The sequence below is a fragment of the Paenibacillus mesophilus genome (assembly GCF_005938385.1).
Classification (GTDB): domain Bacteria; phylum Bacillota; class Bacilli; order Paenibacillales; family NBRC-103111; genus Paenibacillus_AB; species Paenibacillus_AB mesophilus.
In genome coordinates this window covers 402,621-460,291 of record NZ_VCRA01000005.1, presented here as the reverse complement: position 1 = coordinate 460,291, position 57,671 = coordinate 402,621, and the positions used below count along the sequence as shown (strand labels likewise).

The 57,671-nt window shown below is 53.9% G+C and carries 57 protein-coding genes and 1 other annotated feature (2 of these 58 cut by a window edge); of the genes, 45 read left to right on the top strand and 12 right to left on the bottom strand.

All coding sequences use genetic code 11. From position 1 onward, the window contains the following. Nucleotides 1-2,270, top strand: partial view of a methionine synthase gene (gene metH / locus FE783_RS12100; protein ID WP_138879602.1) — the 3' portion only. Its footprint begins 1,168 nt before the window's first position; the window shows 2,270 of its 3,438 coding nt (coding positions 1,169-3,438); its start codon lies off the left edge, out of view; it ends in the stop codon at nt 2,268-2,270. Nucleotides 2,271-2,332: 62 nt separating this feature from the next. After that, on the top strand, nt 2,333-3,250 hold the full coding sequence (rnz, locus tag FE783_RS12095; protein ID WP_138879601.1) for a ribonuclease Z: 918 nt from the start codon (nt 2,333-2,335) through the stop codon (nt 3,248-3,250). A gap of 111 nt (nt 3,251-3,361) precedes the next feature. Here the strand turns inward: rnz and tlp are convergent, their stop codons facing one another. Beyond that, entirely contained in the window at nt 3,362-3,583 is a 222-nt protein-coding gene (gene tlp, locus FE783_RS12090; protein WP_138879600.1) for a small acid-soluble spore protein Tlp, read from the bottom strand. A 240-nt stretch (nt 3,584-3,823) separates the two neighbouring features. On the opposite strand from tlp, the gene murC reads away from it, so the two are divergent. The 4 genes from murC to FE783_RS12070 all read left to right on the top strand — a co-directional run bounded on the left by murC (nt 3,824) and on the right by FE783_RS12070 (nt 7,389). Then, nucleotides 3,824-5,119 (top strand): UDP-N-acetylmuramate--L-alanine ligase, encoded by a 1,296-nt coding sequence (gene murC / locus FE783_RS12085; protein WP_138879599.1) that lies wholly within the window; start codon nt 3,824-3,826, stop codon nt 5,117-5,119. A 252-nt stretch (nt 5,120-5,371) separates the two neighbouring features. Further along, nucleotides 5,372-6,139, top strand: a complete 768-nt coding sequence (locus FE783_RS12080; protein WP_138879598.1) for a class I SAM-dependent methyltransferase — start codon at nt 5,372-5,374, stop codon at nt 6,137-6,139. Continuing rightward, on the top strand, nt 6,136-7,071 hold the full coding sequence (locus FE783_RS12075; protein WP_138879597.1) for a hypothetical protein: 936 nt from the start codon (nt 6,136-6,138) through the stop codon (nt 7,069-7,071). The genes FE783_RS12080 and FE783_RS12075 overlap by 4 nt, the downstream gene beginning before the upstream one ends. 75 nt (nt 7,072-7,146) lie before the next feature. Next, nucleotides 7,147-7,389, top strand: a complete 243-nt coding sequence (locus FE783_RS12070) for an NHLP leader peptide family RiPP precursor (protein ID WP_138879596.1) — start codon at nt 7,147-7,149, stop codon at nt 7,387-7,389. A 2-nt stretch (nt 7,390-7,391) separates the two neighbouring features. Here FE783_RS12070 and FE783_RS12065 read toward each other — a convergent pair whose 3' ends face one another. Together FE783_RS12065 and FE783_RS12060 are read right to left on the bottom strand one after the other, a co-directional pair. After that, a complete protein-coding gene (locus FE783_RS12065; protein ID WP_238402998.1) occupies nt 7,392-9,203 on the bottom strand; it encodes a sensor histidine kinase in 1,812 nt (603 codons plus the stop codon). A gap of 397 nt (nt 9,204-9,600) precedes the next feature. After that, nucleotides 9,601-9,915, bottom strand: a complete 315-nt coding sequence (locus FE783_RS12060; protein WP_138879594.1) for a heavy metal-binding domain-containing protein — start codon at nt 9,913-9,915, stop codon at nt 9,601-9,603. Between the two features lie 202 nt (nt 9,916-10,117). Between FE783_RS12060 and FE783_RS12055 the strand changes: the two genes are divergently transcribed. Together FE783_RS12055 and FE783_RS12050 are read left to right on the top strand one after the other, a co-directional pair. Further along, nucleotides 10,118-10,486, top strand: coding sequence for a CidA/LrgA family protein (locus FE783_RS12055; RefSeq protein WP_138879593.1), 369 nt, complete (start codon nt 10,118-10,120; stop codon nt 10,484-10,486). Then, nucleotides 10,461-11,153, top strand: coding sequence for an LrgB family protein (locus FE783_RS12050; RefSeq protein WP_138879592.1), 693 nt, complete (start codon nt 10,461-10,463; stop codon nt 11,151-11,153). The genes FE783_RS12055 and FE783_RS12050 overlap by 26 nt, the downstream gene beginning before the upstream one ends. Nucleotides 11,154-11,300: 147 nt before the next feature. Here FE783_RS12050 and sufU read toward each other — a convergent pair whose 3' ends face one another. Beyond that, on the bottom strand, nt 11,301-11,735 hold the full coding sequence (gene sufU / locus FE783_RS12045; protein WP_138879591.1) for a Fe-S cluster assembly sulfur transfer protein SufU: 435 nt from the start codon (nt 11,733-11,735) through the stop codon (nt 11,301-11,303). A gap of 98 nt (nt 11,736-11,833) precedes the next feature. Then, nucleotides 11,834-12,439 carry a nitroreductase family protein gene (locus FE783_RS12040; protein ID WP_138879590.1) on the bottom strand — a complete coding sequence of 202 codons (606 nt, stop codon included), beginning with the start codon at nt 12,437-12,439 and terminating at the stop codon, nt 11,834-11,836. A 185-nt stretch (nt 12,440-12,624) separates the two neighbouring features. Between FE783_RS12040 and FE783_RS12035 the strand changes: the two genes are divergently transcribed. The 22 genes from FE783_RS12035 to FE783_RS11930 all read left to right on the top strand — a co-directional run bounded on the left by FE783_RS12035 (nt 12,625) and on the right by FE783_RS11930 (nt 36,826). Next, on the top strand, nt 12,625-12,828 hold the full coding sequence (locus tag FE783_RS12035; RefSeq protein WP_138879589.1) for a hypothetical protein: 204 nt from the start codon (nt 12,625-12,627) through the stop codon (nt 12,826-12,828). Nucleotides 12,829-13,099: 271 nt separating this feature from the next. Further along, complete coding sequence (locus FE783_RS12030) at nt 13,100-15,391, top strand: DEAD/DEAH box helicase (RefSeq protein WP_138879588.1); 2,292 nt, start codon at nt 13,100-13,102, stop codon at nt 15,389-15,391. After that, nucleotides 15,388-16,890: a ribonuclease H-like domain-containing protein gene (locus tag FE783_RS12025; protein WP_138879587.1), complete on the top strand. Its 1,503-nt coding sequence runs from the start codon at nt 15,388-15,390 to the stop codon at nt 16,888-16,890. The genes FE783_RS12030 and FE783_RS12025 overlap by 4 nt, the downstream gene beginning before the upstream one ends. After that, a complete protein-coding gene (locus FE783_RS12020; protein WP_138879586.1) occupies nt 16,887-17,684 on the top strand; it encodes an HAD-IIA family hydrolase in 798 nt (265 codons plus the stop codon). Before FE783_RS12025 ends, FE783_RS12020 begins: the two co-directional genes overlap by 4 nt. Nucleotides 17,685-17,783: 99 nt before the next feature. Continuing rightward, nucleotides 17,784-18,593, top strand: coding sequence for an Fpg/Nei family DNA glycosylase (locus FE783_RS12015; RefSeq protein WP_138879585.1), 810 nt, complete (start codon nt 17,784-17,786; stop codon nt 18,591-18,593). Nucleotides 18,594-18,609: 16 nt separating this feature from the next. Then, entirely contained in the window at nt 18,610-19,452 is an 843-nt protein-coding gene (locus tag FE783_RS12010; RefSeq protein WP_138879584.1) for a deoxyribonuclease IV, read from the top strand. After that, nucleotides 19,449-19,820: a cyclic-phosphate processing receiver domain-containing protein gene (locus FE783_RS12005; protein WP_138879583.1), complete on the top strand. Its 372-nt coding sequence runs from the start codon at nt 19,449-19,451 to the stop codon at nt 19,818-19,820. Before FE783_RS12010 ends, FE783_RS12005 begins: the two co-directional genes overlap by 4 nt. 41 nt (nt 19,821-19,861) lie before the next feature. Beyond that, nucleotides 19,862-20,626, top strand: a complete 765-nt coding sequence (locus FE783_RS12000) for an ABC transporter ATP-binding protein (protein ID WP_138879582.1) — start codon at nt 19,862-19,864, stop codon at nt 20,624-20,626. 25 nt (nt 20,627-20,651) lie between these two features. Further along, on the top strand, nt 20,652-21,701 hold the full coding sequence (locus FE783_RS11995) for an SAM-dependent methyltransferase (RefSeq protein ID WP_138879581.1): 1,050 nt from the start codon (nt 20,652-20,654) through the stop codon (nt 21,699-21,701). Nucleotides 21,702-21,745: 44 nt separating this feature from the next. Further along, nucleotides 21,746-22,007 (top strand) — a binding site (T-box leader). Between the two features lie 85 nt (nt 22,008-22,092). Next, nucleotides 22,093-23,043, top strand: a complete 951-nt coding sequence (gene ilvA, locus FE783_RS11990) for a threonine ammonia-lyase (RefSeq protein ID WP_158301758.1) — start codon at nt 22,093-22,095, stop codon at nt 23,041-23,043. Nucleotides 23,044-23,118: 75 nt separating this feature from the next. Further along, entirely contained in the window at nt 23,119-24,231 is a 1,113-nt protein-coding gene (locus tag FE783_RS11985) for a C40 family peptidase (RefSeq protein ID WP_138879579.1), read from the top strand. A gap of 199 nt (nt 24,232-24,430) precedes the next feature. Then, nucleotides 24,431-26,083 carry a serine/threonine protein kinase gene (locus FE783_RS11980; protein ID WP_158301757.1) on the top strand — a complete coding sequence of 551 codons (1,653 nt, stop codon included), beginning with the start codon at nt 24,431-24,433 and terminating at the stop codon, nt 26,081-26,083. 239 nt (nt 26,084-26,322) lie between these two features. Next, nucleotides 26,323-27,486: a nucleotide-binding protein gene (locus FE783_RS11975; protein WP_158301756.1), complete on the top strand. Its 1,164-nt coding sequence runs from the start codon at nt 26,323-26,325 to the stop codon at nt 27,484-27,486. A gap of 1 nt (nt 27,487) precedes the next feature. After that, nucleotides 27,488-28,663 (top strand): TadA family conjugal transfer-associated ATPase, encoded by a 1,176-nt coding sequence (locus tag FE783_RS11970; protein WP_238403012.1) that lies wholly within the window; start codon nt 27,488-27,490, stop codon nt 28,661-28,663. A 21-nt stretch (nt 28,664-28,684) separates the two neighbouring features. After that, nucleotides 28,685-29,578 carry a type II secretion system F family protein gene (locus FE783_RS11965; RefSeq protein WP_138879575.1) on the top strand — a complete coding sequence of 298 codons (894 nt, stop codon included), beginning with the start codon at nt 28,685-28,687 and terminating at the stop codon, nt 29,576-29,578. Between the two features lie 4 nt (nt 29,579-29,582). After that, the gene (locus FE783_RS11960; protein ID WP_138879574.1) at nt 29,583-30,350 is read left to right on the top strand and encodes a type II secretion system F family protein; all 768 of its coding nucleotides are present in this window, start codon (nt 29,583-29,585) and stop codon (nt 30,348-30,350) included. A gap of 24 nt (nt 30,351-30,374) precedes the next feature. Beyond that, nucleotides 30,375-30,599: a Flp1 family type IVb pilin gene (locus FE783_RS11955; protein ID WP_138879573.1), complete on the top strand. Its 225-nt coding sequence runs from the start codon at nt 30,375-30,377 to the stop codon at nt 30,597-30,599. Further along, nucleotides 30,596-31,654: a hypothetical protein gene (locus FE783_RS11950; protein WP_138879572.1), complete on the top strand. Its 1,059-nt coding sequence runs from the start codon at nt 30,596-30,598 to the stop codon at nt 31,652-31,654. The genes FE783_RS11955 and FE783_RS11950 overlap by 4 nt, the downstream gene beginning before the upstream one ends. A 24-nt stretch (nt 31,655-31,678) precedes the next feature. Beyond that, the gene (locus FE783_RS11945; RefSeq protein WP_138879571.1) at nt 31,679-33,916 is read left to right on the top strand and encodes a hypothetical protein; all 2,238 of its coding nucleotides are present in this window, start codon (nt 31,679-31,681) and stop codon (nt 33,914-33,916) included. 96 nt (nt 33,917-34,012) lie between these two features. After that, nucleotides 34,013-34,636 (top strand): hypothetical protein, encoded by a 624-nt coding sequence (locus tag FE783_RS11940; protein WP_138879570.1) that lies wholly within the window; start codon nt 34,013-34,015, stop codon nt 34,634-34,636. A gap of 57 nt (nt 34,637-34,693) precedes the next feature. Then, nucleotides 34,694-35,206, top strand: coding sequence for an A24 family peptidase (locus FE783_RS11935; RefSeq protein ID WP_158301755.1), 513 nt, complete (start codon nt 34,694-34,696; stop codon nt 35,204-35,206). 12 nt (nt 35,207-35,218) lie between these two features. Next, the gene (locus tag FE783_RS11930; protein ID WP_138879568.1) at nt 35,219-36,826 is read left to right on the top strand and encodes a DUF6382 domain-containing protein; all 1,608 of its coding nucleotides are present in this window, start codon (nt 35,219-35,221) and stop codon (nt 36,824-36,826) included. Between the two features lie 86 nt (nt 36,827-36,912). Here the strand turns inward: FE783_RS11930 and FE783_RS11925 are convergent, their stop codons facing one another. After that, nucleotides 36,913-38,304, bottom strand: a complete 1,392-nt coding sequence (locus FE783_RS11925; protein WP_238403011.1) for an NAD-dependent malic enzyme — start codon at nt 38,302-38,304, stop codon at nt 36,913-36,915. Nucleotides 38,305-38,533: 229 nt separating this feature from the next. Here FE783_RS11925 and FE783_RS11920 point away from each other — a divergent pair, with 229 nt between their 5' ends. The 8 genes from FE783_RS11920 (at nt 38,534) to FE783_RS11885 (ending at nt 43,677) form a co-directional block, all read left to right on the top strand. Next, nucleotides 38,534-40,150: an ABC-F family ATP-binding cassette domain-containing protein gene (locus FE783_RS11920; protein ID WP_138879566.1), complete on the top strand. Its 1,617-nt coding sequence runs from the start codon at nt 38,534-38,536 to the stop codon at nt 40,148-40,150. A 109-nt stretch (nt 40,151-40,259) separates the two neighbouring features. Further along, entirely contained in the window at nt 40,260-40,496 is a 237-nt protein-coding gene (locus FE783_RS11915; RefSeq protein WP_138879565.1) for a hypothetical protein, read from the top strand. Nucleotides 40,497-40,511: 15 nt separating this feature from the next. Next, nucleotides 40,512-41,033 (top strand): hypothetical protein, encoded by a 522-nt coding sequence (locus tag FE783_RS11910; RefSeq protein WP_138879564.1) that lies wholly within the window; start codon nt 40,512-40,514, stop codon nt 41,031-41,033. Between the two features lie 3 nt (nt 41,034-41,036). Next, the gene (locus FE783_RS11905) at nt 41,037-41,375 is read left to right on the top strand and encodes a thioredoxin family protein (RefSeq protein ID WP_138879563.1); all 339 of its coding nucleotides are present in this window, start codon (nt 41,037-41,039) and stop codon (nt 41,373-41,375) included. Continuing rightward, nucleotides 41,372-41,794 carry a sporulation phosphorelay system protein KapB gene (gene kapB, locus FE783_RS11900; RefSeq protein WP_138879562.1) on the top strand — a complete coding sequence of 141 codons (423 nt, stop codon included), beginning with the start codon at nt 41,372-41,374 and terminating at the stop codon, nt 41,792-41,794. The genes FE783_RS11905 and kapB overlap by 4 nt, the downstream gene beginning before the upstream one ends. 97 nt (nt 41,795-41,891) lie before the next feature. Further along, nucleotides 41,892-42,506, top strand: coding sequence for a uridine kinase (gene udk / locus FE783_RS11895; protein WP_138879561.1), 615 nt, complete (start codon nt 41,892-41,894; stop codon nt 42,504-42,506). Nucleotides 42,507-42,526: 20 nt separating this feature from the next. Next, on the top strand, nt 42,527-43,189 hold the full coding sequence (locus FE783_RS11890) for a trimeric intracellular cation channel family protein (RefSeq protein ID WP_238402997.1): 663 nt from the start codon (nt 42,527-42,529) through the stop codon (nt 43,187-43,189). Continuing rightward, on the top strand, nt 43,186-43,677 hold the full coding sequence (locus FE783_RS11885; protein WP_138879560.1) for a hypothetical protein: 492 nt from the start codon (nt 43,186-43,188) through the stop codon (nt 43,675-43,677). The genes FE783_RS11890 and FE783_RS11885 overlap by 4 nt, the downstream gene beginning before the upstream one ends. Before the next feature lie 68 nt (nt 43,678-43,745). On the opposite strand, the gene FE783_RS11880 is transcribed toward FE783_RS11885, so the two are convergent. Next, nucleotides 43,746-45,503, bottom strand: coding sequence for a sensor histidine kinase (locus FE783_RS11880; RefSeq protein WP_138879559.1), 1,758 nt, complete (start codon nt 45,501-45,503; stop codon nt 43,746-43,748). A 278-nt stretch (nt 45,504-45,781) separates the two neighbouring features. Here FE783_RS11880 and FE783_RS11875 point away from each other — a divergent pair, with 278 nt between their 5' ends. Beyond that, the gene (locus tag FE783_RS11875; protein ID WP_138879558.1) at nt 45,782-47,452 is read left to right on the top strand and encodes a long-chain-fatty-acid--CoA ligase; all 1,671 of its coding nucleotides are present in this window, start codon (nt 45,782-45,784) and stop codon (nt 47,450-47,452) included. 513 nt (nt 47,453-47,965) lie between these two features. Beyond that, the gene (locus tag FE783_RS11865) at nt 47,966-49,237 is read left to right on the top strand and encodes an MFS transporter (protein ID WP_138879556.1); all 1,272 of its coding nucleotides are present in this window, start codon (nt 47,966-47,968) and stop codon (nt 49,235-49,237) included. Between the two features lie 72 nt (nt 49,238-49,309). Here FE783_RS11865 and FE783_RS11860 read toward each other — a convergent pair whose 3' ends face one another. The 3 genes from FE783_RS11860 to FE783_RS11850 form a co-directional block, all read right to left on the bottom strand. Beyond that, the gene (locus FE783_RS11860; RefSeq protein WP_138879555.1) at nt 49,310-49,984 is read right to left on the bottom strand and encodes a DUF2238 domain-containing protein; all 675 of its coding nucleotides are present in this window, start codon (nt 49,982-49,984) and stop codon (nt 49,310-49,312) included. A 117-nt stretch (nt 49,985-50,101) separates the two neighbouring features. Next, on the bottom strand, nt 50,102-51,061 hold the full coding sequence (locus FE783_RS11855; protein WP_138879554.1) for a zinc dependent phospholipase C family protein: 960 nt from the start codon (nt 51,059-51,061) through the stop codon (nt 50,102-50,104). Between the two features lie 88 nt (nt 51,062-51,149). Beyond that, on the bottom strand, nt 51,150-52,016 hold the full coding sequence (locus tag FE783_RS11850) for an amidohydrolase family protein (RefSeq protein ID WP_138879553.1): 867 nt from the start codon (nt 52,014-52,016) through the stop codon (nt 51,150-51,152). Nucleotides 52,017-52,413: 397 nt separating this feature from the next. Between FE783_RS11850 and FE783_RS11845 the strand changes: the two genes are divergently transcribed. From FE783_RS11845 to FE783_RS11835, 3 genes are all read left to right on the top strand, one after another. Further along, a complete protein-coding gene (locus tag FE783_RS11845; RefSeq protein ID WP_138879552.1) occupies nt 52,414-53,085 on the top strand; it encodes a nitroreductase family protein in 672 nt (223 codons plus the stop codon). A 132-nt stretch (nt 53,086-53,217) separates the two neighbouring features. Beyond that, nucleotides 53,218-53,649: an RrF2 family transcriptional regulator gene (locus FE783_RS11840; RefSeq protein ID WP_138879551.1), complete on the top strand. Its 432-nt coding sequence runs from the start codon at nt 53,218-53,220 to the stop codon at nt 53,647-53,649. A 111-nt stretch (nt 53,650-53,760) separates the two neighbouring features. Beyond that, on the top strand, nt 53,761-54,513 hold the full coding sequence (locus FE783_RS11835; protein ID WP_138879550.1) for an alpha/beta hydrolase: 753 nt from the start codon (nt 53,761-53,763) through the stop codon (nt 54,511-54,513). Nucleotides 54,514-54,577: 64 nt separating this feature from the next. On the opposite strand, the gene FE783_RS37490 is transcribed toward FE783_RS11835, so the two are convergent. Beyond that, nucleotides 54,578-54,733 (bottom strand): hypothetical protein, encoded by a 156-nt coding sequence (locus FE783_RS37490; protein ID WP_158301754.1) that lies wholly within the window; start codon nt 54,731-54,733, stop codon nt 54,578-54,580. Between the two features lie 189 nt (nt 54,734-54,922). On the opposite strand from FE783_RS37490, the gene FE783_RS11830 reads away from it, so the two are divergent. After that, nucleotides 54,923-55,951: a M42 family metallopeptidase gene (locus tag FE783_RS11830; protein WP_138879549.1), complete on the top strand. Its 1,029-nt coding sequence runs from the start codon at nt 54,923-54,925 to the stop codon at nt 55,949-55,951. A 269-nt stretch (nt 55,952-56,220) separates the two neighbouring features. On the opposite strand, the gene FE783_RS11825 is transcribed toward FE783_RS11830, so the two are convergent. After that, nucleotides 56,221-57,396, bottom strand: a complete 1,176-nt coding sequence (locus FE783_RS11825; RefSeq protein WP_420799733.1) for a M20 family metallopeptidase — start codon at nt 57,394-57,396, stop codon at nt 56,221-56,223. Between the two features lie 146 nt (nt 57,397-57,542). Between FE783_RS11825 and FE783_RS11820 the strand changes: the two genes are divergently transcribed. Continuing rightward, nucleotides 57,543-57,671, top strand: partial view of a GDSL-type esterase/lipase family protein gene (locus FE783_RS11820; protein WP_138879547.1) — the 5' end (the start) only. 522 nt of this gene lie beyond the right edge of the window; 129 of the gene's 651 nt are visible here — the first part of the coding sequence; the start codon lies at nt 57,543-57,545; its stop codon lies off the right edge, out of view.

The window sequence follows — 57,671 nt, the reverse complement described above, 5'->3', positions numbered from 1 at the left end:
ACGCCATGGAGAACTTTCTCCAATTCGTCGTCAAAAAAGTAAAAGCGCCGCTCATGATCGATTCGACTTACGATCATATTATCGAGCTCGGACTCAAACATTCGCAAGGCAAAGCGATCATCAACTCGATCAACTTGGAGGATGGGGAAACGAAGTTCGAGAACATCGTTCCGCTCATTCATAAGTATGGAGCAGCCGTCGTCATGATTCTCATTGACGAAAGCGGTCAGGCCGTGTCCCGTCAAGCGAAAATCGAAGTGGCCGACAGAGCGTACGAACTGCTTACCAAAAAATACGGCATGCAGCCGCACGACATTATTTTCGATCCGAACATGTTCCCGGTAGGATCGGGCGATCCGCAGTATATCGGTTCGGCCGTGGAGACGATCGAAGGAATACGGATGATCAAAGAAAAGTACCCCGAGTGCAAGACGATTCTCGGACTGAGCAACATCTCCTTCGGGCTACCGGACGCGGGACGCGAAGTTCTGAACGCCGTTTATTTGTACCATTGTACGAAGGCGGGTCTGGATTACGCGATCGTCAATACGGAGAAGCTCGAACGGTACGCATCGATACCGGAGGAAGAGCGCAAGCTGGCGGAGGACTTGATCTACAATACGAACGATGAGACGCTCGCCGAGTTCGTCGCTCATTTTCGCGAGAAGAAGGTCGAGAAGAAAGAGAAGATGTCGAATCTATCTCTCGAAGAACGTCTCGGCTCCTATGTCGTCGAAGGAACGAAAGAAGGTCTTATCCCCGATCTGGAAGAAGCGTTGACTAAATATGCGCCGCTCGATATTATAAACGGTCCTCTAATGAAAGGGATGGAGGAAGTTGGACGCCTGTTCAACAATAACGAGCTGATCGTGGCCGAGGTGCTGCAGAGCGCCGAAGTGATGAAGGCGTCGGTTGCGTTCTTGGAGCAGTTCATGGAACGTTCCGAGAGCGCAGTCAAAGGGAAAATATTGCTCGCCACGGTGAAAGGCGACGTTCACGACATCGGCAAAAACTTGGTCGAGATCATTTTGTCCAACAACGGCTATCAAATTATCAATTTGGGCATCAAGGTGCCGCCGGAGCAATTGATCGAAGCGTACCGCAAGGAGAAGCCGGATGCGATCGGTTTGTCCGGGCTGCTCGTCAAATCGGCGCAGCAAATGGTCGTGACCGCCCAAGACTTGAAAGCCGCAGGAATCGAAGTGCCGATTCTCGTTGGAGGAGCGGCGCTGACGCGGAAGTTTACGAAGACGCGGATTGCCCCGGAGTACGACGGCGTCGTGCTTTACGCGAAGGATGCGATGGACGGGCTCGATATCGCCAACAAGCTGAGCGATTCGGAGCAGCGTCAGAAGCTGATCCAGGAGCTGCGCGACAGCATGGATTCGATCGTCATGGAGTCGGGGAAGAGCGACGAGGTCAAACTTACGAGAGCCACCAAATCGACCGTATCGCAAGATGCGCCCGTATACATTCCGCCGGATATGGAAAGACATGTGTTAAAGGATTATCCGATCGACCATATATACCCTTATGTAAACATGAGAACGCTGCTCGGGCACCATCTCGGTTTGCGCGGCAACGTGGACCAACTGCTGAACGAGAAAAATCCGAAGGCGCTGCAGCTGAAAGAAACGATAGACGGATTGTTCGCGGAAGCGAGAACCGAGGGGCTGATCAAGGCAAACGGCATGTACCGGTTTTTCCCGGCACAGTCGGACGGAAATGACATCATCATCTACGATCCGACGGATGCTTCGGTTGTCCTGCACCGGTTTTCGTTCCCTCGCCAAGAGGTGGAGCCATACTTGTGTCTGGCCGATTTCGTGAAGCCGGTGTCGAGCGGTACGATGGACTATATCGGTTTTATCGTCGTTACGGCGGGGCAAGGGATCCGGGCGAAAGCGGAGGCGATGAAAGACAGCGGCGACTATTTGCGCTCGCATGCGCTACAGTCGTTTGCGATCGAGCTGGCCGAAGGGTTCGCCGAACGGATGCATCATATGATGCGGGACATGTGGGGCTTCCCGGATTCGCCGGAGCTTACGATGCAGCAGCGATGGGGAGCAAGGTATCAGGGCATCCGCGTATCGTTTGGCTATCCGGCTTGTCCGAATCTGGAAGATCAGGAGCCGCTGTTCCGTCTTATGAAGCCGGAAGACATCGGAGTGGAATTGACGGAAGGATTTATGATGGAGCCGGAAGCGTCCGTCTCGGCGATGGTTTTCTCGCATCCGGAGGCGCGATACTTTAACGTGGACAAAGCTTAAGGACTATCACATCATACCTGGGTGATTACGTGACAGTTCCTTAACCCGGCGGAAGGAGCGGCATGGAGCTTTATTTTCTAGGTACGGGGGCGGGAATGCCCTCGAAGGAACGGAACGTGACCGCCGTCGCCTTGACGCTATACGACGAACGCGGCACGATGTGGTTGTTCGATTGCGGAGAAGGAACGCAGCATCAAATATTGCGATCCCCTTTAAAGGCGAGCAGACTCGAATTTATTTTCATTACGCATTTGCACGGCGATCATGTGTACGGGCTGCCCGGATTGCTCACCAGCCGGTCGAATCAAGGAGGGACGACGCCTTTGACGTTGTTCGGTCCTCCGGGTCTCGAGGCGATGCTGGAGCCCGTACTGCGGTTCAGCCAAGCTCATTTGTCGTATGAATTGTCGTATCGCGAAGTAAGGGAAGGGCTCGTATTCGAAGACGACAGGTTCGAGGTCACGTGTGCCAAGCTCGATCACCGAATCGACAGCTACGGCTACAGAATCGTTGAGAAAGACAAGCCGGGCAAGCTGGATGCGGCCAAGCTGAAAGAGCAGGGCATCCCTCCCGGACCTTTATTCGGGAAGATCAAGGACGGAGAAACCGTTACCCTGCCGGATGGTACGATCATCGACGGCAAAGCGTTCATCGGTCCGCCGATACCCGGAAGGAAGATCGTCATCCTGGGAGATACGCGGAAATGCGAAGCCGCAGTGGTGCTGTCCGCGGATGCCGACGTGCTCGTTCATGAAGCGACATTCGATTCTTCCATGGAAGCATTAGCCGAAACCTACTATCACTCGACCGCTAAAGAAGCGGCACTGACGGCCAAACGGGCCGGAGCGAAGCAGTTGATTTTGACTCACATCAGTTCGCGTTATCAGGAGGATGAAGCGCAGCAGCTGCTAATTGAAGCCCGGGAGCAGTTCCCCGCGACTTGGATGGCACGGGATCATGGTTCCTTTCCGATAACGTGATGACCCATTGCCGGATGCGGCAAAACCAATAAGCCCGATTCAGTCGAACTGAAAAGGGCTTATTGTCCGATTCACCGCCTAAGGCGTAATGGAGCGGATGAACCTGAAATGTTACTCCGCGTTATTCGCTTCGTCCTGCGCTTCTTCTTGGAATCCGGCGATGCTTGCGCGTCTCCGTTCGTTTTTCGCTTCGATATTTTGCTTCTCCGTAGTGGAAATCTCGTCGGCATGCTCATCCAAGTATTGTTCGGCTTCCTCGAGGTTGCCGGCCGTATGGCGGGCCATGTTTTGCAGCTTCTCCGCGTTATCGGAACGATCGTCAGGCTTTGCCAATGTAATCTCTCCTTCGCTCGGGATAAAGTTCGAATACCAACATAACATTCCACGAATGGAGCAAAATATACGCGGCGCCAATCGGATAAGCTATACGCCTTCTCTATTTGGGGAATACTGTCAATGTCGGGAACATCGCGTCAATAGGCGGGAGCACAGACTCCTATTACGTTTCATATACTGGGAAGTATGACATTTCGATTAAGGTTTCAGTACCTGGACAATAAGGGAGGTATCCTTATGGAAAAGTATCACTTTATAGGCATAAAGGGTGCCGGAATGAGCGCATTGGCGCAAATTTTGCACGATACGGGACATCTTGTACAAGGCTCCGATATGGAAACCGAGTTTTTCACCCAAAAGCCGCTCGAGCAGAGAGGAATTCCGATGTTCCGTTTCGGCGAGAGCGAGATCGGCAGAACCGGCATGAGGGTTATCGCCTCCAACGCGTTCCTGGACGACCACCCGGAAATTGTAAAATGCGAACAGCAAGGGGTTACGGTCGAGCGATATCATCATTTCCTAGGTGATTGGATTAACCGCTACACCAGCATCGCGGTAACCGGAGCGCACGGAAAGACGTCGACGACCGGCATGATCGCGCATACGTTCAGCGGGCTGCAGCCGACCTCTTTTTTGATCGGCGACGGAACCGGCTCGGGTGTACCGGACAGCAAATATTTCGTCTTCGAAAGCTGTGAATATCGCCGTCACTTTCTCGCATACGCCCCGGATTACGCGATCATCACGAACATCGACTTCGATCATCCTGATTATTTCTCGGGTATCGACGATGTTACGCTCGCCTTCCAACAGATGGCTGACCGCGTGAAGAAGCATTTGATCGCGTTTGGCGACGATCCGCAGGTAAGATCGCTTAAGACGAACGTTCCTGTTCTGCATTACGGGTTCGGCGAGCAAAACGAGCTTCGCGCGGATAACGTCCGGTCCGGGATCGAAGGAATGACGTTCGACGTCCATTTGCATCAAAACCGTCTTGGCACCTTTACGGTATCCGCCTATGGCAGACATAGCGTGCTGAACGCACTTGCGGTTATCGGCGTCGCCGTGCTTGAAGATCTGAATATGGATCAAGTGAGAAGCCGCTTAGCCACATTCGAAGGAGTCAAACGGAGATTTACGGAGAAAAAGCTGCGCGGCAACGTCTTGATCGACGACTACGCGCATCACCCGACGGAAATTGCCGCTACGCTCGATGCGGTTCGCGCCAAATATCCCGGCAAAAAAGTCGTATCCGTTTTTCAGCCCCATACTTATTCCAGACTGGAAGCTTTCATCGACGAGTTCGCAAGCTCCTTGTCCGGATCGGACGAAGTGTATTTGACCAACATTTTCGGCTCGGCGCGCGAGCAGAACGGCAATGTTTCGATCCAAAGCCTGATCGATAAAATTCCGTCCTCCCGTCATATAACGGAGCAGAGCATCGATCAGCTGAGCGTGTATCAGGATTGCGTGCTGTTGTTCATGGGTGCCGGCGACATTCAGAAATATCAAGCCTGGTATGAGCAAGCATAACGGCAGTGTACATGAACTAAAATCCCATTCAGCAGACTGTGAAGTCGGCCGGATAGGGATTTTTTTGTCGACTGAACACCAATAAAGAACTTTAACGGAATTACCGCCATGATTGATAACAGGGGCTTTGTGGACCGACATGTCCCGGTCGTCAGAGAGCAGATACGTTATTCCGTATAAGTTCTTAAATGGAACTCCAGTAGGTCTTTCGTGCTATAATAGTCGGGTAATTCGGATGAGAGTACGGAAGGAATGATGAATACGAGAGCAGATAGGTTGGATCGCATGCTGAACGTTACGGCGGAACTTTTCTTCGGGGTGGAGAATTCGCTGTTTTTCCGACGATTCGGCGAGAAAGGAACGACATTGCTCGATATCGGCTGCGGGAACGGTACATACTTGGCCTGTATCGGCGAGCATTATCCGGATATGAGGCTTACGGGAGTCGAGATCGAGGAGGAAATGTGCCGCAAGGCGCAGGACAAACAGAAGCGGAACTTGACGTTCGTTCATGGAAGCTATGAACAGCTCACCGGGACCGGTTCGTATGATACGATTCTCGCAAGACTCGTTGTACCGCATATTCCCGACAGGAGCGGCTTTGTGAAATGGTTATACGAGCATACGTCGGAGCAGTCGACGGTGATCGTGATCGACTTTGACGACGAGCGTTACCGCGACAACGATGAACTGCCGCTATTTTCCTCGCTCTACAAAAAAGCCCGTCAATCGCTGAAGCGGAAAGGGACATTCCTGGAATTGCCGGATGCTCTCCTGGTTGAGTTCCGCCATGCCGGTTTCGTCCATCTTGGAACCGAATGGTATTCCGTCCGCACGGATCGTCGAGATTTGAAACAGGTATGCCGGGAATACATGCTGCTGGCGACGGAATATTTGCTTGATACGCCGATAACCGCCGAACGCGAAAAGGAACTGGACCGATGGCTGGATAACGACGACTCGTTTCTGGAAATTCCGATGTTCGGCATCGTATTCGGTCGAAGCTCGGGGGTATTATGAACTGGCTCGAACCCTACAAGAAAGAGTTGGTCGAAGTTTTTGCGGAAGCGGAGAGGCTGATAGCCGCATTTCCGGCTCCATTAAACGAAAGAGGATTGGCGTATGTAAGCCGGTTTCACCCGTTTCGGGCCGACAGTACGAAAAACTACATCTGTTATTTGCTCCCCTACTGGTTGGATCATGATTCGGTCGAGAATAAGGACGCGGCAATATGCAGCCGGATGTCGCTCGCCAACGTGTTTGTCATGCTTCACTTTTTCATCCAGGACGACCTGATGGATACCGCTCCGACGAAATGGAAGGAGCAGCTGGCTCTCGACCATTTGCTGCACATGCAATTTCTCGAGCTATATCGGCCAATGTTCGATTCCGGATCGCCTTTCTGGACTTACTTCCGGCAATACGTCACGGAGTGGGCGACGAGCGTGTCGGATGAAAGGGAGCGGGAAGCGTTCCACGATCGCCCTTCGCGCATCGCGCATAAAGCCAGTCCCGTCAAGCTCGCTTCCACCGGGCTGCTGTTGTTGTCCGGGCGGTCGGAGCTCATACCCGATGTTTCCGATATGGTCGATGAAGTGTTGATCACGCTGCAAATGGCGGACGATTGGACCGATTGGAGGGAGGATCTGCAGCAGGGAAGCGCGAACACTCTGATCGCCTTTATTAATCGCGAGCGCCGCACCGCCGCCGAACTTTACGAGAAGGATCTCGAGACGTCGATCTATGTGGGGGGGTATTTGAGCCGATTTGCCCAACTGGCTGTCGATAGGCATCAAAGGTTAAAAGCATACGGACTTCGATTACCTCATTTGATCGATTTTCACGAATATTTGACTGCCAATCTGCTCTCCGCCGCTTCAACGATCGAACGGGATAAAAGTCGGCTGCTTCAGGGAGGATTTGCGTATTGGCTGTCGAAAAATGCCAATTAATTGTGGATTCCGGCACTGTTTCATGCTACACTTGGGACGTTATACTTATCCAATCATTGGAAAGGGTGTCTTTTCGTGTCGGCAGAACAATTATTGAAGCAGCAAATCATCGAAAAAGCTTGGGAGGACGATGCGTTTAAGCAAAAACTGCTTAGCGATCCGAAAGCGGCTATCAAAGACGCCTTCGGGGTAACGATCCCGGATGAAATTCAGCTGAAGGCGCTGGAAGAATCGCCAACCGAATTTTATTTGGTCATTCCCCCGAATCCGTCGGAGACGATCAAAGGCCAAGATGCCGATACGAATGCGGCCTGGTAATGCTATTCCGGGGCGGCGGCTGATGGAAAGCGTATAATCGCTTCCGTCCCCGCGCCTTTTTTGCTTTTGAATTCGATTTTTCCCTGCATTACTTCGATGATGCGAAACGTAACCATAAGACCGAGTCCGGTTCCTTTCGTCTTGCTGGAGAAGTAAGGCTCTCCCAGCCGGGAGAGCTCGTTTTCGTCCATCCCGCCGCCAGTGTCTTTCACGTGAATGACGATTTCGCCGTTACCCGGGTAGGCCCATATTTCGATCGTTCCCCCGTTTTCCAATGCTTCGATGCTGTTTTTGACGATATTGACGAAAGCCTGCTTCAGCTTCGAAGAATTACCGGAAATATATACGTCGTCCGGTATTTGTACGCGAATTTCCCCCCCTTGAATGTTAGCCATCGGAGCGAGAATGCCTTGAATGTGTTCGAACTCGTCGGACAGGCGTAGCACGGACACATCATCCAGCTGCGGCTTGGCGAACGTTAAAAAATCGGTAATAATTCCGGAAGCCCGGTCCAACTCATCCAACGCGAAGCCCAAATACTTTTTAGGTTTGTCTTCCGACGTTTCTCTGAGCAGTTGGAGGAAGCCGCGGGTTACTTGAAGCGGGTTGCGGACCTCGTGCGCTACGGATGCGGCCAGTTCGCTTAAAATTTCCATCTTCTCATGGCGCTGCAGCCGGCTGTTGTACAGCTCCAGCTCTTTGGTGTGATTGACGATCTGTTCATGATCCCTCGCGAACCTGCGGGACAAGATTACGATAAAGGCGATTACAAAGCATAGTACGCCCCATTTCCACAAGTAAAGCTCGTAATTTTTCGCATGGGCGTAAAACCAGATCAATTCGCCGATTCCGGTTGCCGCGAACAACGCGAAGCCGGTCGATAAGATGATGGCGTCTTTGTTGCCCCGGACCGCATGCAGCGACGAAACGCTGATGAGCAGTAGAAATTGGACGAGCATGACGATGCCGAGAACGGTTAAGGTGAAGAAGTAATAGATGTTGATATACTTGAAGCCTGTAATCTCATTCAACAGCAGCAAGGCAATACAAAATGCCGAGTAAGCTACGATGAATTTGCGCATGTACACAATGACCGTTACCTTGGCGCCATCCAGCGCTTTCTCGATGAATAAGGCTAGCGACGGCAGAAAAACGAACAAGGAGAGATCGAACGTAGTCAAGCAAAGCTTCCCGTAACTGCCGAAAAACGTGTAAGGAAAGGGCGAGTACGTTACGATCATCGTGCCTGTCGTAAAAATGACCAGCGATAATGAGATCCATCTCGCAAGCTGGGACTTGTTCAGAAACGGCGAGCATAGCAGCATCATCGCACCGAAGAAGACGAGCGAGCCGCCGAGTATCAAATCGAATAAGTCCGTTTTGTAAAACCGGATCAGTTCGTCCTGATATTCCCCGATCCCGATATTTTGATGAAGTCCGATGCGATCGCTATAGGTAACGATTTTGATATATAAAGCCTTCCCCATATCCTGCTGCTCCAAGGGGAGCGCGATCTTGAATACGTCGTAGGAATAGTGCCGCTCGGATTCGTAAATGGACCGCTCTCCGGCGTATATGTTCACTTTATGTCCGTACAGCTTGTCTATAAAAAGCCCGGGTTGTTTCCATGCGGATGACCTGTACGGGGGCAGCTCGATTTTGATCCAAGCGCTTGTATAGTTTGCCGGGTTTTCCGGAACCGGGTTGTCGGCACTCGCATGTATCCATCCGCGGGGATCGTTTCGTTCCTCGGACGTTGATCCGGTATCGTGCTGCGTTGCCCATTTGAACTGCCATTCGCCGAACGGTTCCATCGAAACCGGATCAGCGCTAACGGATGGCGGCGCGAGTATGAATGGAATAAGAAAAATTATAAAACAAGCCGTTAGTATAGGCGGAACTGCCTTCATCCTTGCACCTCGGAACAACCCCGGTATCTAGCCCGCAGGTTTTGATGAAATTCGACATTCAATCGTTCAATCTGACATGAAACGCATAACTCTTTCAAAAGTATGACATTTCGCGGGAAAAGGCAACTAGATTTAGAGATTGAAGGCGACAAAATTTTGGCTCGGAGGGAAAAACTAGAGGTTCGACTCGGTCTATCGAACGATATGGGGTTTGCGCTAGCAGCGGAAAAGGGAAAACGCCCGATCGCCTAGTCGTGGACGTCGGCTCTCAGGCGCTCCTAAGTATGAATGTCGTATCGGATTATTGTACGCGTACCGCGGTACCGCTAACGGCGACCATGAGCATTCCGTCACGGATGACTTCGTAATCGACGTCGATCCCGACGATCGCGTTGGCGCCATAACGCGAAGCCTGCGAGCGCATTTCTTCGAATGCCATGTCGCGGGCTTCTTTCAGCTTGCTTTCGTAAGCGCCGGATCTGCCCCCGACAATATCGGTAATGGAGGCGAACAGGTCACGTACGATATTCGCTCCCATAATGGCCTCGCCTGTAACGACGGAAACGTATTCGACGACCGTTTTGCCCTCGATCGAAGGCGTAGTTGTTAAAATCATTGGAAATCCTCCATTCGTTTCATTCATTTGTCTTAGGAACTTTAACGGAATAACGTACCCGCTCTCTGACGACCGGGACTTGCCGGTCAACAAAGCCCCGGTCGCCAGTTAGGGCGATAATTCCGTTAAAGTTCCTGACACTATCTATGATATACTTTTCCATGTCGATTAAAAAGTAAAATGTTGTGAAAGGGGAAATCCGGTGCGAGGGTTGTCCATATTGCTTGCCTTCCACTTCGCGGGCCTGCTTGTTCGCGAAGGTCTTCATGTCCCGCTTCCGGCTAATGTAATCGGACTTATTCTGTTTGTCATATCGCTGTTTGCCGGATGGGTGAAGCTTGAATGGGTGGAGGAGAGCGCGCAGTTTTTGCTTCGGCACTTGATGTTGTTTTTCGCTCCGTTCATCGTCGGGACGATCGTATTCTTTCCGGTTATCGGCAGCAATGCATTAGGTATCGGTTTGAGTCTCATAATCGGCACCCTGCTCGTATTGCTCGTTACGGCTAAAGTAACCGGGGCGCTGTCTGGGAAGGGAGGCTCCGAGGATGAACGGAAACAATTGGTGGAATGATCCTTTGTTCGGCGTTACCGTTACGGTAGCGGCATACGTTGTCGCCCTCCGTCTACACGCCCGCATACGGTGGCTTCATCCGTTGTTTGTATGCTCGGCTTCGTTAATCGTATTTCTGCTCGCAAGCGGCATTTCATACGAATCCTACCGGATCGGCGGCGATTTGCTTATTTTTTGCCTCGGTCCGGCAACGGTTGCGTTAGGCGTGCCGATGTACAAGCAGGCCGTGAGGCTCAAAAGACAGCTTCGCGCCATCATTGCGGGGGTACTGGCCGGCAGCTTATGCGGAATGACGAGCAGCGCTTTTTTCATCTGGATCGCAGGCGGGTCGAAGGAGCTGTGGATTACGGCGCTGCCGAAATCGACGAGCTCGCCGATCTCGATCGAGATCGTGAGACTGCTTGGGGGAGTCCCGGAGCTAGGCGCCGTTCTGACGGTTTTGACCGGGCTTGTCGGGAGTATGTTCGGACCTGCTTTTTTGCGTGCCGTCCGTGTCCGGGACGACGTGGCGATCGGAGTCGCCATCGGCACGGCGTCGCATGGAATCGGAACTGCGCGGATCATCCGGGAGTCCGAGCTGCAAGGAAGCGCAGGCGGACTGGCGATGGGCTTGACCGGGATCGTGACCTCTTTGTTATCTATTCCGCTTTACTGGATCTTGCATTAACCGTAAACGAAGTTGGGTTTCGAAGCCTGCCTGTCTTGACGGCGGGCTTTGTTTGTCGGTGATAGTTAACGTCATTAATAAATATCGAGGAATCAGTTCGCAAAAAAGACTCCCTGACATGCAGGGAGCCTGTGTAAGACGGGATGATTAATGAGAGTGCTGCTTCATGGCGCGATCCAAGCCATTCCAGCCGAGCAGAGAGCAATTGTGGCGGGCTCTAAGCTTATGGATGCCGGAAAGGGCCAGAGCGTCGCCAAGCTCCTCCTCGTCCTCGGGCAGCTCGCCGTTCTTGATCATATCGTTGAATAGTCCGATCAGCCTTTCGGCTTCTTCGAACGATTTGCCCTTGACGAGGTCGGTCATCATCGAGCAGGAAGCCATACTGATCGAGCAGCCTTCACCCTCAAATTTAACGTCCTTAATTTTCTGGTTTTCGTCTACCGTCATGTAAAGCACCATAACATCGCCGCAGGTCGGATTTTTATATGGGAACTGGATCGAGCCTTCCCCTTCCAGCTTGCCTTTGTTGCGGGGATTTTTATAATGATCCATGACGATTTGTTTGTACAGGTTCTCCAGCAACGTCTCTCACCTCACGCTGAACAATCGGAATTGTTCGTAGATTCCTCTTATTTTACACCAATTTGCGCAAGATGAAAACAGCGGACGTACCGGCCGGGTCAAAGCAACCGGTTTCCGAAGGAGCCCATATGAAGCGTTTGTCCGATAGGTCTGCGGTTGGAAGGCTTTTCCCGTTCCTGCAAATTCGGCGGCAGCGCCTCCGCTTCGCCCTGATAACCGATGGCAATGACGGCATGTGCGTCGAAATCTTCGGGAATGCCGAGCATTTCCAGGGCTTTATTCGCATCGAATCCGCCCATCGCATGCGATACGAGTCCTTTCCGGGCTGCTTCGAGAGCAAGAAATCCCCAAGCGGTCCCGGTGTCGAACGCATGACTGCGGTTTGGATTTCCTCTTGAATTGATCCGATTCGACAACGCAAGAACGAGAATGGGGGCTTTATCGCACCATAACCGGTTCCCTTCATTAATAAACGAGAGGAACACCGTCTTTTCTTGTTCCGTACGAGCCACTATGTATTGCCAAGGCTGCTCGTTGTTGGCCGAAGGGGCCCATCTGGCCGCTTCGAACAAGCTTAGCAGCACGCTTTCCTCCACTTCCTGAGCGGCAAAAGAACGGGGGGACCAGCGGCGGACATAAGTGGTATCGATATCGTATTCGGCTTGACGATAATTGGAGATCGTTTCGGATTGTATTTTGCTCATAACGGCATTTTCCTCCCAGAGTTTGAAATGATCCATTCCCAATCGATTATATTATACCCGATGAGTAACTTTGCAACTTTTAGAGATCCCGGCTTTGATTATACACGGACTGCAATTCTGAATGTTTCCGGATTTCCGGGACAAACTAATTGGTGGAGCTTGGACTATGGAAAGGGGGAGCCGGGATGCAGCTGAATAATCAGGACTTCGCCGTCATCAAACAGGCGCTGAGAGTCGCATTGAAGCATGATGGAAGCAAACAGGCTTCGTACAGCTACCGCGAGGTGCTGGCGAAGCTGTCCAGCGAGCCGAAGGATAGGTCCTCAAGCGCTCATGGGATCGACCGGGACGGCTTTCGGTACGATTATGACGATGCCGCGGAAATATAATATTTTCCGGGAAAGCGCAGGAATTGACACGAGACGAGCGAAAAGTTTCGGAATAGTCGGAATATTCTATTCAATACGACACAATGCATGCAAATGTGACGCATTCGTCCATTTCATTTAAACGCCATTCGAGCCTGACCGTAAAGATTCGAATCAGCCGCCTGCTTATCGGGGCGGTTTTTGTTATTGTCATGCGAACGTATATTCTGTACAATTGGAGTGACGGAACCTACCGAACGGGATTCGAACATGACGGCGAGGGGAAAGCGGAATGAACCGGCTCACTGGAAAAGTATCCTCCATCGAAGAAATGATCGAGACGATCAAAAACACCCCAGAACTGATGAGTCAAGTTACCCATTGGCGGACGATCGCTCCGAGACCGGCGAGCTATGCCGATTTTCCGGAAACGATCGATTCCGGCTTGCGGGAAGCGCTTGTCCGGAAAGGGATCACGCGTCTATACACGCACCAAGCCGAATCGTTTCGTGCGGCCGAGGAGGGGCGGAGTGTCGTTGCGGTAACGCCCACCGCGTCGGGGAAGACGATGTGCTACAACTTGCCCGTGCTGAATCGCATATTGAAGGATGACAGCTCGCGGGCTCTTTATTTATTTCCGACAAAGGCGCTGGCCCAGGATCAGGTCGCGGAGCTTCACGGAATCGTCGATCTGCTCGGCGCCGATATCAAGACGCATACATACGACGGCGACACGCCTCCGACGGTACGGCAGGCGATCCGTAATGCCGGGCATATTGTCGTAACGAACCCGGATATGCTCCATTCGGCTATTTTGCCTCATCATACGAAATGGGTCAAGCTGTTCGAGAACATCAAATTCATCGTCATCGACGAGCTGCACAGCTATCGCGGCGTTTTCGGGAGCCATGTCGCCAACGTGATTCGGCGGTTGAAGCGGATTTGCCGGTTTTACGGCTCCGCACCGCAGTTCATCTGCGCATCGGCAACGATCGATAACCCGGGGGAGCATGCGGAACGGCTCGTCGGCGAACCGGTAACGCTCGTGAATCGCAACGGCGCACCGTCCGGGGAGAAGCACTTCGTCTTCTACAATCCGCCTGTCGTGAACAAGCAGCTCGGCATACGCCGGAGCAGCGTGCTGGAATCGCAGAAGCTCGCCGCTTTTTTGCTGAAAAACGATATCCAGACGATCGTCTTCGCCCGCAGCCGCGTCAGGGTCGAGCTGCTGCTCACCTATTTGCAGGAGCTTGTCCGGCACGAGCTCGGGACGAAGTCGATACGCGGGTACAGGGGCGGTTATTTGCCGCAGCAGCGGAGGGAGATCGAGCGCGGATTGCGTTCCGGGGAAATACGCGGCGTCGTCAGCACGAATGCGCTGGAGCTCGGCATCGACATCGGACAGCTGCAGGCATGCGTCATGAACGGATATCCGGGAACGGTAGCAAGCGCTTGGCAGCAGTCGGGGAGAGCGGGGCGCAGGCAGGAGAGCTCGATTACGTTCATGGTTGCGAGCAGCAATCCGCTGGACCAGTTCATGATCGAGAATCCGGACTATTTTTTCGAACGGTCGCCGGAACGCGCTCTCATCCAGCCTGACAATTTGATCATCTTGCTCGACCATGTCAAGTGCGCGGCTTACGAGCTGCCTTTCGAGGAAAACGAAAAGTTCGGCGACGAGCCCTTAACGGAATTGCTCGAGTTTCTGGCCGAAGAAAAAATCGTGCACCGCGTCAAAGGCCGCTGGTACTGGATGGAGCAGTCGTTTCCCGCCCACGATATTTCTCTTCGCTCGGCCGCTCAAGAAAATATTATTATTATCGATATGTCGAACGGCAGTCGCGTCATCGGCGAGGTCGACCGGTTCAGCGCGCCGACGCTCGTGCACGAGGAAGCGATCTATATCCATGAAGGCGTCCAGTATCAAGTGGAGAAGCTCGACTACGAGGAGAAGAAGGCGTACGTCCGCGAGGTCGACGTCGATTACTATACGGACGCCAATTTGGCGGTACAACTGAAAGTGCTGCAAACCCACAAGGAAGAGGCGGCGGGACTGTGCGAACGCCGGTTCGGCGAAGTTACGCTTAACGCGAAGGCTACGATATTCAAAAAAATCCGTTTGCGTACGCATGAGAATATCGGGTCCGGCCCGATACATCTGCCCGAGGAAGAGATGCATACGAGCTCGTATTGGATCACTTTCGGCGAGGAAGCGACCGGCGGCTTGAGCGCTAACGATTTGCAATATGCGCTGCTCGGCTTGGCCAACGTGATGGTTCATTTGGCGCCGCTCTATCTGATGTGCGATCCGCTTGATATTCGCGTCGTCCCGCAGGTCCGCTCCGTTCATGATAAAATGCCGACGATCTTTTTCTACGACCGTTATCCGGGAGGAGTCGGCTTAAGCGAACGACTATATGACGTGCACGCTCTATTGATCGACGAAGCGGCAAAGCATATTACGGGGTGCGGATGCTTGAGCGGATGTCCCGCATGCGTCGGCCCGATCGAAGAGGTCGGTTTGACCGGTAAATCGCTTGCCGTCAAGCTGCTTGCCGCGATGAAAGGAGGGGCCGACGGATGAGCTCGCTGAAGGAACGGCTTGGACGGTTAAAGAAGACGGCGGACACTGCCGTCGATTCTGCATCGACTGCCGTACTCGTGTCCGAGACGCTCGGCGCGTCCTGGGAACGGCTCGGCGCCAAAATGCATCATAACGATTGGGGCCAGTTCATCATTCGTCGTCTTCGCTACCCGTTCGATCATATGCACGGCAAATACCGCCTGGGCGAGCTGTGCGGCGAAGCGGGGCCCTTGTCGGCATTGGGTGCGGTCGCGAAGAAGCGGGGAAGCCGTAAAGGGAGCGGGAGAGGCCGAAATGGCTCGTTTGCGGCGGAGAATCAAACTGCGGATCCACTAGCATTGCCGCCCGTCAGCCATGAACGGTTGTTGTTTCTCGACACGGAGACGACCGGGCTCGGCGTAGGAGCGGGGAATGTGGCGTTCATGGTCGGGATCGGCTTTTACGACCCGGACGCCTTTGTCGTGGAACAGCTGTTCATCCGCAACCCGGCTGAAGAAGCCGCTATGCTGCATCATTTGCGGGAACGTCTGACGGACCGCGATATGCTCGTATCGTATAACGGCAAATGCTTCGATTGGCCGGTCCTGAAGAACAGGTACATCTTGAACAGGCAGAAGGACGGAGCGACCGATCCGGTCCATTTCGACTTTCTTTACCCGTCCCGCAGCCTATGGCGCAATACGCTGCCTTCGTGCCGTCTGAGCTCCGTCGAGCGGGAACGGCTCGGCTTAAGCCGGATCGACGACGTACCGGGCTCGCTTGCGCCCGCCCTATATTTTCAGTATTTGGCGGAGAACGATCCGACGCTCGTTGCGGGCGTATTCGAGCACAATGAGAAGGACGTGCTGACGCTCGCCTGCTTGGCGATACATCTCACGCGTCTAATGACCGGGACCGTACCCCGCGAACGGATGGAGCCCGAGGAGCTGTTCCGGCTGGCGCTATGGCTCGACAAGCTGGGCCGTGCCGAAGAAGCGGACGAAGTGTTCCGGGAGCTGCTCGGCCTTGAATCGGAGCAAGCGGCCGACTACCTGCTTCCGGCAGCCGAATTTTACAAGGGTCAAGGACGATTCGGCCCGGCGATATCGTTATGGGAGCGGGCTATAGAGCGCAAGCGGCGATCCAGGATCGCTCCGCTTACGCCTTACGTGGAGCTGGCCATGTATTACGAGCATCAGCAGAAAGATTACGACCGTGCGCTGTTGTATGCGGAGCAGGCGTTCGAGAAAGCCCGCGGCAGAATCTCGGCTGCCCGCAAGGAAGGGAGCGGCGCGGAGGAGCTCGAGGCGATCCGTAAAAGGGTCGAACGGCTGAAAGCAAAACGCGATTCCGCACGAAAACGGAAGGACATGCGCAAGCCGGTAGCGGGTGCTGCCAATAAGGGCGGCAAACGTTACGGTTCCGAATGGACGGCCGGTATATGGCAGCAAACCTTGACTTTCTCCGGTGAAGATATACGATCCGGCGAAAGATCCGAGCGGAGGACAGAAACGTTATGAACCTTACCGAACATCGATACGCTTTTTTGATCGATTTGGACGGAACGATGTATGCCGGACATTCGACGATTCCGCATGCGGCTGCATTTGTCGGGACAATCAGGGAGCTGTCGCTCCCGTTTTTGTTTGTGACGAATAATTCGTCCCGCACTCCCGAAGCGGTAGCCGAACATTTGCGTCATATGGGGATTGCCGCGGATGCGGATGAAATCGTAACTTCCTCGCAGGCTGCGGCCCGCTATGTAGCAGGAAGCGAGCGTGGACGGCGCGTATACGCGATCGGCGAAGAAGGTTTGAAGACGGCGCTGCGGGAGGCGGGTATGGAGCTAGTGGAAGATCGGCCCGACTTCGTCGTTCAAGGCATCGATCGCGAGTTTTCATACAGGAAGCTGGAAGCTGCCGTACAATTCATCTCAGAAGGGGCCGAATACGTGCTGACGAATCCCGACCGTCTGCTGCCTGCTGATGGGCGGCTTGTTCCGGGAGCCGGCGCGATTTCGGCTGCGATCCAGGGGGCTCTCCAAATGAAACCTGCCGTGATCGGGAAACCGTTTAGCCCCATTATGGAGTACGCGCTCGAAAGGCTCGGGACGGCAGCCGAGGTATGGGCGGTAGGCGATAATCCCGCAACGGATATAGGGGCGGGGAAAGCGGCTGGCTTAAGAACCGCACTTCTATTGACCGGTATCGCGACGCCGGATAACTTCGAGGATTTGCTTGCGCGTGCGGAAGTCGTACCGGACCTTGTATGCGCGAATTTGGCCGAGCTGCTCGTGCGTTTGGGGCTTCGGTGAGGAGGGGCCTATTGGGATTTTAGGTATGAAACCATTACCGGCAAGGGCAAACTGATAGAGTCAGGAACTTTACATTAACGCCATGAAGAAGGTAATGATATGCCGGAACTTCCCGAGATGGAAACGTACAGAACGCTGCTAGTCCAAAGAATCGTGCATCGGCCGGTTACGGCGGTCGAGATTGAGCGCGAAAAATCTATTAATGTGCCGGTCGAAGCTTTTAAGAGAAGGGTGGAGGGCCGGGCGATCGCAAACATTACGAGACGGGCCAAACATTTGCTGTTTCATTTGGACAGCGGCGATATATTGCTGCTGCACTTGATGCTGGGCGGGTGGATGTTTTACGGTACCGATCGCGAGAAGCCGGATCGAACCGCACAGGTCGTTCTATCGTTCGGCGAACGAAGTTTATATTTTATCGGGCTCCGCCTCGGTTACTTACATCTGCTGGATCGCGCGGAGGCGGAGCGGAAAATGTCCGGACTCGGTCCGGAGCCGTTGGAATACGATTTTACAGTCGAAAGGCTGTCACGACTGCTGCGCAGGAAAAGATCCGTGCTGAAGCCGACCCTTACCGATCAGAAGACGATCGCGGGAATCGGCAATTGCTATTCCGACGAAATGTGCTTCGATGCGGGGATATTGCCTAATCGGGCTATAGGGATGATGTCGGATGAAGATTTCGCCGCGCTGCACCGGTCGATGCATAAAGTATTGAACGAAGCGATCCGCTTCGGCGGTTATATGGAAAACCCGTTGTTTCCGGGAGATGCGCTGACAGGAGGATTCGACAGCCGGTGCGTCGTGTACGACAGGGGCGGGGAACCTTGCGTTCGCTGCGGCACTCCTATAGTCCAGGACGAGCTTGCGTCGCGGAAGGTGTTTTATTGCACACGCTGTCAACGCTGACGAAGGAGGGAGACGCTTGTATTTCGGCGCTCACGTAAGTATACGCAACGGTTTTCTGGAAGCTGCGAAAATAGCACGGAGCTTGGGCGGGCGATCGTTTCAATATTTTCCGAAAAATCCGCGAAGTCTCGCCATCAAGACGATGGACCGCCGCGACGCGGAAGCGTGTGCCGCCTATTGCAGGGAGCATGGCCTTAAATCGATCGCTCATACGCCGTACCCGACCAATTTGGCCGTGGATGCGGGGGATCGCCGTCATATCGTCGTCATGTCGCTGCTGAACGATCTTGACATAGCGGATGCATGCGGATCGGTAGGAGTCGTGGTACATTTCGGAATTTATAAGGGCGGCGACCCTCTCGACGGCTACAAAAACATCGTTGGCACTTTGAATGAAGTGTTGAGCCGTTGGAGCGGTTCGGCACTGCTGCTTATCGAGAACCAGTCCGGGGAACATGCGCGGATGGGCATGACGTTCGAAGAGCTGGTCGGCGTGCGCAATTTGTGCGTGAAACCGCAGTCGGTCGGATTTTGCTTCGATACGTGCCATGCTTATGCGAGCGGACTATGGAATGGCGCGGACTGGGAAGAAGTGCAGAAGAAAGGCGAGTCGCTCGGTTACTTCGAACATTTGAAAGCGATTCATTTGAACGATTCCGTCTATCCTCACAAGTCGTACAAAGACCGCCACGCCAACATCGGCAAAGGGGAAATTGGGGAAGAGCCGTTTCGGCGTTTTCTGGCTTCGCGCTATGTCCGGAACATTCCCGCCGTGCTGGAGACGCCGGTGGCGGCCGGGTACGGGCACGCGCAGGAAATTATCGAATTGCATCGATTAACGGGAGAGGGGAAACGATGATCGACTTGTACATGGACGATGCGAGGCCTTGTCCGAAAGGCTTCGTTCTGGCCAAAGACGCCGCCGAATGCATCGTGCTGCTGAGAGAATGCGAGGTACGCGTGCTTTCGCTCGATTACGATCTGGGCTGGAATATGCCTAACGGCATGGAGGTCGTCCGGTTTATCGTGTCGGAGCGGATTTATCCGTCCGTCATTTATTTGCATACGTCCAGCGCGGCGGGAAAAATGCAAATGTTCCAATCGCTTTATGCGAATAAACCGGAACATGTGCGACTCTACAATTATCCGATGCCGGAACAGGTGATTCGCCGGATCGCCGCAGGAAATTTCGAGGTGGAAAAGGGGCACGGACCTGAGCTACAATAGTAAAGGTTTAGTAAGGCGCAGACGGGGAAGGGGAACGAATCATGATCCGGTTGGAAAATATTCATTTTATTCGCGGCGAACGGACAATATTGAACGATGTGAATATGCATATGCAGCAGGGCGAGAACTGGGTCGTTCTAGGGAAGAACGGTTCGGGCAAAACGACCGTACTGGAGCTGATTACGGGCTATCAATTTCCGAGCTCGGGCAAAGTGAGAGTGCTCGGTCAACCTTACGGCGAAATCGACTTGCGGATGGTGCGCAACAAAATCGGCTATATCAGCCAATCGCTGATGGAGAAGCTGACGATGCGCGATCCTGTCTGGGAAGTAGTCGCGACCGGCGAATACGGTTTTTTGCGCTTCTACCAAGACATTCCCGACGAAGTGAAACGGAAGGCGATCGAGAAGCTGGAGCAGGTCCGGCTCCCTCATTTGGCCGAACAGCCGCTCGGCACGCTTTCGCAGGGCGAACGGAAAAAAATCATGCTGGCGCGCGCCTTGATGACCGATCCGTCCGTCTTGATCTTGGACGAGCCATGCTCGGGACTTGACCTGTACGAGCGCGAGCTGCTGCTGGATGATATCCAGACGCTCGGCAAATCGGGTCTGCTGATGGTGTACGTGACGCATCATATCGAAGAAATCGTCCCCGTATTTACCCATATCGCGCTGATGGATCAAGGGAAAATCGTGGCGCAAGGGGAGAAAAAGCAAGTATTGACCGCTCAGCTGCTGCGCGATGCGTATCACGTGCCGGTGGAGATCGATTGGGTCAACGATCGTCCTTGGATTCATGTTGTTTAATGTCATTAACTGTTGAGGTGCACCGATGAACGAACCAGCCGATACCGCCGACACATCGCGTTTCATCGTGACGTCCAACCGCGGCTTCGCGGCTTATGCCCAGGACGAGCTAAGATTGCTGGCGCCGGGTACGAAGTTCGACGAGCTTATCGCGGCCGAAACGTACGTGATGCGCATTCCGCTCGGGCGCGAGGCGGCTATCCGCACGATTGCGGAACGGGAGCCGATTTTTTTGCGGCATATGCATCCAGTTGACGAAGCGGTGTCCATCGACGGAACAAAGGAAGATATCGCCGTAGTCACGGCTTCGATCCGGAAGCAGTTTCAAAATGCGCCAAGCCGTTCGATCGCGGTACAAATTCGGAAAGCCGAAGGCTGCCGCGGCGATTACGAGCCGGTCGAGCTCCGCGAAGCGATTGCCGGAACATTGAGCGAACAGTTCGGGGTACTTAGCGTCGTTAAGGATGCGGAACGGATCGTATCCGTCTTTATTGCGCCGGGTACCGCATATATCGGCATATCCGCACCCGAACAAAATTTGTCCGACTGGCCGGGCGGAGCGGTTCGCTTCCGCAAGGAGGAAGGACAGGCATCCCGCGCCAAGTTCAAGCTGCTCGAAGCCGAGTATGCGTTCGGCTTGGACTTCACGCGTTATTCGAAAGCGCTCGATATCGGCGCCGCTCCCGGCGGTTGGACGTCGCTACTGCTCGATCGGGGAGCGGAAGTTACCGCAGTCGACCCGGCGGAATTGCACCCCGAGCTGCTCCGTCATCCGAAGCTGACGCATATGAAGCGTAATGCCGGGGACGTAGCATTTCCGAGTCATACGTTCGACTTGCTCGTCTGCGATATGAGCTGGAGTCCGAAGCAGATGGTGAAGCTGATTTTGCCGCTGCTGGACGCGCTCAGATATGGCGGAACCGCGATCATTACGTTGAAGCTGATGCACGGCAAGCCGTTTCAGACGGTCAAAGATTCGGTCAGGGCGATGCAGCCGACTATGGAGCTGCAAAAGGCGAAGCAGCTTTTTCATAACCGCGACGAGCTTACCGTTTATTTGCGCAAAATCCATTGATTCGGATTCGCGGGTTATGCTATACTAAGCGTCAAACAGATTGGCTAAATTCGATGAAGAGGAAGAGTAGTCGCTTCCCCTGTTCCCAGAGAGTCGGCGGTTGGTGCGAGCCGATGTGCAGAAGGCGCTCGAAAATCACCTCGGAGATGGAACCCGAACGCAAGTAGGGAACACGGATTTCCACCGTTACAAGGAACGGCATATGATGGTATGCCGAATGAAGCGCCGAAGCTTCGTCTTCCGTTATAGTCGGGATGGCGATATTCGGAATTAGGGTGGTACCGCGAGAACGCTCTCGTCCCTTTGGGATGAGGGCTTTTTTTGTTTTTTCCGAACATTAAGAAGATGAGGTGGTTTCGATGGGGATTACGAAGTAGGTTACCGGGACATTGTGCAAGCGAAATTCAGATTAAACGGTCAAGTGCATCGCACGCCGCTCGTCCATTCGCGAACGTTCAGCAGCATGACGGGCACCGAGCTGTATTTGAAGATGGAAAATATGCAAAAGACGGGCGCCTTTAAAGTGCGCGGCGCGATGAATAAAATCGCCACTTTGTCCGCTGCCGAACGTGCTGCGGGGGTAGTCACGGCTTCCGCCGGAAACCATGCGCAAGGTGTGGCGCTCGCTGCGGCTCAAGCCGGTATTCCATCGACGGTGGTCATGCCGACAGGGGCCCCGGAGGCGAAATTGTTGGCGACGGAAGGGTACGGCTCGAAAGTGATATTGCACGGAACGAACTACGACGATGCTTTTGAACAGGCGAATCGGATCGCCGTTACGGATGGGGCCACGCTCGTACACGCGTTCGATGATCCGTTTGTTATCGCCGGACAAGGCACGATCGGGATCGAAATATTGGACGACTTGCCGAATGTGGATGCGATTCTCGTTCCGGTCGGCGGCGGCGGTTTAATATCCGGTATCGCTATGGCGGTCAAAACGGTTCGTCCCGATATACGCGTTATCGGCGTCCAACCGGCGACCGCCAGCTCCGGCTTCGATTCCTGGCACAATAAGGCGATGAGCCGCGTAGAGAAGCCGTCCTCGGCTGCTGACGGACTGCTCGTCAAAAAACCGGGAGAGCTTCCATTGAAGCTGATGCTGGAGTATGTGGATGATTTCGTGCTTGTATCCGAGCAGGAGATCGCCTCCGCCATGGTCATGCTGCTGGAGAGAGCGAAAGTGTTGGCCGAAGGGGCGGGAGCCGTCTGCTTGGCGGCGATGATGAACCTTCCGCTAGGCTTGGAAGGACGAAACGTTGTGCTTCTGCTCAGCGGAGGCAACGTCGATTTGCTCCGGTGGGCGCATTCGTTGGCACCGCGGACCGTTCATCATGCTTGAAACGCCAATGCAAGTAATAAAATACGGCGCATTCGCATAAATGAGCAACAATGGGAGAAAAAGCGGGGGATCGGCATGACCGGGGCGAAGGCTCTATTCATCACACTTATTCTGGTGATGCTGCTGCCCGCATGCGGAAGACCGGTAGAAGAATATGCGGAAGCTGCCATATTCGGGGAGATTATGCCGGAGATGAAAGGAGACGGGCTGATCATGGCGGAATCGGAGCCGGAACATAAGGAAGCCGTATGCGGGTTTGGAGCGGAACCGGGCAATGAATATGTTGTTAATGCAGCTGTGGCAACTCTCTGGAGCGCTCCCGGCCGCAATCGCCCCATGGACGAGGCGTCGCTAACGCCGGTCGTCGATATGGGGAAATGGACGTCGGATATGACGATTCCGGATAAGCTGTGGCTTGTCGGCAAGCTCGAGACGCAAGCTTTGTACGGGCAAAGGGTGAAGACGATCGAAAGTGCAGGCGACTGGGTGAAAGTGATCGTGCCGGGGCAATCGACTTCCCGGAACGTCGAAGGTTATCCGGGCTGGATGCCCGGGAGTCAATTGATCGGGAGCGACGCAGCCTACTTGGCCGCAGCATGTCCGATGGCTGTAGTGAAGTCAAGAACGGCTTTTCTGTACCACGATCCTTCCGGAACGATGCCGTTTCTGGAGCTCAGCTTCAACACCCGTCTGCCTATACTTGGAGACGTTGGCGACTTTTACGCCGTGCAAACTCCGGGTGACGGAGAGAAGTATTTGCTTAAAGCGGTCGCAATGTCCGTTCGCGAGAACGAAGAAGCCGGCAGGCCGACGGGAGAGCAATTGGTGGAAACGGCGAGCCTTTTTCTGGAGCTGCCTTATTTGTGGGCAGGCGTATCCGGGTTCGGCTTCGATTGCTCCGGGTTTACGCATGCGATATACGGGTTTCACGGGTTGGGGATTCCGCGTGACGCGTCCGATCAGGCGAGATCGGGCAAGCCGGTGCGCCGATCCGATCTGCAGCCGGGTGATTTGATGTTTTTTGCTTATAACGACGGCAAGGGGAAAGTGCACCATGTCGGGATGTACGCCGGGGACGGGCAAATGATCCACTCGCCAAGGACGGAAAGCTCTATAGAGATCATTTCGATCGACACGCCTCTGTTCGTGAAGGAGTATGCGGGAGCGAGAAGATATTTGCCGGACTAAGGAACTTTAACGGAATGACGCACCTGCTCTCTGACGGCTGGGAGTTGCCGGTCCACAAGCACCGGTCGTCAGTAAGGGCGGTAATTCCGTTAAAGTTCCTAAGACGGAAAGAATTTATTCCATAATGCGGAAAAAATGGTGGAACGGCACATCTCCTTCCGTTATAATGGGCTGTAAACCCGTTGAATGGGGGGAAACGATGGACCGTTTTTTTGATGAGGCGCCCGATCTCGTCCGGATTTCCGGCTCTGTATTCGGCGGGCGGTACCGGATCATCCGGCCGCTCGGAGAAGGCGGAATGAGCACCGTTTTTTTGGCGGAAGACAGCAAGCTTCCCGGGAAGAAGTGGGCGGTCAAGCGGACCCGCGAGTACGGCATATCCGAGATATCCGCAGCTCGCGAGGCCGCTGTGCTTATGAAGCTCAGTCACCCTTATTTGCCGCATGTTGTCGATTTTTTTCCGCCTGATGAAGAGGGCTTCAGCCATTTGGTGATGGAATACATTGAAGGGGTTACGCTGCAGCAGCTTTTCGAACGAAATGGCGGGACGATGCCGGTTCAGTCTCTGATCCGTTATGCCATACAGCTTTGCGAACTGCTGCAATATATGCACGAAATGGATTCCGGCCCGATCATTTTCCGCGATATTAAACCGTCCAACATTATGATCGACTCAAGGGACCATGTCCGGCTGATCGATTTTGGAATCGCCAGGAAGCACTCCGCAGACAGGCAGGCCGATACGGTCCCGCTCGGGACGATCGGATTCGCGGCGCCCGAAATGCTCGAGCGCGGCTACTCCGATACGAGGTCCGATCTATATTCGCTGGGGGCGACGCTTTACTATTTGCTTAACGAAGGTAGTACTTACATGGCTACCAAGCAATCGCTGGAATTGCAAGGAGGGACCCGAGAGCGGCTGTTATCGGAGCTCGTGGCCCGATTGCTTGACGATATCCCGGAACGAAGGCCGCACACGGCTTCCGAGGTCCGAACGATGCTGGAGCAATGCTTGGAATCGGAGAAAATGCGCATCGGTGCATCGAATGTCGATAGCCCCGCTACGTTGCATGAGATGCGGCGCATCCGGATCGTCGTAGGAGGACTGTATGCGGGTGCGGGTGCGACGTTCACGGCCGTGTCGATCGCCGGCGTGCTCAGTGATGCGGGGATTGCCAACGCGGTAGTGGAGCATCCGCGCTTGCGTCCCGAATTGTTCGGCTTGCTCGATGGTGAAAGGAACGCTCCGCCAAACTACGACTACTGGTCGACCCGCTCCGACGAAAGCGGTTCCCCGTGGCGGGACGGCCGGACCGAATGGATCGTGCTCCATCCCGGGCATGCCGGAGGGGAGGCTTCCGCCGGCTTGGAACAACGGTTGTACCGGATTCATGCGCCTGTGACGATAATCGATGTAGGCGACCATTGGCTCGAGCAGGACATTGCCGAGCTGCTTGATGAAGCGGATGTTATTATCGCCGTAGCGGACCCGACTCCTTCCCGCTGGATGCTGCCTCTGACGGGCCGGTATGCCGAGGCGCTGATGCGACGGCACGAAGCGGGCCGGGAAGTCCATTTTATCGCCAACAAATCGGTATCGTTCAAAGGAAACAAGGAATGGCTGGCATCGTTTCCGATCAAGCCTTCTGCGATTATTCCGTACGTATCCTATGAGGAGATCGTCCGTTCCTCGTGGAAGGGCGAGCTCGTCCAGCAGCATCCGGACGTAAAGCCATTGCTGCATAAAGCGCTCGACTCGTGGATCGGGCAATCCCTCGTACCGCTTCGCGATTCCGGCGCCGGCCGTTTCGGGGTCGGATGGCTTGGCAAATTTTTTTCGGCACGCTCTTGAATAGATGGAATTGTATGGTATAATCAGTATTAATTTGAATATTCATGCGGAAGCACCGCAAGCAACGGTAGATGTACCGTCGTTTGCGGTGTTTTTTGTTGTCCGAAGGAGGTGTCCGTAATGTCCCGCAAACAAACCGTCGCTATTGCGGTCGGCGGGGCTGTCGCCGGCCTGGCATTGATTGCATCCGGCTTATGGAGCTGGATGAGCCCATAATCAGAACCGAAAGGAGTGGCATGATGACGGATAGGCTGGAGATGATCATAGCGGACCGGGATACGGGCTATATGGTGCTGCTGTCGGATTACGTCCGCGAGACGGAATGGAGCCGCAAGCTGTCGGTCAGGCAAGCAACCCGACCAGAGATGCTGCAGGAGTACGTCCGCACCCGGAAGGCGCAGCTATATCTGGTTCATCCGGACTTTGAAATCGGCGAACACTCCGGAGGGTGCCGGATCCGATTGTGCGAGACGAAACAGGAGGCGGATGAACGGTCCGGGATGATGGGCGTTTATAAATATCAGCCACTTCATCAACTGCTCGGCAAAGTGATCGAGCTGTACAGACAATTCACGGCATCCGGGAATAGAGCCGCCGTGACGGACGAGCCTGCCGTCTATGCGGTATTCTCGGGGTCGGGAGGGGTCGGCAAAACGACCGTTTCGGTTCAACTCGCTCGGGCGTTCGCAGAGAAGGGGGAACGCTGCTTGTACTGGAATATGGAGCTTGTCCCCGGTAGAAATTTGCCCAAGGAAGCGGACGCCGAGTTAGCGGCCCGGTTCGTATACGGGTTGCGGACAAACGCTCCATGGACCGGAGACTGTGTGCCCGGCCTAATCTCCCGGGCCGAACCGTTCGGCTTCGATTATTTCTCCGGCTTCAGCATCGTAAGGGAATCTCTCGAGCTGACCCGCGGTGATGTTGCCAAGCTGGTGGAATGGTTGAAGCGGACCAAACGTTACGACATGATCATCTTCGATCTGGAGGCTACCTTGCACGAACGGGTGCTTGCAGCGTTGGCCGAAAGCGATGCGGTCGTCTGGATCGTGACGGAGGACGGAGAATCGTCCGACAAGACGTTCAGACTGCTCGCGGAGCTGGAGCGATGGCAGGGCGGCGGTCCCGATGCGCGGAAAATCCGTTTCGTTATGAATAAGCATATGGGCTTTAACGGACATGCTTTATTGAATGCCGGCTCCGCTTCGAACTTTACCGCTCCGATCGCGGTCAAGCTTCCGTACGTGCCGAATTGGAAGCAAGTGCACGGCGCGAGCAGACAATCGCCGGAACCCATGTTCTATGCGGGTATCGCCCGGTTGGCAAATGACATTCGTCTGTCCGGAGGAGGAGCGACCGTTGACAATCGACACGATAACCAGATCGCTGCGCGAGCGTATCCGTGACATGATCGATTTGTCCGGGTCCCATTCGGACGAAAGCTTCATACGCGCAATCGAAGACACCGTATTCCGTTACTCCGGCGATCGTTACATAACGGCCAAGGAGCGCAGAGAAATCGTAAAAGCAATTTTCAATTCTTTTCGCGGACTGGATGTGCTTCAGCCGTTAATCGACGATCCATCGATTACGGAAGTGATGATCAACGCCTATGATGAAATTTTTATCGAGACGGATGGTCGAGTCGAACGATACGAAGGAAAATTCGAAACTCCCGAAAAGCTTGAGGACGTGATCCAGACGATAGTCGCCAAAGTAAACCGGGTCGTCAATGAATCGACTCCGATCGTCGACGCCCGTCTCCCGGACGGATCGAGGGTCAATGTCGTGCTTCCGCCCATCGCCCTGAAAGGTCCGGCGATGACGATCCGGAAATTCCCGGCGAGTCCGCTCATGATGAAAGACCTGATTGCGCGAGGGGCGATCCATGAAGAAGCCGCGGCTTTTTTGGCAAAGCTTGTCCGGGCCAAATACAACCTGTTTATCGGCGGAGGCACCGGATCCGGCAAGACGACTTTTCTGAACGCGTTATGCGCTTATGTGCCGCCGGACGAAAGGATCGTTACGATCGAAGATTCCGCGGAATTGCAAATCCGCGGAATTCCGAACTGGGTCCGGCTCGAGACGCGCAACGCCAATACGGAAGGGAAAGGAGCGATCTCGATCCGCGACATGATCCGCGCATCGCTGCGCATGCGGCCGAACCGGGTAATCGTCGGAGAAGTGCGGGGAGCCGAAGCGTTCGATATGCTGCAGGCTATGAATACCGGGCACGACGGCAGCTTATCTACCGGCCATGCCAACTCGGTGCCCGATATGTTGAGCCGTTTGGAAACGATGGTGCTCGGCGGGGCCGCGCTTCCGGTAGAGGTCGTACGCAAACAGATCGATTCCGCGCTCGATGTGATGATCCATCTGTCCAGGTTCCGGGATCGAAGCCGGCGAGTGACGGAAATTACCGAGCTGACGGGCATCGAGCAGGGAGAAATTCGGCTCAACCCGTTGTTTGCTTTCGTAGAACGGGGCGAAGACGAATCGGGAAAAGTGATCGGCGGTCTAGAGCCGACAGGCAACCGGCTTCAGTCGGAGCATAAGCTGAAGCTGGCCGGTATCGAGTTATGAAATATCGAAGGAGGTGATGAAATGGGGAACGTGATTATTGCTCTTGCTTGCGGCGCTGTCGCTTACGCCATCTATGTGCTGCTCGGCAAGAAAGAATGGCGCCGTATATTGCCCAAGCTGAGGCCATTGCGATTGTCGGGCAAACGGACGCCGGTCGACACTCGTTCCTCCGAGCCCGGCTATTACGATCAGTACATGATGGCCGGCGCGGAGAAGGCATCCGCTTGCCTTATAGCAGGCACTTTGCTGTTTGCCATCGGTTTTTTATTTTACAAAAATGCATTGATTTGTCTCGTTATTTCATTCGCAGCCGTCGGCTATCCTCGGCTCAGGCGCAAGCAGTTGATCCGCAGACGCAAGGAGGAGCTGCGGCGGCAGTTCAAGCACGCTCTGTATTCGTTGTCTTCGGCGTTATCGGCCGGCAGGTCGGTGGAGAACGCGTTCCGTGAAGCGGGTAACGATTTGCGGCTGCTATATCCGGACAGCTCGACCGACATGATCCGGGAGCTGGACCGTCTGAACCGGCGCACGGAAAACGGGGAGCCGATCGAGAAATCACTGCTCGACTTCGGCCGAAGGAGCGGCATCGAAGATATTATGCAATTCGCCGACGCATTCGCGGCGTGCAAACGAACGGGAGGCGACTTGGTGGAAGTGATGCGCCGGACGACTCACCTGATCGGCGAGAAGATGGAAATCGAGCAGGACATCTCCGTCATGGTTGCGCAGAAGCGGTTCGAGGCGAAAGCGTTAGGCTTTATTCCGTTCGTTATTGTCGCTTTTCTGGCATTCAGTTCCCCGGACTATATGGAGCCGCTATACGGGGGAGCCGGACATCTCGTCATGACCGCATCGCTCGTCATATTGGCGGCAAGTCAATGGTTGGCGCACAAAATCATGGATATTGGAGCGTGAGTCGATGGAGCTGCTCCGCTACATGTCCCCCCTGTCCTCGAAAGTCGCCGAGAAGACGAAACTGACGGAACGGCTCGCATCGGGCCGCTGGAACGTGTACCAGAAAATGATCGCCTTGCACGGTGAAGATGCGGATATGCGTCATACGAAACGGTTCTCGGCCGATATGGTGTCCGTTGCGGCTCTTTGCTTGATCGGTTTGATGCTTTGCGGTTTCGCGACACGGGGAGATATGTATGTGATCATCGCGCTGCTGGCGCTGGCGGGCTTATCCCCGTTCCTCATGGTAAAACGGCTGGAGCGCCAAATAGCGGACAAGAAGCGAAAGCTCGTCATGGAGCTGCCGGAATTGCTGAACAAGCTGACGCTGCTCATCAATGCGGGCGAAACGGTGCAAGGAGCCATTATGCGCTGCGCGGATATGTACGTGTCCAACCCGGACAAAGGACCGTTGGCCGCCGAATTTATCATGCTGGCGAACCGGCTGCGCAACAACGAGTCGTTTCCGATCGCGATGGAGAAGCTCAGCAAACGTTGCCTGGTGGCGGAAGTTTCGGTATTCACGACAACGGTACTGATGAATTACCGGCGCGGCGGAGAGCTGTTCGTCATGTCGCTCCGTTCGCTGAATCGGGATTTGTGGGAGAAAAGGAAGGCGATGACGCGCATTCTCGGCGAGGAAGCTTCGGCGAAGCTTATTTTTCCGATGCTGCTAATTTTGTTTGCCGTCATGATCGTCGTCGCGGCGCCGGCTGTCATGCTGATGGATTAATCGGAATAGAGGAGGATATTGGGAATGAGCTTATTCAAACAACGTTTGTCGCATTTTTGGCAGGAGGAGGATGGAATCGGTACGCTGGAGCTGCTGCTCATTGTCGCCGTATTGGTCATTGTCGCGGTTGCATTCCGCAAGTGGATCTTGTCATTTATCAAGAAACTGTTCGGGGAAGCGAATGAGGAGCTTGGCAGTACGGGAACAAAGGATTGCTTGGCGACGCCGGATGCTTGTAAAAATCCATGAAAGAGGATTGCGGTCTTACGTCCGTTAGACGAATCACCGCAGCAGTCCGCATCCGCGCAGTCCGTTTCGCCCGCTCGGAAATCGGCAGTTATACATTGGAATCGAGCCTAATTTATCCGACGATTATTATAGCGCTAGTTTCCATCGTGTTCTTCAGCATGTTCGTTTACGAGCAGGCAAGCTTGTATTATACGGCCGCGACGACCGCGGAGCGATCCGCGTTTACGTGGGACAACAGCGCCAAAGATTGGACGACCGGCCATGTGCTGCCGGGCCGGAACGACGGTTTGTACTGGCGTACGGGCAGCGACGGCATCAGCGGCATGTTTTCGTTCGGGTCCGGCCTTGGCTTGCAGAAAGTACAGCTTCCATTGGCAGAGGGCGAGGCAGCTTCTTCGGGCGGAGAAGGACCGGCAGGCAAATTGCTTAAGGCTGCGAACGAGTTGCCGGACAAGCTGGATGGGGAGCTTACCTACCGTCACGGACTGATCGACCGTGAAGTGACCGTACGGCTTGGGCAAACCGGGGTTCTGCCTTTCCTTGCGGGCAGATGGACCGATTCCCGGATGGGGGCGGAGGTGCGCTCGGTCGTAACCGAGCCGGTGGAGCTGATCCGGAACGTAGATTTCGTCCGGACGTTCGTTGTACGCGTGAAAGATTTAATTACGAAGTCCGAAGCGCAAGTAATCGTTCCGCCCGAAGCGCCGCGGCAGCAAAAGCTTGTTTTTGCCCGAGCGGAGGAAGCGGCCGTCTATGTGAGGAGCATTACCGGGGGAAGCAAAGTAACGGTCGCTACTCCGGACGGAAGGCAGCGGCAGCTCGATTCGCTCGACGCCGACGGCCTTATGCATGAAGTGAAGCTCGGCTACACGTCGAAGAGCAAGGATCACGAGGCGCAGATCGTCAAAGATGTGGAGCTGATGCGTCAAGGTACTCAAGTGAAAGGGGTCGTCTGGCATTTTTTCCGCAAGGAGAAGGACGGCAAAGTCGGCCCTTCCAAGCCGCTTCGTAAATATTTGGAGAGTCAGGGCATTATCGTCGTCATTCATCAATAATCGAATGGAAGGAGGAGGCGGCGCATGTGGAAGTCGCGGAAAGGGTCGGTTTCCGTCACGCTCGTACTGCTGATCGCACCGTTATTTACGTTCCATGCGACACTGATCGATGCGGTCCGGGTGAAGATGGGGGAACGCCAGGCGGAAACGGCCACGAAAGCGGCGCTCCGTTCCGTTTTATCCGCGTACGATCCGGTTTTGCAAGGATACGGTTTATTTGGCGTCGGCGACAGTCCGGAAGCAAGCGCGGAGCTTTTCACCCGAGTGTTTCAAGAAAACTTGAGCGCCGGCGGGAACGTCGGCTTCAAGCTGATCGAGCCGATATCCGTATCGGAATCGCTCAAGCCGCTGTATACGCTCGGGAACCAGGCCGTGTTCGGGCGTCAGGTGCTGGAAGAAATGAAGTACCGCGCACCCGTCGAATTCGCGTTAAGCGTTACCGACAAGCTGACCAAACGATCGGGCACCGCGTCCATGCTGGGCGGCATGTCCAACTTCGCCGATAAAGCGAAAACGATCGAGCAGCTCATGTCGCAAAGAGACGACTTCTTGGACGACGCGTGGACGGATGCTCAGAGGCTGGCGGAGAAAACGTCGATATTCCGAAGCTATTACGCCAAAAAACTGGAGCGGCTGAACGAATTGTGCCAATTGATCGGACTGCGCGATGCCGAAGAGCTAAGACGTTCCGTCCAGTCGCTTCGGGCTCAAGCCGATTCGTTGAGACGCGCCATTGCGGAAAAGCAGGCCGGATTGGCGGGCATGATGCAAGCGGGGGTGCAGGCAGTCGAACAGATCGCCGCCATTCAACAATCGATTATGCAGCTGGAGCAAAGCTGGAACGAGCTGAACAAACAGATCGGCGAGCTGGAGAAAATATTGCAGTACATCGCCGAGTATACGCTTCTAATGAACACGACGAAAATGGAGGCGGGGCGCGATCAGATCGCGATGACCGAAATGGTGCAAAGCATCATGGACAAGCTGGATCGCGCGAAAGAAATCGACGATCGGATAAGGGCCGAAATAAACACTCTTCCCCCGGAGGCAAACGTATCGCAGGACACGCTGAACGCGGCCGCCATGCCGGATTCCTATTATATCAAATACAAAACGGGAATCGGCGGCATCGGCGCTTTGTACAGCGGATTCGAGACGTCTCTCGCGGCGACGACGCTGTTCGCGGGCGACAATAAATTCGATTCCGCTCGAATGCAAGCGCTGACCGGCTCCAATGATGCTTACGGACAAAGAGCGGTACAATTTACGGGAGAACAGCGGGTGGAGGAACAGAAGCGGGCTGCAGGCAAAGAAAATGTTTCGAGGAGAAAAAAGGAAGAACGAAAACGATTCGGCGAGATATGGGATCAGGCCCGCAAAATTTGGGCGGAATGCGGGAACGGATCATCGGAAGCGTACAAGCGGCTTGAAGCGGGAGACCCCGCTTCCGGTACGGTATCTCTTTATCGCAAATATGCGGACTACAATCGCGTTGCCGTCAGCATGGACGTTTCCGTAAATGAGATGGGAGATGCGGATGAAGCGTTGAAGAATACGACCGGCATGATCGGCAAACTTCTGGATGGTTTGGCCTCCGCTGCCGGCCAGTTCCGGGACGAGCTATATATCAACGAATATGCGCTGACCAAGTTCAATTACCGGACTTATGGAAAAGAAACGGGACCGGACGGGAAGCTGAAGCCGGATTACGAAAAATCGGAAAGAGGCAGTCACGAGCTCCAAGCACAAGAAGCGGAATATTTGCTGTACGGGCTTAATTCTTGCTTGAAAAATCAGTCGGCGGCCTACTCGGAAATGTTCGCGATCCGATTGGCCGTACGCACCGCCGAAGCGCTCCTATCTCCGGAAGCGAAAGCGGCCTCCATGGGCAATCCGATGGTCATGCTTCTGTGGTCGCTTGCGGAAGGCGCAGTGAAAGCGTTCGCGGATATGACCAAGCTCGTAAACGGGGAGGAAGTGCCGGTAACGGCCAAAGCGCCGGCCACACTGACGATGAACTATAAAGATTATTTGCGGTTGTTTCTGCTGCTCCATACGAAGCGGGAACCGATGACAGCCCGCATGCAGAGCTTGATCAACCTGAACACGGGACGAGACTTGAGAGAAACGGCCGTCTACTTGCAGGCGCGCACCGAAACGAATATTCGTCTTTGGTTCATGCCGTATACGTTGGCTGCATTCGGCTATCCGATTCAAGGCAATCAGGCGAGCGTATCAAAGACGGCTTCATTATCCTATTAATCGATCTAATTTGGATATAGGTTAGGACAGGGGGAATCGGCGGTAACTAAACGGAGAAGGGACGGATTTGCAAATGACGAACGTGGGAGCGTCAGCTTGGAGGCGACGCTGGCGCTTCCTTTTTTTCTGGCTTTCGTGCTGGCGCTTATTTGCTTGATCAAGTTGACGGTCGCCGATATGGCGCTGCAGAACGCCGTTTCCGAAACCGTCAAACAGATGGCCGCCAACGCATACCCGGTCGAGCTGCTTGCGATCGAAGCGAAGCAAGCTTATTCGCAGAGTCGCGTCGGAACTACGGTAGACGAATGGCTCGGGAAAATACGCACGGCGCGCGACAAGCTCGCGGAGGGTGAGCAGTGGGTGGAGGACTACAAAGCTTTCATACCGGATGTGCTGGTCGGATGGGTCGATTGGGAACGGCAAAAGAGGGAGCAAGCCGAGCATATGGCCAAAGAGGAGCTCGATCAATTCGTACGGGAAAAAATCGATCCGCTCGTTCATGCGGCATTTAAGGAAGCCGTCATGCACTATGCCGATGAAACGGTGCTGAAGAAGGACAACTTGTCGATATCCGAAGTCGTCTTGCCCGGCTTGGCGGGGTCGGACAGCCGGTTTATCGGAATAACGGCTCAATATGCCGTCAAGCTGCCGATTCCGTTCGTCAACAAAACGGTTACATTGCGTAAAAAAGCATACGAGCGAATATGGACGGGAGCGTAATAAACGAGCGGAAGCAGTACCGCAGAAATGGCTTTCGATAAAGGAGGGTGTATTCGGATGGTAGTTGGCGGACTCGTTTTGCTGCTTGTACTGTCTTTTTACCACGATTTCAAAGAGAGTAAAATACCGAACCGGTACACGTTATCCGGTACGGTTCTCGGCTTGGCTTATCACGGCTGGAGCGGAGGGTGGGGCGGCCTCGCCGCGGCGTTGATCGGCTTTGCAGCCGGCTTTGGCCTGCTGCTGGCGCTGTATGCGATTCGTGCGGTCGGGGCGGGAGACGTCAAGCTGTTCGGAGCCATCGGAGCGCTTGCAGGAGGATCGTTCGTTATTAACGGCGCAATGAATTCGATCTTGTTCGCGGCCGTCATCGGAGCGGCGATCGTAGCTTTTCGAAGGGAGCTGGGGGAGCGGCTGCGTATGACGGGTGCGCTGCTATTTCAATTGCTGCTGTTCAGGGACGTGAAAGGCATGATCGCATACAGACCGAAAGCGGCGACTTTTCCGTTCATGTATGCCGTCCTGCCCGCCATGGTGTTCACATCCACATACTGCTCCCCCGCCATCTGAAGGAGGAAGCGAATGGAACGATCCCTATACGGGTTTCATTATGATTATATCCGTCACCGCGGTACATGCCTGGTATTGTCCGGAACCGATACACTGCGATATGACGATTTCGAACGGATCGAGCTGCGGATGATGGAGGCGAACGATATTCCCGGTCATCTGCCGTTCGAATCGGAAGAAATCGATTTGAACGTGAGGCTGCGATACGACATAACCGGTAAAAAAATGTTGTCGCAGTGGATGATGGCGGGCCGGATATCGCTCCCGGCCTATTACCGTTTCTTGTTGAAATGCGCGGGCACGATCGATGACAGCAAAACGTATATGCTGCGCGAGGACGGCTATTGGCTGCACGAGGATTTTATTTTTGTCGGCGGCGATTCGCTTGACGAGCTTGAACTGCTTTACGTCCCCGTTTCCGCCGCGGTAGCGAAGCCGCAGGTTCGAGAGCAGTATCGGGAATTGGCCATGCGGCTTTCCGCTTGCATCGATCACATCGACGGAAGCGGATTTTCTTCGCTTCTATCCGCTTTACACCGGGACACTTTTGAATTTCACCATATTCGGAAAATGTTGAGCTCATTTTTGAATCCCGATACGGAGAAGTCCGGTATTTCGGATCAACATGATCGTTACGGAACAGGTATATCTCCGTTCCCGAAGACGGCGGCTGCCGAGACGGAAGCTCGCAATCCGGCTGCGGGATGGATTACGGCCGGATCGGAGAATGCCGAAAGTCGTCCTGCCTATGAGCCTGACCCATTCGTGCCTATGCGGGAAGACGCGGATAATTTCGATCAACGACAGCCCGCGAGCAGTAAGGCCGAACCGTTGAACAACCGACAGCGAATGCTTGCCGGCGCAGCGGCGGGAGCCGGTTTGCTGCTGCTGTGGAGCTTCTACCCGTCAGGCGCATCCGATGGGGCGATGAGCGTTTGGACGGGGATGACGATCCTTATCCTTGATGTGCTGTTCGTAACGGTGCTGCTCCGCCCCCGTTGGCTCGGGAAGGGCAAGCTGCAAGCGATTGCCCGTTCGTATCAGGCGATGGAAGAGCGGGAGATGACGGGTCTGACCGGATATTTGCCGGTTATGAAGAAGGATTCCGTACTAAAGGCGCCGGACCGCGAACCGGCTTCCTTATCCGGGAGCGCGTTCGATCCGCCGCAGCCGGAAGATCGAATCATTCCGGGTGCCGGTGTGTCAACGAAGCCCGATGCTACGACATGGCTTCGGCCATCCGACGCTACTGTGCTGCTCCGGCCGGAAGCTTATCACGATCAAACGGAGACGGCGGAACAACCGTCTGTGAGCTATCCGGAGCTGGAGGCGCATAAGGGCGGAGCGATCGAACGGGTGAGGCTGTCGGCGGAACGTTACGTGATCGGCAGAGAGAAAGGGGTTGTCGATTATGTGGAGGATGCGGCCGGCGTGTCCAAGCTTCATTTGGAAATTGTCCGCGAGCATTCCGATTATTACGCCAAAGATTTGGGCTCCAAAAACGGTACGCTTTGGAACAACGAGCCGATGGTTCCTTATAAATGGTATCCGATGACGGACGGGGCTACGCTGCAAATCGTAAACACCCGATTCGTTTTCAATTGGAATCGGAAGCAATGAAGCAGCGAAGGCATGCCTTTGTCGAAGAAACCGACAAACGCATGCCTGTTTGTATTCCTATAGACCGGCCGCGTACTTGCTTAACGTTATCTATACTCCCGCGGAATGCGGCGGGCAACGCCGGTACGGATTGCGGCTTCGACGACCTTGTCGCGGATCAGCTTCGATACTTTCAGATTGAATACGCTCGGAATAATATACAGCTTGTTCCGCTCGTCATCGGAGATAACCGATGCGATCGCTTCCGCTGCGGCAAGCTTCATCTCTTCGTTAATCGTTTTGGCCCTGCAATCGAGGGCTCCGCGGAACATGCCGGGGAAGCAAAGCACGTTATTGATCTGATTCGGATAATCCGATCGTCCGGTCGCTACGACAGCGGCGATATCTTCGATTTCCTCCGGGTTGATTTCCGGATTCGGATTAGCCATGGCGAATACGATAGGATTTTGGGCCATGTTCATTACGTCCTGCCGTTTCAGCAGACCGGCGGCGGATACCCCGATAAAAACGTCGGCGCCGGCTATCGCTTCTCGGAGCGGTCCGGAAACTTTGTTCGGATTCGTATGCTGCGCGTACCAGTTCCACATCGGGTTATCGTACGTGCGGTCCGATACGAGTGCGCCTTCCCGATCTACGCCGATCAACTCTTTCACGCCGGCGGCGAGCAATATTTTGCTGCAGGCGATTCCGGCTGCACCGACACCGCAGACGACGACTTTGATCGAATCGATCGATTTGCCGACGAGCTTAAGCGCGCTTATAAGTCCGGCATACAAGACGACGGCGGTGCCATGCTGGTCATCGTGGAATACCGGGATGTCCAGCTCCTGCTTCAGCCGCTCTTCGATTTCGAAGCAGCGCGGGGACGAGATGTCTTCCAAATTGATACCGCCGAATCCCGGAGCGATCGTCTTGATCGTACGGATAATTTCTTCCGTATCCTGCGTGTCGAGACAGATCGGAAACGCATCGACATCGGCCAGCTGCTTGAACAGCATCGCCTTGCCCTCCATGACCGGCATTGCCGCATAGGGCCCGATGTTGCCCAGACCGAGCACCGCGCTGCCGTCGGAGATGACGGCCACCGTATTGCGCTTGATCGTCAGCGAATACGCCTTCCGCTGTTCTTCGTGGATCGCCATGCATACTCGCGCCACGTCGGGGGTATAGACGCGGGATAAATCGTCACGGTTTTGGATCGGGACTTTCAGCTTGGTCTCGATTTTGCCTCCGAGATGAAGCAAAAACGTCCGGTCGGATACGTTGACGAGCGTTACCCCTTGAAGCTGCTTCACTTTCTCGACAATTTTGCCCGTGTAAAGCGTGTCCGCTACGTTGATCGTCAAATCCCGGATCGACATTTCTTGTTTGGTCTGAATGACGTCGATCGCGACGAGATCGCCGCCTTCATCCGCGATCGCGGAGACGATGTCGCTGAACCGGATCTGGTTCGTATCGATTTCCAGACGCAAAATCATGCTTTTTCCCGTAATCAACTGTTTGTTATCTTCGCTCACAATGGGGCCCCCCTTAGAAATAAATGTCATGAAAGCGTTGCCTCGTCCCATGCATAATATTACACTAACGCTTATAAAAAACCAATCTCAAACCAATATCGAACCAAATCGGGCAAATGCTTTGAAGTATCGCCAAAATATGCTATACTAACGATTTGACGGCCAGAATCAATGAGGGGAATGTTGCTTCATGATCAGTACAAGTAATGTTACGCTGCGTTACGGAAAGCGCGCCTTGTTTGAAGACGTTAACATAAAGTTCACACCGGGGAATTGCTACGGTCTCATAGGCGCAAACGGTGCGGGAAAATCGACGTTTCTGAAAATTTTGTCCGGTGAAATCGAGCCGAACAGCGGTGAAGTGTTCGTCACTCCGGGCGAGCGTCTCGCCGTGCTCAAGCAAAACCATTTCGAGTTCGACGATATCCAGGTGCTGAAGACGGTCATCATGGGTCATCGGAATCTATTTTCTATTATGGAAGAGAAAGATGCGTTATATGCAAAACCCGATTTTTCCGAAGAAGACGGAATGCGGGCGGCCGAGCTGGAGGGCGAATTCCAGGAGCTGAACGGCTGGGAAGCCGAATCGGATGCCGCATCGCTTCTAATCGGACTCGGGATCGGAACCGAATTGCACGACAAGCAGATGAAGGAGCTGAGCGGCAACGAGAAAGTTCGCGTGTTGCTGGCCCAAGCGTTGTTCGGCACACCGCAAAACTTGCTGCTCGACGAGCCTACGAACCATCTCGATATTGAATCGATCAATTGGCTTGTCAATTTCTTGGGTCGCTTCGAAGGCACCGTCATAGTCGTATCCCATGACCGCCACTTCCTGAACGAAGTGTGCACGCATATCGCCGATATCGATTTCGGCAAAATCCAGATGTACGTCGGCAACTACGACTTCTGGTACGAGTCCAGCCAGCTTGCGATGAAGCTGATGCGCGAATCGAACAAAAAGGTCGAGGAGAAACGCAAGGAGCTGGAAACGTTTATCGCGCGGTTCAGCGCGAACGCCTCCAAATCGAAGCAGGCGACATCCCGGAAGAAGCAGCTTGAGAAGCTTACGCTGGATGACATCAAGCCTTCGAACCGTAAATACCCGTACATCAACTTCAAGCCGGAACGGGAAGCGGGCAAAAATATTTTGTCCGTAGACCGGATCAGCAAAACGGAAGAGGGCGAGAAGCTGCTTAACAATATAAGCTTCGTCGTGAATAAAGGAGACAAAATCGCGCTGGTCGGTCCGAACGGAGCCGCCAAATCGACTTTGTTCCAAGTTCTCGCCGGAGAAACCGAGCCCGATCAGGGCGAGTTCGTATGGGGCGTTACAACGACGCAAGCTTATTTCCCGAAAGACAACGCCGTTTATTTCGACGGCGTCGAACTGAATCTCGTCGATTGGCTCCGCCAATACTCCAAAGATCAGGACGAAACGTTTATCCGCGGCTTCCTGGGACGCATGCTGTTCTCGGGAGAAGAGTCGCTTAAGAAAGCGTCCGTCCTGTCCGGGGGCGAGAAAGTGCGCTGCATGCTGTCCAAAATGATGCTGAGCGGCGCCAACGTCCTTATGCTGGACGAACCGACGAACCATCTCGACCTCGAATCAATTACGGCGCTTAATAACGGACTGATCGATACGGATGCCACGATGCTGTTCGTATCGCACGACTGGCAGTTCATCCAAACGATCGCCAACCGGATTATCGAGATTACGCCGAACGGATTGATCGACCGGCAAATGACGTACGAGGAGTATTTGAACAACGAAGACGTGAAAAGATTGCGCGAAACGTTGTACGTTTAACAGACAGCGGGGGGACGGCATCACGTTCTCCCGCTTTTTGCCGTTCGGATTCGTACATATCGTGACCCGCAACCCCCTGAGACTATAGAAAAAGGGTTGAACAGCAACCATGTCGTATTATATTAGCTATAAAGGGAAATCGTACGGACATCCGATGACGAAAGAAGAAGCGGTCAGCAAAATGATGCGGATGCGGCATGCATTTGTCGGACTGGATATCGTCCAGACGGGTGTTTCGGGGGCAGAGGAGGCAGCTGCGCCGAAGCGAACGGGACGACCGGCCCATAGACAAGTCAAAAACCTAATTTCCCCGGAGAAAAAGGCTTCGCCCGACTCGAATTCGTGAAGATGGAGGGAGCGTATGTTCGACCCGACGATTTATGAGAATTTGAAAGTCGTATTCGAAGGCGCGGTGTACGACCTCGATTTGGACGGACAAATCGTCGTCATGCATCGCTCCGATTTGATCGATCTTGCCGCGATGTCGAGAAGCTATGCAGTGCGTTACCGGATGAAGGACGGCAAATGCTCCGCGGAAATCCGTTTGTCCGCCGGCCTTGTCGATTTGGCCGGAGAGAAGCTGGAGTGGCGGAATGCGCTGCCGGGCTGCAAGCTCGAAATCGTATTTTCCATTATGGTACGCAACCCTGTTACGGCTTGCAAAAACATACAAGACATTTTGGAGCAAATATGGGACTCGAATACGGCGATCGTCCAAACCTTGTCTTTCCGGTTCGGCGATGACGGCTCCCGCTGCAAAAATGAAATCGGTGTTCATTTCGACCGCAAAATCGGCGAAGGGCAAATCGGCGATATCCCCGATCTGCTCGAGCATACGGTGCGCACGCTGCGGCAGCTGGAACCTTACAACATGGAGGACTGAGCAATGCGCGAACGCACGGAAGCGGAATGGATGAAACGGTCCGAAGAAGGCGGCGAGTTCGCCGTCTTTTTGTATACGCCGTTGTGCGGCACTTGCAAGCTTGCCGAACGGATGATTGAAATTTTGCAGGTCATGCGGCCGGATTATGCGGTAGAGAAAGCCAACGTGAATCTAATGCCGCGCCTCGTAAACCGGTGGCAGGTGGAAAGCGTGCCGTGCCTGATTCATATCGAGCGGGGAGCCGTCAGCCGAAAGCTTTACGCGTTCGAATCGATCGAGAACGTCAACCGATTTCTTGAACCGCTGTATCCGACCCCGAAACGAAAGGATGAACCGTCATGAGCGAAAACGAGCAATATTGGACTGTGGAGTATAGATCCGGAGCTTACATCGCCAAAACCGTGGAGGAAGCATCACCGCGCATCCTGCTGGAGATTGCCGCCGTAATCCGCCACCCGCTGCAAGGGGATCTTCATCATCCATACCGGGCCGATGTAGCGATGTTCCACGAACGCAGGGCGGCAGCCTATCGCGAGAAAGTATGGGTGCCCAAATCGACGGTTGAGCCGTATGGCGGCGCAGTCCCGACTTATGCGGAATCGCTCCGTCACGCTTGGCAAGAGATGGTCCGCTCAATGGACAAAATCATCGACTCCGCTGATGCGTCGAACGGAACGGAAAAAGACCACGAGCTCGCACAATGGGCGTCCAAATCGCTCGAGAAGCTACGGGTGCTGGAGAAAGACTACTGGGGCTCATAAAAGATAACGCGCTTGTGTAGAACCGGCTGTTTCATCATGATGAAGGTTGATGTACAATAGAGCGAAGCGCGATTTATGTCGAATCGGAGGTTGCATCATGTTAATGATCGGAATCGCCGGCGGAACCGGTTCAGGCAAAACGACCGTCGCCGAGCGGCTCGTGACGGAGCTCGGGTCCGTGCAGGTCGCACTGCTCTCGCAAGACTCGTATTATGCGGACAATAGGGATCTGTCTATGGAAGAGCGGGAACAAATCAATTATGATCACCCTGATTCGGTGGACGGCGAGTTGCTGCTTGAACATTTGCGTCTGCTGCGCCGACTGCAGCCGATCGAGATGCCTGTATACGATTTCTCGACGCACAGCCGCGTGGACGAGACTGTACGCGTGATGCCGAAGCGAGTAGTCATCCTGGAAGGAATATTGCTGTTTGCCGATCCGCTTATCCGGCAAGAGCTCGATATTAAAGTGTTCGTCGATACCGATGCGGACGTGCGCGTGCTGCGGCGTCTTTCCAGAGATATTCAAGAGCGGGGAAGAACCGTCGATTCGGTGTTCGCCCAATACTTGAATACGGTAAAGCCTATGCATGACGCGTTCGTCGAGCCTTCCAAAAGATACGCCGACCTGATTATCCCGGAAGGCGGGCGAAACGATATCGCGATCGGTTTGCTCACCTCACGCATTCAATCGTACTTGACGCAAGGTTAGCAGGTGGGGAGAGAGAGCAATTGACTTGGGATATATTGAGCTTGCTCGGTATCGTCGCTTTTGCGGCGAGCGGTGCTATTATCGCCATGGAGGAAGAATACGACTTGTTCGGTGTCGCGGTGCTTGGCATGGCCGCAGCATTTGGAGGCGGAGTCATCCGCAATCTGTTTATCGGACATCCGATCACCACTTTGTGGTCGCAAGCGTTGTTTCTGAATACGGCTCTCATTACGATCATCGTCATTTATTTGTTTCCGGCCGTATGGATACGAAGATGGCAGCCTATCGCTTCTTTTTTCGATGCGATCGGTTTGGCGGCGTTTTCGATACAGGGTGCGCTGTATGCCGTTCAGATGGAAATGCCGGTCGGGGTCGTTATTTTCGCTTCGGTCGCAACGGGGATAGGCGGCGGAGTCATCCGCGACGTGTTGGCCGGAAGGAAGCCTCTTGTATTCCGGGAAGAGGTCTATGCGCTATGGACGATGCTGTCGGGTATCGTGATCGGGATGGGGTGGATGCACGGCAAATTGGCAACGGCGGCTTTGTTTGCCGTCATAGTCTTGTTGCGCATGCTGTCGGTCTATTACGGCTGGAAACTGCCTCGTCGCACATTAGTGTTCGATCGCGAACGTCCGGAAGGAGCAAGCTTGAAGCCGGCAAAAAAGGAGGAGCGCGCGCTATGAACGAATCGTGGACATCCATGCGGCAAGTGCCGCAAGATTCGCTGCAGGAGCGGCTGCAAACGGTTAAGGAAATCGCAAAGGACGACAAAGATACGGAATTGTACGAGATCGTCAAAGATTCCGCGACGGGCGAACATTATTTGCATTACGCCTTTTTGCATCTGTCCGTGGCGGAAGGAACGGAAGAATCTTTTCACCAGCTGCTGCCGCTTGATAACGATGACGTATTGTCGATCATGTTCGGCGAGCAAGACTATGCATATCCGGATCATTGGCGGCGTCCGTTTCTTAGGAACGGGCCGAACGGAACGTATGTATGGTTCGATCCATCGGATAATTTGACCGGGTCGTCGGATGAGAATGAGCGGCTGGCGGGGGAAATCGCCGGAATGCTCGGGGAATGGAAGCAGCATGGGCGAACGGATGCGGATTCGGTGAAGGAGCTGCTGGAGCGGATCGACCGGACGATGAAACGGGACGAGGAATGAAGAAGTCATAGTGCCGATACCTAGCTTTCCGGTAAGAAGCGGATGCCGCCAGGCGTCCGCTTCTTGCGCTACGAGGTTTTGCCGAATCGTTGGAGCGGGATGCTGACGATAAATACGGTGCCTTGCTCCTGATCGCTTTCCACCGTAATCGTGCCTTTGTAGTAGCCGACTCTTTTCTTTGTTACGGCGAGCCCCAATCCGGAGTGATCGGCCGTTTTTTTCGTGCTGTAGCCGGGTGTGAAAATTTTGGCCTTCTCCTCGTCGCTCAGTGTCCTGCCGGGATTGCGAACGGAAATAACTAGGTTTCCCGCATGATACGAACCGCACAGCTCCACCCACCGCTCATGAACGGGCAATTGGACCACTTCATCGAAAGCGTTATCGACGAGATTGCCGATAATGATTACGATGTCGACGGACGTAACGCCGAGGTTGAAGTTGCCGGTGAGTAAAAAATCGTGCCGAAAATCGATTTTCTTGTCCATCGCGATGACGACTTTGGACTGGACAATGGCCGCAACGGCGGGATGTCCGATCTGGATAATATCGTTCGTCTGACGGATTTCGCCCAGCAGCTCGCCGGTATACCGGTGCAGGTCTTCGTACTTTTTCAACTGAAGGAACGTATGGATCGTCTGAACGTGGTTCAGAAAATCGTGCCGTTGTCCCCGGATCGTCGTGAACATGTCGTTCACTTCGTCGATATAAGCCTCCTGCGTTACCCGCACGGCCTCATCCTTGTTTCGTTTGATCATCCGGAAAACGATTACCAAGAATATAAGACTGAGACCGGTCATGATCGCGATCCGGTTAATGATCGAACGAATTTGATCGTTCAGCTCTTCCTGAATCGTATTGTAATCGAATACCACGCCGATAACATAAGGAACATCCGCCTGCGGATTGCCCGAACGCGACGGGACGGGTATGAAGCTTTTGAGTATTTTATGGCTGTTGACGACAGCCGTATAAGTAATCGGCTTCTCTGAGTCGAATGCCAGCTTGACACTTTTCAAGTCGCGTTCCGGGTCCGAATATTGATTGGTGCCGAACAAAATGGGACGGTTCGGCAGCGCAACGAAATAATCGCCGCTCTGGGATTTGCTCACCTTCAGCGGATTGCCGAACGTATTGTAGTTAAAACCGGTCAGCTCCAAAATACTGGGATTGACTTCGATCATTTTGTTCAAGATGACGTCGGGCCCGGCGAGCCGGTCATATTGCTTGATTTGAACGTCCTCTACGTACGGGTTAATAATATAATCGGTCGAGCCGTCGTAGTAATAGCCCCATTTATCAATTTTGGAAGGATCGGTGTCGGCGTACCCGATCGGCCCGGACCAATAGTTCAGAAGCTTCTGGCCTTCCGGAATGGTCACTTCCCGATTGCTCCACAGCTGCCGGAAAGCGCTAAACCAATACCCCCACTTTTTCGTGCTCATATTGATTTCGGCGGGATCGGAGGAGCGAACCCCGACTATATCGTCGCCTTGGGGCTGTAGCAGCGTAATATGCGAAACGCCCAGTTCCATGCTAAGCTGTTTGAGCTGTTCGTTCGTGACGTTCGCGGCCTTCGGATCGAGGCGGTCAATGGCTGCGACGGCAGCGATTCTCAGCTGTTGACCGATCATATCCTCGACATACTGTTCGCTTTTCTTGTAACGGTCGACGGCATTGCGCAGATTGTAAGCGGTGAGGAGAGATTGGTCCTCCACATGGCCGACTATCAGTTCCTTGGTCGTAAAGTAGTAGATGACGTTGTTGAAGCCGAGCATGAGCACGACGCAAGCGAATACGATATAGAAAGAATGCGATTTCATTTGCATGAATACACCCCAGGTGTATGGTTGTCGCAAGCAAGGGTGCCGGCGCAACGGAAATGGTGTGGATTAAGCGGCTGGCTTACCCCCATTATAGCCGAAAAGATGCAATTTTGTTATCTTTTTTCGACTTGTTTCGATATTTTTACTCGTATTTGGTCGTATTTTGTCTTTTCCGGCATATCGGCATCCTCGACAGTTCTCGTCATGTTGAACAGGCATCGCCCCATATCATTAACTAACCGCGCGTATTGCGAAGCTGCGCAAAGGAAGGTGGATGATTCATGGATCGGCGACCGTGGCATAGCTATTACCCGCAAGAAGTGCCGTCTGCGCTCGATTATCCGTCCGTTCCGCTTACAAACCTGTTGATTGAAGCGGCGGAGCGGTTTCCGGAACGAACCGCCGTTACTTTTTTCGGCAAGACGATAAAGTACAAGGATTTACTCCGCCAATCGTTTCAATTTGCCGACGCACTGAAGCGTCTCGGGATCTCCAAGGGGGACCGGGTTGCGCTGCTACTGCCCAACATGCCTCAGTATATCGTCAGCTACTACGGCGTGTTGTTTGCCGGCTGCATCGTCGTTCAACTGAATCCGCTTCATGTCGAGCGGGAGCTGCTGAGGCACTTGACGGATTCCGGAGCCGAGACGATCGTTTGCCTGGACCTGCTGCTGCCCAGAATCCGCAATATCCGCGAGAAGTCCGGATTGAAGCGCATTATCGTCACAAGCATTCGCGACGAGCTGCCGGCCTTGAAGAAAGCGCTGTATCCGATTGTGCAGAAACGGAAAGGCTCGCCTTTGCCGAAATACGATTCGGAAGCGGAGCGGCTGTATGTATTTCATCGTCTGCTTCGTTCGGCAGATCCCGCACCCGCAAGGCTGGATGCCGATCCGGACGAGGATGTCGCCGTCCTTCAGTATACGGGCGGAACGACGGGAACGCCGAAAGGGGTCATGCTGACGCATGCGAACCTGATGGCGAATGTGCGTCAGTGCGGAGCATGGCTGTATAAGACCGAGCAGGGGCAGGAGACCGTGCTTGCTGCCGTACCGCTATTTCATGTGTACGGGATGACCGTTTGCATGAATTTCGGGTTGTCCATCGGCGCGAACATCCTGCTCGTTCCGAAGTTCGAAATCGAGATGCTGCTGAAAACGATTCATCACGAGAAGCCGACTATTTTCCCGGGAGCGCCGACGATGTATATCGCCATCAACCATCACCCCAAATCGGCCGTAAAATACCGGGTTTCCTCGATCCGGTGCTGTATCAGCGGCTCTGCGCCGCTGCCGCTGGAAGTTCAGCAGCAGTTCGAGAGGTTGACCGGCGGACGTCTCGTCGAAGGTTACGGGTTGTCGGAATGTTCGCCGGTTACGCATGCGAATCCGATCTGGGGAGTGCGCAAAACCGGGAGCATCGGACTGCCTTGGCCGGACACCGATTGCAAAATTATCGATCCGGAGAGCGGCGAAGAAGTACCGAACGGACAGATCGGCGAACTGCTCATTCGCGGACCTCAAGTGATGAAGGGGTATTGGAACAATCCGGCGGAGACCTCGAAAACTTTGATCGACGGATGGATTCATACCGGGGATATGGCTTTCATGGACGAGGACGGCTTCTTTCATATCGTGGACAGGAAAAAAGATATGATTATCGCGGGCGGTTATAACATTTTCCCGCGGGAGGTAGAGGAGGTGCTGTTCGAGCATCCCGACGTTCAGGAGGCGGCGGTGATCGGCGTTCCGGACGAATATCGAGGGGAGACGGTAAAAGCTTTCGTCGTGCGGAAGGCCGGCGCGGGCGTAACCGAAACCGAGCTCGATACGCACTGCCGTTCCAAGCTCGCTTCCTATAAAGTGCCGAGAATATACGAATTCAGGGAATCGCTTCCGAAGACGATGATCGGCAAAGTGCTCAGAAGAGAGCTGAGGGAAGAAGGCCAGTAAAAAAAGATGCCCCGGATTGCGCTGTTTCCGGGTCATCTTTTTTTTCGCGAGAACGTTGGCCGCGGGGAAGTTTCCGGTTCAATCAGCGTCCGCGACGATAAGGGACATACGGTGTCGGCGTAGGGTACTCGTCTCTTTGGGAGTAGCAATATACGTGCCGCGGTACGGGAACGCAATGGTGCCGGTTCACGATTTCGATGGGATGGATCACGTTTACGATTTGGGGATGGTAATAATCTTTGTAAATGACTTTGGGCGGGTCGACCACATTGCTAGCAGGGCATATCGGTTTTGGACAGTACGCCATTTTCTTTATTCATCTCCTTTATGTCGGGGAATGGGATAGTATATGATTACCGTCTAGAAGTGGAATGTGTGGGTGCCCAGACCTAGCACTTAATTGTTATGCGATCGTCCCGGCAAAAAAACGTAGTCGATTCTCCTTATGCGGTGGTACAATGTTGATGGATCGCCGCGCTCGCACGCGGCCGACATTCGGAAAGGGGGGCTCCCATGGATCGACAGACGGTTCGGGCATGGGTTATGTACGATTGGGCCAACTCCGCATTCGCCACGACGATGATGGCTGCGGTGCTGCCGATATTTTATAGCGATGTTGCGGCTTCGACGCTGCCGAACGAGCAGATGGCCACATCGTACTGGGGGATGACGCAGTCGGTCGCGATGCTGATCGTCGCCGTGCTGACGCCGATTTTGGGAGCGATTGCGGATTACTCGGGGTTTAAAGTTTTGTTTCTGCGGCTTTTTTCGTACTTGGGTATTTTGGCTTCTCTGTGCTTCGTATTTGTCGGAAACGGCGACTATTTGCTGGCCTCGGTCTTGTTCATTCTGGGCACGATCGGATTTTCCGGAGGAAATGCTTTCTATGATGCTTTACTGAACGATCTCGTCGAGCCGGAGAAGCGGGATTACATATCGTCCAAAGGGTTTGCGTTCGGTTATATCGGCGGAGGCGTGCTGCTCGTTTTGAACCTTCTGCTGATCCAAAAGTACGGTTGGTTCGGGCTGCCCGATAGTTTGACCGGCACCTATATCTCTTTCGCATCCGTCGCGCTGTGGTGGTACTTGTTCTCGCTTCCGCTGTTCCGCAAGGTGAAAGACAGGAAAGACGGACCGCGGCATAAATTCGGGGAGTATACCGTAATCGGCTTCTCCCGCATATGGAACACGTTCAAGCGCATTACGCGATATCCGGAGCTGCTTAAATATTTGATCGCTTACTGGTTTTTCAACGACGGAATCAGCACGATCATTACGATGGCGACGATCTACGGCAAAGAAATCGGTCTGGGCACGTCCCATTTGATAGCCGCTCTTGTCATCACGCAGTTCGTCGGCATTCCGTTCACGCTGCTGTTCGGTAAAATCGCCGAGCGGCTCGGTTCGAAGCTATCGTTATACATTTCGCTCAGCATCTATGTGCTCATTGTTATTTTCGGCTATTTCATGACGGAAACCTGGCAGTTTTATGCGCTGGCCTTTGTCGTAGGGATGGTTCAGGGAGGCAGCCAATCGATTGCCCGGTCAATCTACAGCCGTCTCGTTCCCGCCGATCGTCCGGCCGAATTTTTCGGTTTCTTGAGCGTATCCAGCAAGTTCTCGGCGATCGTCGGGCCGTTCGTCTTCTCGGTAGTTGGACTTGCGACAGGTTCAAGCCGTCTCGGTATTTTGGCCCTCGTCGTATTTTTCATTGTCGGGATCGCGCTGCTGGCCAAAGTCAATTTGCAGAAAGGGGCTGCGGAAGCGGAAGCGGCCCAAGCCTAAGAACATTAAAAAGGCCGTTGTTCCTTATCGCGCAGGGACAGCGGCTTTTTTTTGTGCATCTATGTCGCTAGCTTATGGATGAGCTTTGTTTTCCTCACGCCACACGATCCATACCAACAGCCCCATCGACAATACCGCTCCGATGAATCCGAGCATCATATCTTTCTGCGTGTCGAACAAGTCCCCCTGCATGCCGATAAATTGCTCGCTGTTCTGCCCTTGACCGGCCAGGCTGGCCGCCGCCATCTCCACGATTTCGAAAAAAGCGCTGAAGTTTAATATGACCGCGGCCGGAATGGCGTATGACAAAAAGCCGCGCAGCAAGACGAGCCGCGTCAAAAGCTCGCGGAGCGGATAGGCTCCGAGCAAGCCGAAGGCAAAATGGACGACCCGGTCATAATAGCTGCGTTTCGTATGAAACGTCGCTTTCAGCCACGTATCGATCGGCGTATGCTGATAAGAATAATGGGTCGCGTAAGTATGGAAGCAAAGGAACAGGGCGATCAAAATATACGAAAAATTGGAAAACTGGAACGTTCTATACGTCCAGACGAGTACGATTACCAGTCCGGCGACTAGAATGTTCTCCACAAGCCACAGCGACCGGTCGGTCGGCCATATCGCGAGTAGTCCCCAAAACAGCGTGAATGCAATAACCGTCAATTGCAGCACCTTATTATGTCCAAAAGGGATCGAGTGGCTGAACAGCGCGTATTCGGACGAATCATGTATTCGATCATGGAACATGGAGCTACTCTCCTTTTATTACGGCGATAAGGTGATTTTTACCGAAGCTACCGAATTCTATTCAAAACAAAAAAACGTTACCGGGAGACAGGCTCTCGATAACGTCTGAAGTTGGTCTCATATCATCGGTTCGGCATGCACGATTTTCCAGCCGTCGGCACACGGTTTGCCGGTTTCATAAGAGATGTCCCCGAGACAATCCTCCAACGCTTGCCTCGTGTCGTTCGCAGCGGCGGTTTGAGAGCGTGCGGCATATTCCTCGGAAATATAGCGGAGCGCCGCTGCCATCACTTGTTCTCCGTCATCCATTGCCTGGTTCCACAAATCCCAGAAGCTCTCGTTATGGCGTTCTTCCGGAATGGACGGGTGCCGCCACTCTTTCCGGGACTCGTTCAGAAAGTCAAGGGCGGGAACTTTTTTCTTGAAGACGAAAGGCTCTATTTTGCCGAAGGTGATCGTTCGCTTCAGCCCGCTCGGATCGTGAAACAGCCTCTGCGCGCGAATCATGTCACGGTATGCATCGTCCCAATCGCCGGTGCCGAAGCTCGAAGCGATGTCGGGATAATGGGAGCGGGCGAGCTGATCAAAGACGGAAGCCATATTGCCGGGCAGCCGGTCTCCGGCGTACAGTTCCTTCCACACGGGAGTGATCCACGTCTCGATGCCGAGCAGCTTGCGTGCGACCAACGTATCAAGGATGATCTCGAACCGCTGATGGTTCCATTTCTTGAAGCCCGATAAGTAAAACACGTACGGATGAGCATTCCGGTCCAAAATATGATGGGTCAAAAAACCGAGCGCATAAACCGTTTCCGCCGAATGAAGCGGCTTGCCCTTCACATGATCCAGCAAATCGAGCATGAACGGCCCGCACTTGCCGCTGTGCATCGCTCCGCCCAGCTTGGGCATTCCGATGCCGGTTTGCCACGGCAGGAAACGGTGATAAAACAAAAAGTCCGGACCCTGGCATCCGAATTGATAAATGCGCAGAAGCTCCGGAGTAGCCGACACTTCTTGAAGTCCGATCTTGCCCGCGAGCTCGCGGCCGAACAGAAAGTGAGTCCATATGTTAGGCATCGGGTGTAAAACGCTCCTTTAACCTGATTCCGGGCTCCCGCGAGCAACGAATCTCGTAACGACGAGAGCCCGGCTACCATTCATTGTATCAGGATAGCGGAACAAGCTTCAAGGCGTTGCCCGAGTATATTTTGGTCAGTACGTCCTCCGGAAGTCCGAGCGAATTCAACACTTCCTGATGGACATTGTCGAAATAATCGCGTCCGTACAATATACGATCCTGGAATTCAAGCAGGAACGATTTGGCAAATTCCGGATCGCGCTTGAACGCATTGGCGCCGGAACCGGCCGAAATATCGCAGTACAGGTTCGGATAACGGTTCAACATTTCCGTTATTTTGCCGCCCGGTTGCACTTTGCCTGTAGGGTAGGCGGCTTTATCGTACTGGTCGTCGCCCGAAATATGCGCCCAAAAGCCGGGGGCATGTCCGAGGAATATCGTTTCGGGGCAAGCTTTGACCGCGCGTTCGAACGATTCGATGCCTCCTCCGTACCACCAGTTGGGTCGAGGGTACTTGGAGCCGGTAGAAAATTCGTAATCGATGTGAACCGTTACGGGCAAGCCCTTCTCGCCGCAGAAGCGGAATAACCGGATTGCGTCCGGATTGTCGTACATCATCCTCAGCTTGATTTCGCCGTACACCCTGACGCCGTAAAGCTTGATGGCGTGGTCCAGCTTGTCGATTGCGTCGGGCCGGCGCGGATCGGGCGCGTATCCGAGAATGAATTTGTCCGGATATTGCTCGGCATAGGACACGCAGCGGCGGAAGGAGATAGGTCCGTCCGGCAAACCGGCGTCGGGAATGCTTTTCTTATAGGACGGGTTATACTCGTCATCCGGACATTCCCAGCTGAGCAGCCAAGTTTTGTCGATGTTGTACTGCTTCATGTTGTCCAAATAGCGGGTGACGTTATAGCCGTACCAGTCCGGGTGGTTGTGGCAATCGATGATCATGTGCCGAAACCTCGCTTTATCTTATAATAGTTTTCCTACCATATTGTACAGGCTAAATACAGGTGCGGCAATTGGATTCCGTTACGCGACGACATAAAGACAAAAGCGACGGACCATGTGAATCCGATAGTCGTGCAAATACTGTGGTTGACAAAGGAACAGTTTCGACATATACTGTGCATATTAATTATACAGTAAAAAGAGAGCGTATTGCAGAAAAGTCAATCCTGCAGTAAATAATCAAACCGGAGTCCCGGGGTGAAAAGGAGATAGGTTCGTTCTCCATCTCATGAGCAGGGATGATCTACCCGATACTGTGTGTAATTCCGCATAGTAATAGTTCGAGGGCATTTCGCGGATCAACTGTAACGAATAATCCCATTGGAGGAATGAGAAGATGACGACAGAAGTTCAAAACAATGTGCAAACAAATGAGGAGCAAAGCTTCTTGGCGGTAGCCAAACAACGCCGATCGGTTAGATCGTATGATCCGGAATGGCGAATTCCGCAGGAGGAGCTGCAGGACATCTTGGAGACGGCGATACTGGCCCCATCCTCGTCGAACCTGCAGCCATGGCGATTCCTCGTGCTGCAGGACGCCGAGCTCAAGCGGAAGCTGCTGCCGATCGCCTACAACCAGCAGCAAGTAGTCGAAGCGTCCGCCGTCATCGCCGTATTCGCCGATCCGATGGGGTACGAGAAAGCCGAACAAATTTACAGCAGCGCGGTAGCGGCGGGGTATATGCCTGAGATGGTCAAAGCGGATTTCGTAAAGCGCTCCGTGCAGACTTACAGCTCGCTCGGCGAAGATAAATTGAAAAGCATCTCGCTTGTGGACGGCGGACTTGTATCGATGCAGCTTATGCTTGCGGCCAAAGCGAAGGGCTACGATACGGTTCCGATGGGCGGATATGACGCGAATAAGTTTATGGAAGCTTTCGACGTACCGCAGCGCTGGGTGCCGGTCATGCTGATCGCGCTTGGCAAAGCGGCGAAGGAAGGACACCCGACGACTCGTTTGCCTTTGTCGGAAGTCGTATTCTGGGATTCGTTCGAAACCCGGGCATAATCATACCGGCTCGCCGGCGCGGTACTCTATGGGGAAACGGAAGCATCAGACTTCCGTTTCTTTTTTTTGGCACGGATGATGATTGCAAATATGTCGGAAAAAAGGCAATATAGGGAAGAGGGGGTGGCAGAGATGGAGACGACTAGAAAAGAAGCTCCAAATGCGAAATGGTTCGGGTACGCGTTGCAGTCCTTGGCCATTCTGGCGATTCATAACGGTGTATGCCCGAGCTGCGAAATCGCCGTCAAAATGGAGTCGCAGGCGACGCTGCTGCGTCGCATTATGGCACAATTGGCCAAGTTTAATCTGGTTGTGGCCAAGGAAGGGCGCGACGGAGGCTATTTACTCGCCAAACCGGCCGACCAAATCACGTTTGCCGACGTATACCGGGCGCTTCAGCTGCCGGAACCGCTTTCCCAGGCGCTGCTCGATTCAACCTCGGACGGATTGTTCGGCAAAGAAATGCAGTGTTACTTTACGAAGTTTGCCGGGGAATGGCAGAAGCGGGTCCTTTTCGAATTGGAGCAGCGTACGGTTGCCGATTTGACCGTCGGCTATAAATAAAATGTTGCAAGCTGCTACTTGTAAGCGTTTGCCGGTCTCAAAAGGAATGGCGCAATTCGTGCTTTGAACTTATAATAGGATTGATTTGTTGCGCAGAAAGGTTGGTAGAACATGGCATTCATTCAATGTAATTTTATTTCCGAGACGCTCGCGATCGGGGCGTCGATGAACGTACTGTTGCCCGATCCGAAGCCGGGCCAGCCGGCGGACTTGAAATATCCGGTTCTTTTTTTGCTGCACGGGCTATCCGACGATCATACGGCGTGGATGCGCTATACTTCGATCGAGAGATACGTCCGCAATAAGCAAATCGCCGTCGTCATGCCGGCGGTTAACCGCAGCTTTTACACCGATATGGCGGGTGGATTTCCGTATTGGACGTTCGTGAGCCAAGAATTGCCGGCCAAAGCAAGAGCCTATTTCCCGCTATCGGACAAAAGAGAGGATACTTTCGCGGCGGGTCTGTCGATGGGCGGCTATGGCGCTTTCAAGCTTGCGCTTCGACGTCCCGACTTGTACGCTGCGGCCGCAAGCTTGTCGGGTGCGCTTGATATTAGCGGGAACAAAGATCGATGGGCCAGAGATTTCCGCTACATATTCGGCGACGGCGCTCCTATCCCTTCGGACGACGATCTGTTCAAGCTGGCGGAGAAAACCGCCGCGTCGGACGGGCCTAAGCCTAAGCTTTACCAAGCATGCGGGACGGATGATTTCTTGTATCCGGCAAATCTGAAGTTTCTGGAACATTCCCGTTCGCTCGGACTCGATGTGAAGTACGAAGAAGGACCGGGAGGACATTCATGGGATTTGTGGGATGAATACATCCGGCGGGTTCTGGAATGGCTTCCGATCCGTTCAACATAAAAGAAGGAGGGAGAGTGTCCTTGCGGTAAGGACACTCTCCGCTTTTGTAGCGACGGAGGCAGAGCTACATCGTGAATCGCGTTTTATCTTTTTTGCCCGCTTGTTCGTTGTCCTGTTCTTTGTCGGTTAAATCTATCGCGAATTCTTCGCGGTATTGTTCGATGTGTGACGGATGACCCGCCGGACCATTGTTTTTCGGACGATTGTTGCGACCTGCCATTACGATCACCTCCCTGCCGGATTCCCGAAAAAACGGGCACCCGATCAGGTTCCCGCAGCGTGATAGCGACCCGTGAAACATATTCCGGAGCCTTTTCGGGGAATCCTACAGTAGTTTGCCATTTGTCCCCGATATCATACGGAACTGGAGCATGAATCCCATTCACTTAAGGAAAGGACGGTTTGGATCATGATCATCAATCGGGAGTACTTGACGGATATTTTGCTAAGGCTGCTCCATACGCCGAGTCCGTCCGGGTTCTGCGGGCGTATAGCGTCCATGATCGAGCAGGAAGCCGCGGCTTTGGGTTACGCTTCCGAGCGTACGCCGAAAGGCTGCGTTATTATTACGGTCCCCGGCAAGCGGGAGGAGACGCTCGGCATCTCCGCTCACGTCGATACGCTGGGAGCCATGGTGCGATCGATCAAATCAAACGGCACCATCCGGTTCACGCCAATCGGCGGGTATATGATGAGCTCCGTCGAGAACGAGTACTGCCGAATTCATACGCGGGACGGTCGGGAGTATGAAGGCACAGTGCTGCCTGTCAAGCCTTCGGTACACGTATATGGCGATGCGCGCGAGATGAAGCGCGAAGAAGCGAATATGGAGATACGGATCGACGAGCATGCGGCGAGCAAAGACGACGTATTGGCGCTTGGCATATCGGTCGGCGACTTCATCTCGTGGGAACCGCGCGTAAGACAGCTGCCGAACGGCTATATCAAATCCCGTCATTTGGACGATAAAGCGGGTGTGGCGGCTGTCTTTGCCCTGCTGCGTGGGTTGCGGGATGCGGGAGTCGCACCCGATCGGACATTGAAAGTCGTCATTTCGGTGTATGAAGAGGTAGGACATGGGGCCGCTTATTTGCCGCCGGATGTCAGGGAACTGATCGCCGTGGATATGGGGGCGATGGGCGACGACCTTAGCTGCAAAGAAACCGACGTATCGATATGCGCCAAAGATTCTTCCGGCCCGTACGATTACGAAATGACATCCAAGCTGATCGAGCTTGCCAAGCAGCATCGGATTCCGTATGCGGTGGACATCTACCCGAATTACGGCTCGGATGCTTCGGCGGCGCTGCGGGGAGGAAGCAACATCCGTGCCGCGTTGATCGGTCCCGGCGTTCATGCTTCGCATGGAATGGAGCGGACGCACATGGACGCAGTTGCCAATACGGCGGTGTTGCTTGGGGCTTATGTTATGGAGTGATGGATGCAAAAGAAGCCTTCCTTTGTGGGAAGGCTGGGGATTGAGGAAGTCTGCAAAGAGAGGGAGCGGAGAGGACAAGGGGACAGGGAATGCGCTCCACTTCCGTTAAAATCAAGTTGTCTTTTTAGACTTATTGCTGGTACAACTCGATTTTAAAGTCAGACGCTTCGCTTTACGCACATCTCCCTGTCCCCTTTTTGCATCTCAATTCTCTTTAGACTTTCTCGACAAGCTCCGCCTTCCCAATGCGGGAAGGCTTCTTTTGCATGTTAGAGTATGGAAGATTCTTTGAAAGACGCCCGGATTCTGCCGAGCAGCTCCGAATCCGTCATCACATCATAAGCGGTGGCGGCAAGTGCCTTCGCGGATAGAAGCATACCCTCCAAGGCGCGGTCGGTCATGGCAAGGTCGCGGAATTCGGTTGTATGGAGCATATACGTTTCATCGATAACCTGAACGAACGGGTGAATGGACGGACACCGGCGGGAAACGTTGCCAAGGTCGAGTGAGCCGTGATCCCGGCCTTCGTGAATCCGATCCTCCGGGATGCCGAGCCCGATCAAGTTGCCCGTAAACGTTTCGGACAAAGGTACGTTCGTTCTCAGCTCGTCGTAAGAGTATTCGTAATTGCTCGTCTTGAGCGTGCAGCCGGTTTGCAAAGCCGCTCCTTCCGCACAGCGCAATACTTTTTGCACCGTTTCGTCCGTGTACGGACGATTGGCCGATCGGATGTAAAATCGGGCCGAAGCATAATCCGGAATGATGTTCGGAGCTTCCCCGCCGTCCGTGATAACGCCATGCATACGAGCATGGCTGGCTAGCTGCTGCCGTAGTGCATTTAACGAATGGAACAGAAGCAGTACCGCATCCAGCGCGTTGACGCCATCCTGCGGATTCGCCGCGGCATGGGCCGCTTTGCCGAAATATTCGAACTGCAGCGCATCCATCGCAAGCGACGATCCCGACTTCTCGTATCTATGAAACGGATGGGCCATAAGCGCAACATCCACATCATCGAACAGTCCGGCTTCCGACATCGGCACTTTGGCGCCTTTCGTTTCTTCAGCGGGCGTCCCGTATACCCGGATCACTCCTCCGATGTCGTCCAGCACCGATTTCAAGCCGATAGCCGCTCCAAGCCCCATCGTACAGATCAGATGATGGCCGCATGCATGCCCAAGCCCCGGAAGCGCATCGTATTCGCACAAGAAAGCGACTGTAGGACCGGGTTTGCCCGACGTATAGGTGGCGATAAAAGCCGTGGACAAACCCAATACTCCGGTCTCGACTTGAAATCCTTGCCGCTCGAGCTCCTCCGTCAATTTCCCGCACGCCAGTACCTCCTCATTCCCGAGCTCCGGATTGTCGCCGATAAAGAGGGCGATCCGTTTCAGCGTATCCGCATGATTATTAATGGCATTAAATAATTGTTCTTTCACGTTTATCCCCCATTCTTAACAGCCTCATACGGCCATTTTAGCGGATAAGCGAAAGGAAAGCGAACTTGCGTTGAAATAGTTGCATCGATTTGGGCCCAATCGGAAGCCTGTTGAATATGGTATAGGAACAACGATGAGCGGAGGTTGGTTTCATGAAGCGGGAACTCGTATATTTGGCGCTTGGCGATTCATTGACTGCGGGCAAAGGAGCTCCGCCGGAAAACAGCTTTGTGCAGCAATATATAAGGCTGACCGAGACCAGCTTGGGCATGACCGTGAAA

Excerpts from the sequence above, each read along its gene's own strand:
- rnz (WP_138879601.1), top strand. The coding sequence starts at position 2,333 with ATGGAGCTTTATTTTCTAGGTACGGGGGCGGGAATGCCCTCGAAGGAA.
- murC (WP_138879599.1), top strand. The coding sequence starts at position 3,824 with ATGGAAAAGTATCACTTTATAGGCATAAAGGGTGCCGGAATGAGCGCA.
- FE783_RS12080 (WP_138879598.1), top strand. The coding sequence starts at position 5,372 with ATGATGAATACGAGAGCAGATAGGTTGGATCGCATGCTGAACGTTACG.
- FE783_RS12075 (WP_138879597.1), top strand. The coding sequence starts at position 6,136 with ATGAACTGGCTCGAACCCTACAAGAAAGAGTTGGTCGAAGTTTTTGCG.
- FE783_RS12065 (WP_238402998.1), bottom strand. The coding sequence starts at position 9,203 with ATGGAACCGTTCGGCGAATGGCAGTTCAAATGGGCAACGCAGCACGAT.
- FE783_RS12060 (WP_138879594.1), bottom strand. The coding sequence starts at position 9,915 with ATGATTTTAACAACTACGCCTTCGATCGAGGGCAAAACGGTCGTCGAA.
- FE783_RS12050 (WP_138879592.1), top strand. The coding sequence starts at position 10,461 with ATGAACGGAAACAATTGGTGGAATGATCCTTTGTTCGGCGTTACCGTT.
- FE783_RS12040 (WP_138879590.1), bottom strand. The coding sequence starts at position 12,439 with ATGAGCAAAATACAATCCGAAACGATCTCCAATTATCGTCAAGCCGAA.
- FE783_RS12035 (WP_138879589.1), top strand. The coding sequence starts at position 12,625 with ATGCAGCTGAATAATCAGGACTTCGCCGTCATCAAACAGGCGCTGAGA.
- FE783_RS12030 (WP_138879588.1), top strand. The coding sequence starts at position 13,100 with ATGAACCGGCTCACTGGAAAAGTATCCTCCATCGAAGAAATGATCGAG.
- FE783_RS12025 (WP_138879587.1), top strand. The coding sequence starts at position 15,388 with ATGAGCTCGCTGAAGGAACGGCTTGGACGGTTAAAGAAGACGGCGGAC.
- FE783_RS12020 (WP_138879586.1), top strand. The coding sequence starts at position 16,887 with ATGAACCTTACCGAACATCGATACGCTTTTTTGATCGATTTGGACGGA.
- FE783_RS12015 (WP_138879585.1), top strand. The coding sequence starts at position 17,784 with ATGCCGGAACTTCCCGAGATGGAAACGTACAGAACGCTGCTAGTCCAA.
- FE783_RS12005 (WP_138879583.1), top strand. The coding sequence starts at position 19,449 with ATGATCGACTTGTACATGGACGATGCGAGGCCTTGTCCGAAAGGCTTC.
- FE783_RS12000 (WP_138879582.1), top strand. The coding sequence starts at position 19,862 with ATGATCCGGTTGGAAAATATTCATTTTATTCGCGGCGAACGGACAATA.
- FE783_RS11995 (WP_138879581.1), top strand. The coding sequence starts at position 20,652 with ATGAACGAACCAGCCGATACCGCCGACACATCGCGTTTCATCGTGACG.
- FE783_RS11985 (WP_138879579.1), top strand. The coding sequence starts at position 23,119 with ATGACCGGGGCGAAGGCTCTATTCATCACACTTATTCTGGTGATGCTG.
- FE783_RS11980 (WP_158301757.1), top strand. The coding sequence starts at position 24,431 with ATGGACCGTTTTTTTGATGAGGCGCCCGATCTCGTCCGGATTTCCGGC.
- FE783_RS11975 (WP_158301756.1), top strand. The coding sequence starts at position 26,323 with ATGACGGATAGGCTGGAGATGATCATAGCGGACCGGGATACGGGCTAT.
- FE783_RS11970 (WP_238403012.1), top strand. The coding sequence starts at position 27,488 with ATGATCGATTTGTCCGGGTCCCATTCGGACGAAAGCTTCATACGCGCA.
- FE783_RS11965 (WP_138879575.1), top strand. The coding sequence starts at position 28,685 with ATGGGGAACGTGATTATTGCTCTTGCTTGCGGCGCTGTCGCTTACGCC.
- FE783_RS11960 (WP_138879574.1), top strand. The coding sequence starts at position 29,583 with ATGGAGCTGCTCCGCTACATGTCCCCCCTGTCCTCGAAAGTCGCCGAG.
- FE783_RS11955 (WP_138879573.1), top strand. The coding sequence starts at position 30,375 with ATGAGCTTATTCAAACAACGTTTGTCGCATTTTTGGCAGGAGGAGGAT.
- FE783_RS11950 (WP_138879572.1), top strand. The coding sequence starts at position 30,596 with ATGAAAGAGGATTGCGGTCTTACGTCCGTTAGACGAATCACCGCAGCA.
- FE783_RS11945 (WP_138879571.1), top strand. The coding sequence starts at position 31,679 with ATGTGGAAGTCGCGGAAAGGGTCGGTTTCCGTCACGCTCGTACTGCTG.
- FE783_RS11935 (WP_158301755.1), top strand. The coding sequence starts at position 34,694 with ATGGTAGTTGGCGGACTCGTTTTGCTGCTTGTACTGTCTTTTTACCAC.
- FE783_RS11930 (WP_138879568.1), top strand. The coding sequence starts at position 35,219 with ATGGAACGATCCCTATACGGGTTTCATTATGATTATATCCGTCACCGC.
- FE783_RS11925 (WP_238403011.1), bottom strand. The coding sequence starts at position 38,304 with ATGATTTTGCGTCTGGAAATCGATACGAACCAGATCCGGTTCAGCGAC.
- FE783_RS11920 (WP_138879566.1), top strand. The coding sequence starts at position 38,534 with ATGATCAGTACAAGTAATGTTACGCTGCGTTACGGAAAGCGCGCCTTG.
- FE783_RS11915 (WP_138879565.1), top strand. The coding sequence starts at position 40,260 with ATGTCGTATTATATTAGCTATAAAGGGAAATCGTACGGACATCCGATG.
- FE783_RS11910 (WP_138879564.1), top strand. The coding sequence starts at position 40,512 with ATGTTCGACCCGACGATTTATGAGAATTTGAAAGTCGTATTCGAAGGC.
- FE783_RS11905 (WP_138879563.1), top strand. The coding sequence starts at position 41,037 with ATGCGCGAACGCACGGAAGCGGAATGGATGAAACGGTCCGAAGAAGGC.
- kapB (WP_138879562.1), top strand. The coding sequence starts at position 41,372 with ATGAGCGAAAACGAGCAATATTGGACTGTGGAGTATAGATCCGGAGCT.
- udk (WP_138879561.1), top strand. The coding sequence starts at position 41,892 with ATGTTAATGATCGGAATCGCCGGCGGAACCGGTTCAGGCAAAACGACC.
- FE783_RS11885 (WP_138879560.1), top strand. The coding sequence starts at position 43,186 with ATGAACGAATCGTGGACATCCATGCGGCAAGTGCCGCAAGATTCGCTG.
- FE783_RS11880 (WP_138879559.1), bottom strand. The coding sequence starts at position 45,503 with ATGCAAATGAAATCGCATTCTTTCTATATCGTATTCGCTTGCGTCGTG.
- FE783_RS11875 (WP_138879558.1), top strand. The coding sequence starts at position 45,782 with ATGGATCGGCGACCGTGGCATAGCTATTACCCGCAAGAAGTGCCGTCT.
- FE783_RS11865 (WP_138879556.1), top strand. The coding sequence starts at position 47,966 with ATGGATCGACAGACGGTTCGGGCATGGGTTATGTACGATTGGGCCAAC.
- FE783_RS11860 (WP_138879555.1), bottom strand. The coding sequence starts at position 49,984 with ATGTTCCATGATCGAATACATGATTCGTCCGAATACGCGCTGTTCAGC.
- FE783_RS11855 (WP_138879554.1), bottom strand. The coding sequence starts at position 51,061 with ATGCCTAACATATGGACTCACTTTCTGTTCGGCCGCGAGCTCGCGGGC.
- FE783_RS11850 (WP_138879553.1), bottom strand. The coding sequence starts at position 52,016 with ATGATCATCGATTGCCACAACCACCCGGACTGGTACGGCTATAACGTC.
- FE783_RS11845 (WP_138879552.1), top strand. The coding sequence starts at position 52,414 with ATGACGACAGAAGTTCAAAACAATGTGCAAACAAATGAGGAGCAAAGC.
- FE783_RS11840 (WP_138879551.1), top strand. The coding sequence starts at position 53,218 with ATGGAGACGACTAGAAAAGAAGCTCCAAATGCGAAATGGTTCGGGTAC.
- FE783_RS11835 (WP_138879550.1), top strand. The coding sequence starts at position 53,761 with ATGGCATTCATTCAATGTAATTTTATTTCCGAGACGCTCGCGATCGGG.
- FE783_RS37490 (WP_158301754.1), bottom strand. The coding sequence starts at position 54,733 with ATGGCAGGTCGCAACAATCGTCCGAAAAACAATGGTCCGGCGGGTCAT.
- FE783_RS11830 (WP_138879549.1), top strand. The coding sequence starts at position 54,923 with ATGATCATCAATCGGGAGTACTTGACGGATATTTTGCTAAGGCTGCTC.